Origin of the sequence: Rhodococcus wratislaviensis (genome assembly GCF_900455735.1) — a bacterium.
Taxonomy (GTDB): Bacteria; Actinomycetota; Actinomycetes; order Mycobacteriales; family Mycobacteriaceae; genus Rhodococcus_F; species Rhodococcus_F wratislaviensis.
Genome location: NZ_UAUI01000012.1, coordinates 57,672 through 113,442, shown reverse-complemented (window position 1 = coordinate 113,442; position 55,771 = coordinate 57,672). Strand labels below are relative to the sequence as shown.

The window sequence follows — 55,771 nt, the reverse complement described above, 5'->3', positions numbered from 1 at the left end:
TGGCCTCGGCCTTCGCGAGCAGTCCGCGGATCCTGTTGAGCACCTTCGCGTCGGCCTCGGTCTCGCCCGGCACGGCCGCGGTGGGGTCGGCGACCCGCACGACGGGCCACGTCGACGGCGGGGGAGCGAGCACCGTCCAGCCGGGCAGATTCGTCCACGTCAGGGACAGGTCGGTGAGCTGATAGACGGAGTGGTACGGATCTTCGAACAGCAGCCCGGCGGCCAGGGCCCGAACGTCGGGACCGTCGACCGGAACCCGCCCGGCCAGGTGCGACGCACCCGGGTACTGCTCGCCGATGGTGCGGAGTTGCTCCACCCAGTCCCGCGGCGCCCGGTGCGCGGCCCGCGTGCGCTCCGCCTCGTGCAGCACCAGGGCTGCCGCCAGCGCCGCGTCGGACGGCTCCTTCGATCTCCGCGCCAGATGCACGACGTCGGCGGGCTGCCACCCACGCTCGTACGCGGCCGACAACTCACCCATCAGGGTGTGGACTGCCGCGGCGGCCTGGGGGCTCACTTCGTCGTCGAACACGCGCGCTCCGTTCCCGAATCCACCGTGAGGAGATCGAATGTATGTTCTATTCGGCGTCATGGGGGAGAGTGTGCATGCGGGGTCCGACAAGAACGAACCCCGCCCGGATCAGTCCTCCACGTAACGCGGGAACACGCCCGACGGCGCGGGCAACGGGGTGCCCGCCACGATGCGCGTCGGAAGGTCGCCGAACTGCCGCGCGTCGGCCTTCTGACCCAGCAGGTCGAGGATCTTCTCCGCTGCGTCCGGCATCACCGGCTGCACGAGGATGCCCACGATCCGCACCACCTCGAGCGTCACGTACAGCACCGTCGCCATCCGCTCCGGATCCGTCTTCCGCAGAACCCAGGGCTCCTGCTTGGAGAAGTACCGGTTGGTCTCGCCCAGAACCGACCAGATCGCCTCCAGCGCGAGATGCAGTGCCTGGACGTCGTATTCGGCGCGAACCCGCTCGAGCAGCGCATCCGCCTGCGCGAGCATCGCCGTGTCGTCCTCCGTCAGCTCGCCGGGGGCCGGGACCTGGGCGTCGCAGTTCTTCGCGACCATCGACAGCGACCGCTGCGCGAGGTTGCCGAGCTCGTTCGCCAGGTCGGCGTTGATCCGGGTGACGATGGCCTCGTGGCTGTAGCTGCCGTCCTGACCGTAGGAGATCTCGCGGAGCAGGAAGAAACGCACGGCGTCGAGGCCGTACTGCTCCACCATGGCGACGGGGTCGACGACGTTGCCGACCGACTTCGACATCTTCTCGCCCTTGTTGTAGAGGAATCCGTGCACGAAGACGCGCTTCGGCAGTTCGATTCCCGCCGACATCAGGAACGCCGGCCAGTACACGGTGTGGAACCGGGTGATGTCCTTGCCGATGATGTGCAGGTTCGCCGGCCAGTACTTGCCGAACTGCTCGGAGTCGGTATCCGGGTATCCGGCGCCGGTCAGGTAGTTGGTGAGCGCATCCACCCACACGTACATGACGTGCTCGGGATGGTCGGGAACGGGAACGCCCCAGTCGAACGTCGTGCGGGAGATCGACAGGTCCTTCAGTCCGCCCTTGACGAAGCTGACGATCTCGTTGCGCCGCGTCGCGGGTGCGATGAAGTCGGGGTTCTCCTCGTACAGCCGGAGCAGCTTGTCCTGGTACTCGGACAGCTTGAAGAAGTACGTGGACTCCTCGGTCCACTCGACCGGGGTGCCCGTCTCGGTGGACAGGCGTGAACCGTCGTCCTGCAGCGTGGTCTCGGCCTCGGTGTAGAACGCCTCGTCGCGGACCGAGTACCAGCCCGAGTACGTGTCGAGGTAGATGTCGCCGTTGTCGAGCATCTTCTGCCAGATCGCCTTGCTGGCTTCTTCGTGATCGGCATCCGTGGTGCGGATGAACCGGTCGAAGGAGATGTTCAACGTCTTGTCCATGGCCTCGAACACGTCCGAGTTCCGCGCGGCGAGCTCACGGACGTCGATGCCTTCCTTGGCCGCCGTCTGCTGCATCTTCAGACCGTGCTCGTCGGTTCCCGTCATGAAATAGACGTCGAACCCGTCCAGACGCTTGAAGCGTGCGAGGGCGTCGGAGGAGATGTACTCGTAGGCGTGGCCGATGTGCGGGACGCCGTTCGGGTACGCGATCGCCGTCGTCAGATAGAAAGGTGGCCGCGAGGCGGTGGAATCAGCAGCATTCATGGTGCGACCACTCTATCTGCGCGCCACCGTTTCGTGACGCGCAGATTCGGGTTCTAGGCCGGTCCGGTGCCGTCCTCGTCGGTGACGGCGCGTGACTCGTACGCCGCGCGGGCCGACTTGTTCGTGGACCTGACCTGGTCGGGGACCATCCGTCTGATCGCGAAGTCCCGGGCGAACTGCGGAAAGACGGTGACCAGCCGGGCGAGCGGGCCGACGTACCGGGGGATGGTCACCTCGAACCGGGGCCGGTGGATCACCGCGACCACGGTCTTCGCGACGTCGGCGGGTGTCAGCAGTTTTGCCGCCCCCGTCGCCGTTCCGGCGGCGAGTTCGGTGTCGACGACACCCGGCATGATCACCGAGATCTGCACGCCCGACCCGCGCAGCTCCTCGCGGACACCGGTCAGGTAGCCGAGCACGCCGTGTTTCGTCGCTGCGTACGTCGACTCGCCGGGTGGTGCGACCTTCGACGCTGCCGACGCGACCGTGACGATCTGACCGTGGCCGCGCGCACGCATCGCCGGCGCCGCCAGTCTCACCCCGCGGATGACCCCGTGCAGGTTCACGGCGAGCTGCCGGTCCGTCGCGGATTCGGGTTCCTCGTCGAACCTTCCGACCCACATGACGCCCGCGTTGTTGACGAGCACGTCGATCGGGCCCCAATGGTCCTCGACGGCCGTGAGGAATGCCGAGAACGACCCGGTGTCGGTGACGTCCAGTTCGAGGCCCTCCACCGTCTCGCCCGCCCGGCCGAGTTCGTCCGCGGTCCGGCGGGCCGCGGCGCCGTCGACGTCGCCGATCGCGACCCGTGCACCGGCCAGTGCCAGCTGTCGGGCGATCTCTCTCCCGATTCCCCTCGCACCGCCGGTCACCGCGATCACGCGGCCGTTCATCGAGCTCGAAGTCATGGACACGGCTCCCTCCCCGTCCGGGAGAAAGTACCGCATGTGACACGTGCGGCGGCGGCGTCGACAATGTCCGCATGAGCAAAGACCGTCCCGCCCCGGATGCCCCTGCGCCGCTGTTCCCGCTCGTCGATTCGCACACCCATCTCGACGCGTGTGGAGCATCGGACGCCGCGAGCGTCACGGCGATCGTCGACCGGGCCGCCGCGGTCGGAGTGGAGCGGGTGGTCACGGTGGCCGACGACCTGGCGGCCGCGCAGTTCGCCGTCGACGCGGCCCACTGGGATTCCCGCGTGTACGCGGCCGTGGCTATCCACCCGACCCGGGCGAATGTGCTCGACGACGCGACCAGGGCGGAAGTCGACCGGCTCGCCCGTGATCCCCGGGTGGTCGCGGTGGGGGAGACGGGACTCGACTTCTACTGGCCCGGGAAACTCGACGGCTGCGCCACGGTCCCCGAGCAGACCGAGGGCTTCCGCTGGCACATCGACCTCGCGAAGCGGCTCGGGAAGACGCTGATGATCCACAACCGGGAGGCCGACCAGGCGCTGCTGCAGGTGCTGCGCGAGGAGGGTGCGCCCGAGACGGTGATCTTCCACTGCTTCTCCTCGGACGCCGAGATGGCGCGCGAGTGCGTCGGCGCCGGTTACGTCCTGAGCTTCTCCGGCACCGTCAGCTTCAAGAACGCGAAGGCCTTGCGGGAGGCGGCCCCACTGGTGCCGTCGGATCAGCTGATCGTCGAGACGGATGCGCCGTTCCTCACCCCGCATCCGTTCAGGGGCGCTCCGAACGAGCCGTACTGCCTCCCGTATACGGTCCGGGCGCTCGCCGAGATCCGGGGCGAGGATCCGGACGAACTGGCGAAGGCGTCCACCGCGACCGCCGAGCGTGTGTACGGCCTCCGGCCCGTGAGTGGTTAGCGAGTCCCTGGACTCGTCGGGGCGCGCGCACAGGGCCGATTGCCTTATGTTGAAGTTTCAAGTTAGAGAACTTAGGATCGTTGCTTGTTCAACCAACGGTCGTCCCGGTCGCGCGGGGACACCTCGATGAAAGGCACATCCATGAACAACCCCGCAGTTCGAAGCCTGGGAATCCTCGTCGCCCGCGTGGGCATCGGCATCATCTTCCTCGCCCACGGCTGGCAGAAGGCCTTCACCAACGGCCTCGACGCCACGACCGCCGGCTTCGAGGCCATGGGAGTTCCGCTTCCCGGCGTCTCGGCGTTCCTCGCGACGTGGATCGAGCTGATCGGCGGGATCGCACTCATCATCGGGGCGGCCGTCCCGATCTTCGGCATCCTGCTCTTCCTCGACATGGTCGGCGCCTTCTTCCTCGTGCACGTCGACAAGGGAATCTTCGCGAGCGAGGGCGGCTACGAGCTGGTGCTGGCCCTCGGCGTCGGCTCGCTGCTGCTCGCCGTCGTCGGATCGGGCCGGTTCGGTGTCGACGGACTGCTCGGCGACAAGGTGCCGTGGGCCGCGAAGGAACGCGCCACCGTCTGATCCCGATGTGAGTGGCGAAGCGTGCCCCGGCACGCTTCGCCACTCACGTGTCAGAGGACCTTGTTCAGGAAGTCCTGGGTGCGGGGCTGCTGCGGGTTGCCGAAGATCTGCTCCGGAGTTCCCTCCTCCACCACGTAACCGTCGGCCATGAAGATCACCCGGTCGGACACCTCGCGGGCGAAGCCCATCTCGTGCGTGACCACGACCATCGTCATGCCCCCCTTCGCGAGGTCGCGCAGAACCTGCAGCACCTCGCCCACCATCTCGGGGTCCAGAGCGCTGGTGGCCTCGTCGAACAGCATGATGTCCGGGTTCATCGCCAGGGCCCGCGCGATCGCGACGCGCTGCTTCTGCCCACCGGACAGGTTCGCCGGTTTCGCGTCCGCCTTCTCCGCCAGCCCGACCTGCTCCAGGAGCCGGACCGCCGTCGCCCGCGCCTCCTCCTTGGAGGCGCGCTTGGTCTGCACGGGCGCGAGCATCACGTTCTCGATCGCCGTCATGTGCGGGAACAGGTTGAAGTGCTGGAAGACCATGCCGATGTGCTGACGCACCTGATCGATGTCGATCTTCTTGTCGCTCACGTCGAACCCGTCGACCACGACGTTGCCGTCCGTGATGTCCTCGAGCCGATTGAGGCAGCGCAGGAACGTGCTCTTGCCGGAACCCGACGGCCCGATCACGCAGACCACTTCACCGCTCGCGATGTCGACGTCGAGACCCTTGAGGACCTCGTTGTCGCCGAACGACTTCTTCAGACCCTTCACCCGGATCTTCGGGTCGGCGGTCTCGGCCTTGTTCTCTGTCACCGGTGTCTCGGTCACTTGTTGATCCTCTTCTCGAGCCGGTTCGACAGCTTCGTCAACGCCATGATGATGATGAAATACATCACGCCGATGATCAGCCACATGTTGAAGGACTGGAAGTTGCGGGCGATGATGATCCGCCCCGTCTGAGTCAGCTCGGCGAGCCCGATCACGGACAGGATCGACGTGTCCTTCAGCGTGATCACGAACTGGTTGATGTACGACGGGATCATCGTCCGCACGGCCTGTGGCATCACGACCTTCCGCATCGACTTCAGGTAGCTGATGCCGAGGCTTCGCGACGCTTCCATCTGCCCCTTGTCGACGGACAGGATGCCGCCGCGCACGATCTCGGCCATGTACGCGCCGGCGTTGAGGCTCAGCGTGATGATGCCCGCCGTGAACGCCGACATCTGGAAGTCCAGTGCCGCCGGGATGCCGAAGTAGATGAAGAAGGCCTGCACCAGCAGCGGGGTGCCGCGGAACACGTCCACGTATGTGGTGCCGATGCCGCGCAGGACGATGTTGGTCGACACCCGGAACAGGCCGAAGATCGCGCCGAGGACGAGCGCGATGGCGATCGAGATCACGGTCAGGACGATCGTGAGCCACAAACCCTCGAGCAGCAGCGGGTAGGTGCTCTTGATCAGGCCCAGGATCGAGTTGTCGTCGTCGGATGCGTCGGAGTTGAGGTAGGTGTCGAGGATCTCGTCGTACTGGCCGCTGGCCTTCAGGTTGGCGAGGCCGGTGTTGAACTCCTGCAGGAGCTGCGCGTTCTGGCCCTTCGCGACGGCGAACCCGTAGCTGGCGCCCGGGACCTTGTCGGTGACGGTCTTGAAGCCGTTTCCCTGCTTGATGCCGTACGCGAGGACGGGGTAGTCCTCGAACACGGCCGCCGAGTTACCCGTGCGGACCTCGTCGAACATGCTCGACGAGTCGGCGAAGTACTTGGTGGTGAAGCCGTACTGGTCCTTGATGGACTCGGCGTACGTGGCGCCCTCGGTGCCGTTCTTGACCGCGACGGACTTGCCGCGCAGGTCCTCGTACGAGGTGATCGAGTCGTTGCTCTCGAGCACGCCCATCTGAACACCCGACTCGAAGTACGGATCGGAGAAGTCGAACGTCGCCTTGCGGGCGTCGGTGATCGACATGCCGGCGATCATGCCGTTGGCCTGACCGCCCGTGACCGCCTGGAGTGCGGCGTCGAATCCGACAGCGTTGACCTGGTAGGTGAACCCCTGGTCCTCGGCGATGGCGGCGAGGAGGTCCATGTCGATTCCGACGAGCTTGCCGCTCTCGTCCTGGAACTCGAACGGGGCGAACGTGATGTCGGTGGCGATGGTGTAGTTGTTGCCCGGAGCGGGCTCTTGTGCGCCGGCGAGGCCGGGCGCGACGAGTGTGACGAGCAGCGTCAGCGCGGCGATCACCGCGGGCACTCTCGGACGTCTGACGAGTCTCAGAAGTCGATCGGATCTGCTGCGCACGGAACCCCAGCTTTCTCAGTCAGTAGTGCCCGGTCGCTTCCGGGCTTCTTGGTGCATGTCGCAAGATACTGCGTTCCGGGCGTGGTCCGGACCAGAAGGGATCCTTCGCGGTGAAGCGAAAACTGTCCCCGATCTCAACCTTTTCGTGATCTCGCACGCAGGTCGTAGCGGCAAAGTTGCCAGACCATCGCCGATTCGTTACCGTACCGTGATCAAACCTTCGCCAGCCTTGGGATTTCATGTGTCGCCTTTAGCCAGAATCAACAACGCCAAATCGCCCCTTCTCTACGTAGTCGTCGCGGCACTGCTCGCGACGCTCGTCGTGGGCGGTGCGCTGGCAGTGGCGCGGCACAAGACCGTCACGCTCGACGTCGACGGTGAGACCATCTCGCTCGGCACGATGGCCTCCGACGTCGGCGGCGCGCTCGACGACGCCGGGTACCCCGTCAGCGAGCGTGACGCCGTCGCTCCCGCAGCCGACGCATCACTCTCCGACGGCGACACCGTGGTGTTGCGGCGGGCCCGCGAGATCGACCTCACGGTCGACGGGCAGCCGAAGACCGTGTGGACCACCGCCCTCACCGTCGACGACGCACTGAAGCAGTTCGAACTCGCCGACGACGTCCACGTCTCGGCGTCCCGCTCCGAGCGCCTGCCGCTGGAAGGCACCTCGCTCGAGGTCGTCAACGCCAAGCTCGTGAAGGTCGCCGACGGCGGCGCACCGCTCACGGACGTCCGACTGGCAGCCCCCACCGTCGGTGAGCTCCTCGCCGCCAACGGCGCCCCGCTCGAGCAGGCCGACACCGTCGTTCCGCCCGCCGACGCCCCCGTCGTCGAAGGCACCGAGATCCACGTGACCCGCGACCGCACCGAGACCCGCACCGAGACGCTGCCCATCGCACCGCCCGAGAACCGCGTCGAGGATCCCGCGCTGGACAAGGGCAAGACCGTCGTCGAGAACCCGGGAGCCCCCGGCGAGCGCACCGTCACCGCATCCGTGAAGACGGTCAACGGTGTCGAGGCCGGACGTCAGGAGCTCAGCTCACAGGTGCTCCGCGAGCCCGCGCCGGCACTGGTCAAGGTCGGTGTGAAGGAACTCGCCATCTCCAACGCCTCCACCTGGGATTCGATCGCGCACTGCGAGGCCACCGGCAACTGGGCCATCAACACCGGCAACGGGTTCTTCGGCGGACTGCAGTTCACCCAGAGCACCTGGGAGGCGTTCGGCGGAAGCCAGTACGCCGCCCGCGCCGACCTCGCATCCCGCGAACAGCAGATCTCCGTCGCCGAGAAGGTCCAGGCGGCGCAGGGCTGGGGCGCATGGCCCGCCTGCACCAGCAAGCTCGGACTCCGCTGACGGTCTGAAGTAAAGGAACACGATGTCGCCCTTCGCGAAGATCAACTCGGCTCGCTCGCCGCTGCTCTACACCGTGGTGGCCCTGCTTCTCGCCACACTGATCGCAGGCGGAGTGATGGCCGTGGTCCGGCACAAGAACGTCACACTCGACGTGGACGGCGAGAAGATCTCGCTGAGCACCATGACCACGAGCGTCGACGCCGCCCTGTCCGACGCCGGTTATTCGATCAGCGACCGCGACGCCGTGGCACCGGAACGCGACGCGACCCTGTCCGACGGGGACACCGTGGTGCTGCGCCGCGCGCGTGAGGTGTCGCTGACGGTGGACGGTCAGCCCAAGACGGTATGGACCACCGCGCTCACCGTCGAGGACGCGCTGAAGCAGTTCGAACTCGGCGAGGACGTGCACGTGTCCGCATCCCGTTCGCAGCGACTTCCGCTCGACGGTGCGGCCCTCGAGGTGCTCAATCCGCTCGTCGTGAAGCTCGCCGACGGCGCGCTGCCGGCCACCGACGTGCGCATCGCCGCGCCGACGGTCGGAGAGTTCCTCGCCGCGCACGGCGCACCGCTCGAGCAGGCCGACACCGTCGTCCCGCCCTCGGACACCCCGCTGACCGAGGGCATGGACGTGACCGTCACCCGCGACCGCACCGAGACGAAGGTCGAGACGTTGCCGCTGGCTCCGGAGGAGCAGCGCATCGAGGATCCGACGATGAACAAGAGTCGCACCGTGCTCGAGAACCCGGGAGTGCCCGGCGTCCAGGACGTCACGTTCGCGGTCAACACCGTCAACGGCAAGGAAGTCGGACGCAACCAGGTGTCCGCGACGGTCACGACGCCGGCCCAGCCGAAGGTGATCCGCGTCGGCGCGAAGCCGGGCACCGAGGTGCCGCCCGTCGAGAACGGTTCGGTCTGGGACGCGCTCGCCCAGTGCGAGGCCACCGGCAACTGGGCCATCAACACCGGCAACGGATTCTTCGGCGGCGTCCAGTTCGACCAGAACACGTGGGAGCGCCAGGGCGGCCTCAAGTACGCGCCGCGCGCCGACCTCGCGACCCGCGAGGAACAGATCGCCGTCGCGTCGCAGACGCAGAAGACGCAGGGCTGGGGAGCGTGGCCGTCGTGCTCGGGCAGGCTCGGCGTGCGTTAAAGTTCGCCTGGTGTCCGAAGCCGAAGTACCCCCCGTCGCTCGAGGTCAGGCCGCACTGCTCGGCCCCGCCGAGGTGCGCGCGTTAGCCGAGGAGTTCGGCGTGCGCCCCACCAAACAGCTGGGGCAGAACTTCGTGCACGACGCGAACACGGTGCGCCGCATCGTCGCGACCGCAGGCGTGGGACGCGAGGACACGGTCCTCGAGGTCGGGCCCGGCCTCGGTTCGCTGACGTTGGCGCTCCTCGACGTCGTCGACAAGGTGATCGCCGTCGAGATCGACCCCAACCTCGCGGCGCGGCTCCCGGTCACGGTCGCCGACCGTGCTCCGGAACTCGCGGACCGGCTGACCGTGGTCGGCGCGGATGCGATGCGGGTCAAGCCGTCCGAGATCCCCGGTGAACCCACGGCGCTCGTCGCGAATCTGCCGTACAACGTGGCGGTGCCCGTGCTGCTGCACCTGTTCTCCGAACTTCCCAGTCTCCGAACCGCTCTGGTGATGGTGCAGGCCGAGGTGGCCGACCGGCTGGCGGCGTCCCCCGGCAGCAAGATCTACGGCGTGCCGAGCGTGAAGGCCAATTTCTTCGGCGCCGTGCGGCGCGCGGGCGCCGTCGGGCGCGCGGTGTTCTGGCCCGTCCCGAAAGTCGAGTCGGGTCTCGTGCGCATCGACCGGTACGCCGAACCGCCGTGGCCCGTCGATGACGCACACCGGCGCCGCGTGTTCGCCGTGATCGACGCGGCTTTCGCTCAGCGCCGCAAGACTTTACGAGCCGCGCTCGGTGGTTGGGCGGGATCGCCCGCCGAGGCGGAGCGACGGCTGCTCGAGGCCGGCATCACGCCGTCCACCCGCGGCGAGACTCTCGACGCCGCAGCCTTCGTACGCCTCGCCGCCACCCAGCCGTGAGTACTTGTCAACCGCGGGACGTTGACAAGTACTCACGGGGGCCGGTTCCGGGACAACCGGGGCCTCGGGTTCGTACCGGGTAAGCAAGGACTTTCCGCAGTTCGCCGGCTTCTACGACGAGCGTGTCGTGCCCACCGGCAGCGGGACCGTGGTGGTGTCGGTGACGGGGAGCGTGACCGTCCTTCCCGGTCAGGGTGCGCCGTGGGCGCCGGATGGGATCGTGGCGCCCGTTGCCCCCGGTGTGTACGCCAATTTCATCCCCTGACCTGCGCGAGTTCGGCCCGGGGGAGACAACCGACCAGATGTGTGGTTCACTATTGGAGGTCGTAAGTTTTGTGTTTGTGTTTCCCACGCTCGCAAATCGATGGTTGCGAGCGTTTGGACGTCCTCCACAGGAATTGTCATAGACGGTCGTGTTCAATGACCCAGGTAACCGAGCCGGTTGCCTGAAGAAGTTACTGTGTTAGAGGAGATTTACATGGCAGAGGGCATCGTGAAGTGGTTCAACTCCGAGAAGGGGTTCGGCTTCATCGCCCCCGAGGATGGCAGCGCTGACGTGTTCGTCCATTACTCGGAGATCCAGAGCGGCGGCTTCCGCACGCTCGAGGAGAATCAGCGCGTTTCGTTCGAGATCGGCCAGGGCAACAAGGGCCCGCAGGCCACCGGCGTCACCCTGATCTGAGAACGGCCATGACTTCCCGGTTCGCCGGGACATGACGTTCGAGCAAGGCCCCACTCGTCAGAGTGGGGCCTTGACTCGTTTCTGCCCGGCTACGCCGACCGCAGGTGAGCGGCCTGGTACCCGAGATTCATGGCGCAGACCAGCCAGAGTTGCAGCGCGGAATTCTCCGACGGACCGAACAGCCCGATCACCGCAGCGGCACCGAGCGCCGCGGCCACGAAGAACGTGGCCGTGCCGAGCGCCCGCCGGGGCGTCGACGAGAAGATCACCACACCCGTCACGAACAGCGCCCACAGTGCGGTGGCGAGGATGGTCGCGGTGACGAACCAGGCCGTCGAATACCTGCTCGGCCACGTCCACGGCTGGGTTCCGTTGTCGAGGGTGCACACGAACGCCAACGAGAACGCCATGATCACCACCGTTGCGCCCCCGAGCGCCAGATGGCCCCCGACGAGCACCTTCCCGACTGTTCCCGTCCCCGCAGGCGCCCGCGCGCGCCCCTCCTCGACAATCGTGTGCTGCATCCCCGACTACCCCGACCTTTCCTTGTCGTCTCCTGAGTTGGACGCCGCGCAGGACCGTTCGGTTCCACGGATTTTCGGTCCACGGTGACGGCTGAACGGCGTCTCGGTCAGGCGTTACCGTAGCGGTCGGCGAAGAGGCGGTGACGCTCACCCACCCGTCGGCACTCTTCGCGCAGCTCAGGAGGGTCGAGGACGGTGAAGTCGACGCCGAATGCGCTGAGCCAGTTGGCTATCGACGGCACGGAGTCGCCGCCGAGCGCCACCGCGCATCGTCCGTCGGGCATTTCTTCGAGGGTTCCCCAGTCTTCGTGTACCAGGGCTGCCATCTCGTCGATCGACGCGTGCAGCAGCACCCGTGCGCGGATCCGGGTGACGGCGCGGTTGATGCCCCGTGCGACGAATTCGGCGGCGCCGCCGGGTGGCAGTTCGCGGGGCACGAACCGCGGTCCCGTCGGGATCTTGGGTGTCAGGCGGTCCAGCCGGAACGACCGCCAGTCCGCGCGGGTGAGGTCCCAGGCGACGAGGTACCAGCGCAGCCCGGAGCGGACGAGCCGGTAGGGCTCCACTTCACGGCGGCTCTCGGTGCCGTCGTGGGTGCGGTAGTCGAACCGGAGTCGTTCGTGGTTGTGGCACACCGAGGCGACGGCTGACAGGACCTGCGCGTCGACGGCGCTCTTCGCGGGCTCGCGGTGGACCACGTCGACCTGCAGCGCCTCGAGGCGGTGCCGCAGGCGGGACGGCATCACCTGCCGGAGTTTGGTGAGCGCTCGTACGGACGCCTCCCCGATGCCGACCACCGAGCCGGTTGCGCCGGATTGCAGGCCGAGTGCGACGGCCAGGACTTCTTCGTCGTCGAGCAGCAGGGGCGGCATTTCCGCGCCCGCGCCGAGCTGGTAGCCACCGCCCACCCCGACCGTCGCGTCCACGGGGTAACCGAGGTCGCGGAGTTTCTCCACGTCTCGCCGGACCGTGCGTGGGGTGATGCCGAGCCGGTCGGCGAGTTCTGCCCCGGACCAGTCCTTTCGGGTCTGAAGCAGGGACAGCAGCCGGAGGAGTCGTGCCGAAGTTTCCCGCATGCGTTTCAGGATGCCATCGATAGCGGACATCTTCTGTCCTCTATCGGCGGCGGGTAACGGTAAGTAACGATTTTCCCACCAGCCCCACGAGTGTCACTACACTGGCGCCGACGCTCCACGGACCATCGCATGTGTACTTCGTGAAAATCCGACGGAAAGGTCTCAGCGTGACGCAGTTTCGTGTTCGGCCCATTTCTTCAGCAGTCAGGGCGCTGCTCGCCACCGTCATGACCGCCGCCTTCTGCCTGGCTCTGGCGGTCTCGACCACCGCGACGGCGTCCGCCTCGGCCGCCGACCTCTTCAACAGCGCGCAGGGCAGATTCGCTGCCGGTGACACCCGTGGCGCCCTCGCGGACATCGGTGGCGCCGTCGCCGGAGAACCCGGCGACACCAATGCGCTGGCATTGCAGGCCATCTACGCCGACGCCGCGGGCGATCTGATCACCCGGGAGACCGCGCTCGCCCGGCTGGGCGCTATGGACGGTGGGATGCGCGCCGGCGTCGACGGGATGCTGAACGCGATCAGAATTGCGTCGTTCACGCCGCCGAACCCACTTCCGGCCATCCAGGGTCCGTCCACCGCGATCATCGTCCTCGGTTACGGGCTGCTTCCCGACGGCGCGATGCGACCGGAATTGATCAACCGACTGCAGGCCGCGCTCGTCCAATCGTGGGCCTCGCCGATGTCGCCGATCATCGTCACCGGCGGCAACCCGCAGAACGGCATCACCGAGGCGGCCGCGATGCAGGGCTGGTTGCAGTCGCACGGCGTCCCGGCGCAACGCATCCACCCCGAGCATCGTGCCGGATCGACGGTGGGCAACGCGCTCAACTCGGTTCCGCTCGCGCGCTCGCTCGGTGCGGGCGGCGCGATCATCGTCACGTCGGCCAACCACATCCGCAGGGCAACGGTCGATTTCAACGTCGCCGGACTACCGGTGGTCGGGGCGATGAGCGCGATCACCAGCGCCGGTCAGCTGATCGCTGAAGTCATGCCCCTGACCAAGGACCAGCAACTCGGAATGTACCGCGACGCGATCCGGGTGTTCGGCATCCCCGCCGGCTACTGACGCGACTCGTACCCGGCCACGACCGGCGGCTGCTCGACGGGATCCGCGCCGCCGGGGCTGAGCCTTCCGTGGACGGCGTCCTGCATCTTCTGCTTGTCGAGCTGGCCTTCCCAGTTCGAGACGACGAAGGTGGCGACACAGTTGCCGAGGAGGTTCACGAACACCCGCATCGAGTCCATGATCCGGTCGGCGCCGAGCAGCACCGCGACGGCCGCGACGGGGAAGATTCCGAGCGCGGTCGCGGTCGCCGACAGCGCGAGGAACGACGATCCGGGTACGCCTGCCATCCCTTTCGACGTGAGAAGCAGGATGAACAACGCGCCGAGCTGGTCGGCGACGGACAGGTCGTGGCCGGTGGCCTGGGCGAGGAACAGCGTCGAGATGGACAGGTAGATCGCGGCCCCGTCGAGGTTGAACGAGTATCCGGTCGGCACCACGAGCCCGGTCGCGGCCTGCGAGTTCCCGGCCCCGACGAGCTTGGTCATGATGCGGGGAAGCACCGCCTCGGACGAGGCGGTTCCCAGGGCGAGACCGAACTCCTCCTTGGTGTACCGGATGAACGTGAAGATGTTCAGTCCCACGGCGAACTTCGCGATCAGCGCGAGGACGAGGACGAACAGGGCTCCGGCGAGGTAGCAGCAGGCGATGAGCTTGGCGAAGCTGCCGAGTGTGGAGATTCCGTACTGGCCGATGATGAACGCCATCGCGCCGAACGCGCCGATCGGGGCGAGCCGCATGATCCAGCCGATGATGATGAAGATGATGTGGCTGAGGTGGTCGACGAATTCGAGGACCAGCGGGGGACCGTGCTCGCCGTACTTGGCCAGCGCGATGCCGAAGAGCACCGCGAAGAAGAGGACCTGCAGCAGTATGTTGTCGGCGAACGCGCCCACCACACTGGTGGGGACGATGTCCATGAGGAACTCGACGGCGCCGGGGAGTTCGCCACCGCCGGTCTTCTCCGCGACCTGCTCGGTGCCGTCGGCGAGGGTGGCCGGGTCGATGTCGAATCCGGCGCCCGGCTTGACGATGTTGCCCATGACCAGCCCGAAGAGTAAGGCGAACCCGGTGACGGCGGTGAAGTAGATCAGTGCCTTGACGCCGATTCGTCCGACGGCCTTGACGTCCCCGACCTTGGCGATTCCCGTCACGACCACCGTGAAGATCAACGGTGCGATGAGCATCTTGATCAGCTTGACGAACGTGTCGCCGATCGGTTTGAGCTCCGATCCCACCGTCGGCCACAACCAGCCGAGAGTGATGCCGCCGACGATGCCGAGGAGAAGCTGGACGAACAGGTTGGTGTACCAGGGCGATCGCGTCCCGGTCGTCGACAGGTTGCCGCCGGGTGGGGGATGGGCGTCAGTGGAGATGGCCATGGGGGAACGCTAGGAAGGTGCTGTGACAGCTTCGTGTCACGAATGTTTCCGCGGTGAGAACGGCGGTCGTTCCGGGCGTGGGCGGTGCCACACTGCAGTTCGTGGCAGTATTGCGACGCACCGACCGCAGGAGGACACATGCGCTTGTCGCCCCACGAGCAGGAGCGTCTGCTCCTGAGCTACGCCGCGGAACTCGCGCGCAGGCGCCGGCAGCGCGGTCTCGTGTTGAACCACCCGGAGGCGGTGGCCCTCATCACGGATCACATCCTCGAGGGGGCCCGCGACGGCCGGTCGGTGGCGGACCTGATGGTGTCCGGTCGCGAGGTGCTCACCCGGTCCGACGTGATGGAAGGCGTCCCGGAGATGCTGCACGACGTGCAGGTGGAGGCCACGTTCCCGGACGGAACCAAGCTCGTCACCGTCCACGATCCGATTGCGTAGGGGTGACCGTGATTCCAGGTGAAGTCGTGTGCGCCGAGGGCGTGATCGAGCTCAACGAGGGTTCTCCCCGCACCGAACTCGAGGTGGTCAACACCGGTGACCGTCCGGTCCAGGTCGGGAGCCACGTTCATTTTCCGCAGGCCAACCACGCCCTGCAGTTCGACCGTTCCGCCGCCCACGGGCTGCGGCTGGACATTCCCGCCGGCACCGCGGTGCGTTTCGAACCGGGTATCGCGCAGACGATTTCACTCGTTCCCCTGCGCGGGACCCGTGAAGTGCACGGGCTGAGCCTCACTCCTCCCGGAAAGCTGGACGCGCCATGACCGAACTCAGCCGCGCACGCTACGCCGAGCTGTTCGGTCCCACGACCGGTGATCGCATCCGGCTCGCCGACACCGACCTTCTGATCGAGATCACCGAGGACCGCAGCGGCGGTCCGGGACTGGCCGGCGACGAAGCCGTGTTCGGTGGCGGAAAAGTGTTGCGCGAGTCCATGGGTCAGGGGCGCGCGACCCGCGCCGAGGGTGCGCCCGACACGGTGATCACCGGCGTGGTGGTCGTCGATCACTGGGGAATCATCAAGGCGGACGTCGGTATTCGGGACGGACGTATCGTCGCGCTCGGCAAGGCGGGCAATCCTGACACGATGTCGGGGGTCCACCCCGATCTGGTGGTGGGTCCGTCCACCGAGATCATCGCCGGCAACGGCAAGATCCTCACTGCCGGTGGTATCGACTGCCACGTGCACTTCATCTGCCCGCAGATCATGGACGAGGCGCTGGGCGGCGGCATCACGACGATGATCGGCGGCGGCACCGGCCCCGCCGAGGGCAGCAAGGCCACCACCGTCACCCCCGGTTCGTGGCACACCGCCCGGATGCTGGAGGCACTCGACGGCTGGCCGATGAACATCGCCCTGCTCGGCAAGGGCAACACGGTCAGCTCCGAGTCGATGTGGGAGCAGTTGCGCGGCGGCGTCTCCGGGTTCAAGCTGCACGAGGACTGGGGTTCGACTCCGGCGGCCATCGACGCGTGCCTCACCGTCGCGGACGCTGCGGGAGTGCAGGTGGCCCTCCACTCGGACACGTTGAACGAGGCAGGCTTCGTCGAGGACACTCTCGCGGCCATCGCCGGCCGGGCGATCCACGCCTATCACACGGAGGGGGCGGGCGGCGGCCACGCGCCGGACATCATCACGGTGGCCGCGCACGCGAACGTCCTGCCGAGTTCGACCAACCCGACCCGCCCGCACACGGTCAACACGCTCGACGAGCACCTCGACATGCTCATGGTGTGCCATCACCTGAGCCCGAAGATCCCGGAGGACCTGGCGTTCGCGGAAAGCCGCATCCGGCCGTCCACCATCGCGGCGGAGGATCTGCTCCACGACCTCGGCGCCATCTCCATGATCGGCAGCGACTCGCAGGCGATGGGACGCATCGGCGAGGTCGTGTTGCGCACGTGGCAGACGGCGCACGTGATGAAGCGCCGACGGGGTTTCCTGGCAGGCGACAACGGCGCCGACAACCAGCGCGTCCAGCGTTACGTGGCGAAGTACACGATCTGCCCCGCCGTCGCGCACGGGTTGGAGGACGAGATCGGATCGGTCGAGGTCGGCAAGCTCGCCGACCTGGTGCTGTGGGATCCGGCGTTCTTCGGTGTCCGGCCGCACGCGGTGATCAAGGGCGGGATGATCGCGTGGGCTGCGATGGGAGATGCCAACGCGTCCATACCGACTCCGCAACCGGTGCTTCCGCGCCCGATGTTCGGGGCGGCGCCCAAAGCGGCGGCCGCCACGTCCGTGCACTTCGTCGCACCGCACGCGCTCGAGGACGGACTGGCGGATCGGCTCGACCTGAGCCGTCGGCTGGTGCCGGTCGCGAACGTGCGGTCGCGGGGCAAGGCAGACATGCCCCGCAACGACGCGCAGCCGCGGATCGAGGTGGACCCGGACACGTTCACGGTCCGCATCGACGGCGACGTGTGGGAAGAGCAGCCGGCGGCGGAACTGCCGATGGCCCAGCGATATTTCCTGTTCTGATGCGCCTCGCTCACCTGATGTCCCTCGCCGACTCGAGGCTGCCCACGGGCGGTCACGTGCATTCGGGCGGCATCGAGGAGGCCGTCGCCAGCGGTGTCGTCCGCGACGTCGCCACGATGGAGGCGTTCCTGCGGCGACGGATCCGGACCGCCGGGCTCGTCGGGGGATCGATCACCGCGGCGGTGTGCGCCGGCCGTCTCACCGCCGAACGCGCCGACGCCGAGATGGATGCGCGAACCCCGTCCCCGGCGGCGCGGTCGTCGTCGCGGGCGCAGGGGAGAGGTCTGCTGCGGCTGGCCCGCACCACGTGGCCGGAGCACGACTGGTCGCCGGTCGGGATGCGTCCGCACCTGCCCGTGATCTCCGGGGTGGTCGGATCCGTCACGGCGGTCGGGCCCCGCGAGGCCGCGCTGGTCGTCGTCTACACCACCATGACCGGGTCCGCGATCGCCGCGCAGCGTCTGCTCGCTCTCGACCCCGCGCAAGTCGCCGCGTGCACGTTCGCACTGTCCGACCTGTGCGACGACGTCGCCGACCAGTGCGTGACCGGACTGTCGAGCGTGTCCGACCCCTTCATGGATGTCGTCGCCGAGCGGCACGTTCTACGGGATCGCCCCCTGTTCGTGTCGTGACACTCAGCTGTACCCCAGTAAGGAGAGATCAACCATGCCACCGCATTTCATCGATGGTGAACCCCACGACCACCAGCACGACCGTCCCCGGCGGGTCCGGGTGGCGGGGGAGCCGGTCCGGATCGGGATCGGCGGGCCCGTCGGATCGGGCAAGACGGCGCTCGTCGCCGCGCTGTGCAGGCAACTGCGCGAGGAGTTGTCGCTGGCCGTGCTCACCAACGACATCTACACCACCGAGGACGCGGACTTCCTGCGCCGCCACGCCGTGCTGCCGGACGAGCGCATCGCCGCTGTGCAGACCGGTGGCTGCCCCCATACGGCGATCCGCGACGACATCACCGCCAACCTCGACGCCATCGACGACCTGATCGCGGCCAACCCGCCGCTCGACCTGATCCTGGTGGAGTCGGGCGGCGACAACCTCACCGCGACGTTCTCCTCGGGCCTGATCGATGTGCAGATCTTCGTCGTCGACGTCGCGGGTGGTGACAAGGTTCCCCGCAAGGGCGGTCCCGGTGTGACGTTCTCGGATCTCCTCGTGATCAACAAGACCGACCTCGCCCCCATGGTCGGAGCCGACCTCGGGGTGATGCGCCGCGACGCCGAGCAGGTCCGCGAGGGGAGGCCCACGGCGCTGATCTCGTTGACGGAGGACCCGTCGTCCGGACCGGCTCTGGAGTGGGTGCGCGAGCAGGTGCGCACCCTCGCCGACGTGCACCAGTAGTGCGCACCGAACTGACGATCGTCGCGTCCCCCGACCGCAGTCCGCGGATCTCCGCGGTCGGGGGATTGGCGGCGCGGATCACCGGCCGCGACACGGTCCACGTGATCGGCACCGCCGCGACCCCGCTCGGCGGCGACCACTGGGACGTCACCGTCCGGGTGCTGCCGGGTGCCCGGCTGACGCTGCGCAGCGTCGCGGCGTCCCTTGCCCTGCCCGGCCGGGGTCGTGTGCTGTCCACGGCGCAGTGGTCGGTGGAGGTCGAGGACGACGCCGTGCTCGACTGCGCGCTCGAACCCACGGTGATCGCGGGCGGCGCGGAGCATCGCGTCGAGACGACGGTGAACCTCGCCGAGTCGTCCACCCTGTTGTTGCGTGAGCGGGTGCAGATCGGGCGGGCAGGGGAGACGACGGGACGCTGGGTCGGGGTCACGAACGCCGATCTCGGCGCCCTGCCGCTGCTCCGGCACCAGCTGGAACTCGGCGTCGGCACCGTGTCGCACGACGTCCTGGACGGCCCGGCGGCCGTCACGAGTGAACTGCGGTACCCGGACGATCGGCCCGCGGACGTCACGGGCGACATCCGGTCGGCGCGGAGCCGTCTGCCCCTGGCGCGCGGCGGCAGCCTCACCACCCGGCTCGGCCCGCACCTGTGACGCAGGTGAGCGGCAAAGTGCGTGATGGTGCGCATTTCCGCACCCGTACCGGGAGCGCCTAAGCTCTACCCTTGTGCTTTCCGTCGTTCCTCGCCCCGTCGTAGTCAGGGCCCCGTCCAAGGTCAATCTGCATCTGGCCGTCGGGGACCTGCGCGACGACGGCTATCACGAGCTGAACACGGTGTTCCAGGCTCTCTCGCTCAGCGACACGGTGTCCGTGGTCCCCGCGGAGACGCTGTCGGTGACGGTCCGCGGCGAGGACGCCCGCGTCGTACCCACCGACAGCGGCAACCTCGTGTGGCAGGCCGCCGAGATGCTCGCGGCCGAGTCGGGGCGGCGCCCGGACGTCGAGATCGCCATCGACAAGGGCATCCCGGTGGCCGGGGGTATGGCCGGTGGCAGCGCGGACGCCGCGGCGACGCTGGTCGGGCTCAACGCGCTGTGGCAACTCGACCTGTCGCGTGAAGAACTCGACGGGTTTGCCGCGAAGCTCGGCAGCGACGTTCCGTTCTCCCTCCACGGTGGCACCGCGGTCGGGACGGGACGCGGCGAGCGTCTCCTGCCGGTGCTCTCCCGCAGCACGTTCCACTGGGTGCTCGCGCTCGCGAAGGGCGGCTTGAGCACACCGACCGTGTTCCGGGAGCTGGACCGGCTGCGTGCCGACGGGAATCCGCCGCGCCTCGGCGGACCCGAAGACCTGATGCACGCGCTCACGACGGGGGACGCCGCAACGCTGGCCCCGTTGCTGGGCAACGACCTGCAGTCGGCGGCGCTGTCGCTGAATCCGGGCCTGCGGCGGACGCTGCGTGCCGGGGTCGCGGCGGGCGCATTGGCCGGCATCGTGTCCGGGTCCGGCCCGACCTGTGCTTTTTTATGTGCTGAAGCGGATGCCGCGGTCCGGGTCAGCGCAGAACTCGCAGGTGCGGGGGTGTGTCGCACGGTGCGAGTCGCCAGCGGACCCGTACCGGGCGCCCGAATAATCAATGACGCGGCGGAGGGATCGCACTGATGGCGAATCTGATCAATCTCGAGCAGGTATCGAAGTCCTTCGGCATCAAGCCGCTGCTCGATTCGGTATCCCTCGGAGTGCAGGAAGGCGAACGCATCGGCGTCGTCGGCCTCAACGGCGGTGGCAAGACCACCATGCTCGAGGTGCTCGCCGGAGTGGAGGCGCCCGATTCCGGACGTGTCAGCCGGGTCGGCGGCCTGCGGATGGCGGTGGTGACCCAGCGCGGCGTCCTGCCACCCGGCTCGAGCGTCGGCGACGTGGTGCTCGGACCGCTCGGTGTGGCCGACCACGAGTGGGCGGGCGACGCCCGCATCCGGTCGATCCTGGCCGGCATCGGGATCGACAACCTGGGGCTCGAGGTGTCGGTCGACGGGCTGTCGGGTGGTGAGCGGCGGCGCGTCGCGCTGGCCGCCGCGCTCGTCCAGGACCTCGATCTGCTGGTGCTGGACGAGCCGACCAACCACCTCGACGTCGAGGGTGTGCAGTGGCTGGCGGAACATCTCGTCAGCCGGCGCAGCGCGCTCGTTGTCGTGACCCACGACCGGTGGTTCCTCGACACCGTGGCCAACCGCACGTGGGAAGTGGTGGGCGGCAAGGTCGAAAGCTACGAGGGCGGATACAACGACTGGATCTTCGCCCGGGCAGAGCGCTCCCGGCAGGCCGACGCGTCCGAGGAACGTCGCCGCAACCTCGCCCGCAAGGAATTGGCCTGGCTGCGGCGCGGTGCACCCGCCCGCACGTCCAAGCCCAAGTACCGGATCGAGGCCGCCGAGGCGTTGATCGCGGACGTCCCACCGCCCCGCGACAACGTGGCGCTGGCGTCGTTCGCGCAGCGCCGCCTCGGCAAGGTCGTCATCGAACTCGAGGATGCGCGCCTGGAGACGCCGGACGGCCGGGTGCTCGTCGACGACCTCACCTGGCGGTTGGCGCCGGGGGAGCGTGTCGGTCTGGTCGGCGTCAACGGCTCCGGCAAGACGACGCTTCTGCGCACACTCGCCGGGGAGATCGCGCCGGCGTCGGGCAAGCGCATCCAGGGGCAGACGGTGCACATCGGCTGGCTCCGTCAGGAACTCGACGACCTGCCGACGAACATGCGGGTGCTCGAGGCCGTCAAGGATGTCGCCGAGCGGATCACGTTGGGCGACAAGGAGGTGTCGGCCGGGCAGCTCGCCGAACGGCTGGGCTTCACGCCGGCCCGGCAGCGGACCCCGGTCGGTGACCTGTCCGGTGGCGAGCGGCGGCGGCTGCAGCTGACCCGTGTGCTGATGTCGGAGCCGAACGTACTGCTGCTCGACGAGCCGACCAACGACCTCGACATCGACACGCTGCAGCAACTCGAGGACATCCTCGACGGCTGGGCGGGCACGATGGTCGTCATCAGCCACGACCGGTACCTGATCGAACGCATCTGTGACTCCACGTGGGCGTTGTTCGGCGACGGCAAGCTGACCAACCTGCCCGGTGGGATCGAGGACTATCTGCGTCGCCGGGCGAAGATGGTCGACACCGGCGCACCGTCGGTGGCGTCGACGGCCACCGGTGCGTCGGCCCCCAAGCAGGTGCGGGACGGGGCCGCCGAACGCACCGCGCGCAAGGAACTGTCGCGGCTCGAGCGTGCGGTGGCGAAGCTGGACGACCGGGAGCGGAAGCTGCACGAGAAGCTGGCAGAGGCGGCCACCGATCCGGACAGACTGCAGAAGCTCGACACCGAGCTCAAGCAGGTCGTCGCGGAGAAGGAAGCCACCGAGGAACAGTGGATGGAGCTGGCCGCCGAGCTGGACTAGCGACCCCGCCCGGTCACCACTCGATCCGGTAGTCGTACATCCAGCGCAGACTGTCGCGGCGGCCGACCATCCGCATGACGGTCGGCAGGGTCAGGTCGCGGATCACGCGCCCGATGGGTCCGGGTGCCTTGCCGCTGCCGTTTCGCTTGCCCTGGGCGACGATTCGCTCGACCCGGGTGCGGCGGGCGGTCTCGTACGCTGCGAGGGCGCCGGCGGTGTCCGGGTGTTCGCGCAGGCATCGCGCGAGCACGACGGCGTCCTCGATCGCCATGGACGCCCCCTGCCCGGACGACGGTGACGTGGCGTGCGCCGCGTCCCCGATGATCACCATCCGCTCGTTGCGCCACGTCGGCACGGTCGGAAGGTCGTAGGTGCTCCAGCTCCGGATGATGTGCTCGGTGGCGTCGATGATCTGCAGGGCCGGTCCGGCGTCACGGGAGAACAGCTCGGTCAGTTCGGCGCGCTGCTGCTCCGGCGTGATCGAGGCGAGTTCCTCGGTCGACGGTTCCGTGCGGCGCCCGGGGTTGGCGAACCACCAGACGTCACCGCTCGGATGGATGAGATAGCCGAAGAAGCACCGCTTGCCGAAGAGGAAGTGGGCCGCGCCGGGTTCGCCGTCCAGGGCGAGACCGGTCGCGAATCCGCCGGTGTTGAGGAGGCCGAGATACCGGGGGTCGGGTGCGTGCGGGTCGAGGACGGACCGGGTGCGCGACCGGAGCCCGTCGGCCCCGACGAGCAGATCGCCTTCGGCCGTCGTGCCGTCCGTGAAGTCGGCGTGGACTCGATCCCCGTCCAGGCGGGCGTCCCGGAGTTGCTTGCCGTACTCGATGCGTACGCCCCGTCGCACTGCCTCGTCGCGCAGGGTGCGGTAGAGGTCGGCGCGGCGCAGCGTCTGGGACGGCGTGCCGAAGGAGGTGAGGCCTCCGTTGTCGAATTCGGCCAGCTGTTTCCCGGTTCCGCTGACGATCCGCATTCTGCGGGTGTCCATCCCGAGTCCGGCGACCTGACGATCGAGATCCAGTAAGTGCAGTCCCTCCAGGCCGTTGGTCGCGAGGGTCAGGAATGCGCCCACGCCGTCCGCGCCGTGATCGTGCGCTTCGTACACCACGGGGTCGAGGCCGGCCCGTTGCACGGCCATCGCCGTGACCGTGCTTGCGATGGCCGTGCTGTCGATGCTGTCGGAAGGGCCGATGCACGCCTACCGCATGCAGCAACTGATCAAGGAGCGGCACAAGGACGAGGTCGTCAACGTCGCGCAGCGCAACAGTGTGTACCAGACGATCGAACGCCTGCTGCGCGACGGATTGATCGAGGTCGAGTCGACGGAACGGGCCGAGAATCGCCCCGAACGCACGACGTACCGGCTCACCGGAACGGGCGCGACGACGTTGACGCAGTGGCTGCGGGGGATGGTCGCGGAGCCGGCCCGCGAGTTCCCGGAATTTCCGGCCGCGCTGGCATTCCTGCCGAGTCTCGGCTCCGACGACGCGCTCGGTGCCCTGCGTTCGCGGATCACCGTGCTCGAACAGCAACTGGCCGGGCTCGACGCCGGCCTCGCCGAGGCCGGGACGTTTCTTCCGCGACTGTTCGTCGTCGAGGACGAGTACCGGCGGGCGGTCCTGCTCGCCGAACTCGACTACGTCCGCTCGCTGGCCGACGACGTCGCGGCGGGCGAACTGCGCTGGTAGGGCCGGCCCGTCAGAACCGCACCGACAGGACTCCGTCGCGGTCCGTGACGTGCACGGACCTCCCGATCGCCGACCGCGCCGGGGTCTGTGCGAACGCGGACAGCGCGACCGCCTCCTCGGGGCCGGTATGTCCGGCGAGACGCCTGCCGTCGGGGGTGTGGGCGACGACGAAGCCGGTCGCCGGGGCGCCGTCCCGGCCGTACTCCACCGTGGAGGTGACGATGTCGGCTTGCCCGTCGTAGCCGGTGACGAGTTCCGGCGCCTCCGACGAGAGTTGCGCCGGCTCCGGATCGCCGACGTAGCCGCCCGGATGCGGGGCGCCCGCCAGCACCACGACGTGCTGGTACGTCAGATAGCCGCCGTTGCCGTGGACCAGGGCCGGTCCCGCGCCCTCCCGCAGTCGGCGGGTGACCTCGGCGATCGAGTGCAGCGTGTAACTGTTGAGAGGACCACCGAAGAAGGAGTGACCGCCCGTCACGCTCGGCACGGTGCTTGCGGGCAGGCCGAGCGTGCGGACCAGTAGCTTCGGCACCACCGGGAAGCAGCTGTACGCGTCGACGATGTCGAGCGCCGAGGCGTCGATCGAGGCCCGCGACAGTGCCCGGTGCACAGCGTCCGTCATCGCCGCGGACGTGCCGAAACCGTTGCGGCTCAGTACGTCCACGGGATCGGTGGCTCCCGCGCCGCCCCACAGGTACACCGTGCGGTCGTCCGGAACGCCGTGGTCCCGAGCGACCGCCAGGGAGCACACCAGCACCGCGGCGGCCTGATCGACGAACGGCATGGCGTTGAGCATCAACGGGTACGGCTCGCACACCATCCGATTGCCCGGACTCACCGTGGCGATCTCCTCGGCGGAATACACCTCGGACGTCCACGACGCCGGGTTCTTCGCCGCCAGTTCGGAGAAGGCCGAATACATCCGGGCCGACTCCGACAGAGACTCGTCGGGGCCCAGACCCGATTCGTGCGCCACCCGGTTCTCGAACAACGGGTACACCCGGGTCGGAACGATCAGGCCGGCCCGCTGCATCGCGGGACTACCGAGATCCGCCGGATCGAAGGCGGGAGGACCGCCCGGCGCCGACGTCCAGCCCAGTGACGCCGGATCGGTGCCCGACTTCCGGAGCCCCGTCATGGTCGCCTGCGACTCACCGCCGACGAGGAGCACTGCTGCCGACCGGCCCGCGGCGATGTCGTCACCGACGCGGTCGAGGAGCGCGGCGGGCCAGTGGCCGCCGATCGGGGAGGTGCTCGATCGTGGCGACGGCAGATTCAGCCGGGCGGCCAGCAGTCCGGGGAGGTCGTCGTACGACCAGCTGACGGTCTTCACCGCATGGATTGTGTCGATCCGGGAGCCGAGGTGCGCGGAGCCGCTGTCGGCGAGAGCGGCACGCGCGGCCTCCGTGATCAGGTCGAGCGGTTCACGCGGGGCGGCCGGATCGCCTGCGCGGCCGGAGCGGATGTCGCCGACTCCGACGATCACCGGTATGCGGCTCGGATCCATGGATTCCCCTCTCGCGTGACCACGTCAGCGTCACGATAGCGCCGGACGAGATACCTGTGGATTCGGGGTCACAGCAATCTCGTCCGGCGTCCGGTCTTTCGGGTCCTTCGGCCCGGCGGAGATCGGCCGGATATCAAAAAGTACTGTGCAGCAGGTGAATTCGGACGACGGTGGGCTGGGGTGTGGAGTCCTCGGGCCGGCGGAAGTGCGCAGGCCCGGGCAGTCATCAGGTGAGGCTAGCCTAAGGTAGTGTGAGTGGCGTGCTGTTGCGCAGGCCATGCAGTCATTTCGTAACCTTTTCGTGTCCCGGATCACGGCCTGAATATGCATGATCCGGGCAAAACGGGGGAAACCAAGGCGAACCTGCAGATTATCCGACTAATCTGCAGTCCAGGGCTTGCATGTTCGCTGCACAGGAGGCGGGGGTCATGGATCTCGAAGCAATCAAACAGATCGAGCAGCTCAAGCACCGTTACTCACGTGCTCTCGACACGAAGTCGTGGGTGGAGTTCGCCGACACGATGGTTCCGGACGTCACGGCGACGTACAGCGAATACCTCACGTTCGATTCCCGTGACTCATTCGTGTCCTTCCTCGAGAACACTCTCGGGACCCACGTCATCACGGAGCATCAGTGCGGCCAACCCGAGATCACCGTCACCGGTGACACCGCGGTAGGGGTGTGGTTTCTCGCGGACACCACGCTGATTCCCGAGGACGGCATGCTGTTGCGCGGCTCTGCCTATTATCACGATCGTTATCTTCGGTGCCCCGACGGGAACTGGCGGATCACGCACACCGGCTACGAACGCACCTGGGAATCGGTTGCGGCGCTCTCCGATTTCCCGAGTTTCCGGCTCACCTCCAACAAGTGGGCGATGTTGCAACCTCCGGCGTCCGCCTGAGGGAGCACACTGGGAACCGACCCACACGGACACTGGGAGGTGACGATGGCTCCGGACGTCCCCGTTCCCGGCGCGCTGCCGTACCTGACGGTGCGGCGGGGTGTCGAGGCCATCGAGTGGTATTCCAAGGTGTTCGGCGCCGAGGTGGTCGGTGAGCCGATCGTCATGGACGACGGCCGGGTCGGTCATGCGGAACTGCGGTTGCCGACCGGCATGATCTATCTCGCCGAGGAGTTCCCCGAGATGGGCCTGACCGCGCCGGAATCCGGTTCGACGTCCGTGAGCCTGATGTTGTCCGTCGACGACCCCGATGCCGTCCTGGTGGGGGCCCGCGACGCGGGCGGCAAGGTCGAACGGTGGATCTCGGAAGGTCACGGACACCGCAACGCGACACTCATCGATCCGTTCGGTCACCGCTGGATGCTGGTGGGGCCGACGGATCCGGCCGCGTCGGCCTGAAGGTCCGGGCCGCGGCTACTGTCGGCACATGCCGACCACACCCGACCGTTCGTCGTTTCCGGACACCCGCGCATGGATTCGCGCCCTGCCCGCACTCGGCGGCGAGACACCTCCGCCCGTCGACACGCTTCCGGATGCGCCGACCACACTGTTTCTCGACTGGATCACGCAGGCCGCAGCGGCCGGAGTTCCGGAACCGCACGCGGCTGCGCTGTCGACCGTCGATGCCGAAGGCAATCCGGACGCGCGTTTCCTGCTCCTCAAGGACGTCACGGAGCAGGGTTTCTGGTTCTCGGGTGACACTCGCTCGCCGAAGGGTCGTGAGCTGGCCGCGAATGCCGTTGCGGCACTGTCGTTCTACTGGCGAGAACAGGGCAGGCAGGTGAGGGTGCGGGGGTCCGTCGTCGAAGGCGATCCGGCACTCTCCGCCCGCGACTTCCGCGAACGGTCGGTGACCGCCAGGGCCGTGGCCGCCGCCAGCCGGCAGAGCGAGGTCCTGGACGATCCCACCGAATACGAACGTGCCGTCGCGGCGGCGGTGGCCCGCATCGACGCCGACCCCGACTTCGTGTCGGGAACCTGGCGGGCATGGTGCATCGTCCCCGACAGTGTCGAGTTCTGGCAGGCGGATGCCGGGCGCAGGCATGTGCGCCAGCTCTACCGCCGCGAGTCCGAAAAGTGGATCCGCGAGGTGCTGTGGCCCTGACCGCGCCCGGCGGCGGGGGTCAGCGCGCGGTCGCGGACGGCGAGCGCAGGTCGACGACGATCGACTGGCCGTTCAGCTTCGCATGGATCTCGGGGCGCTCGAACCCGGCTGCGACGAGGTACTCGCCGAGTAGCTCCAGCAGTTCGTCGGCGTCCACGGTGGGATCGGCGGAGTGACTGCTCGCCGACGCGAGGTGCTCCTCGAGCAGTTCGGTGTGTGCAAGACGGCCCGCGACTCGCACGGCTGCCACTCCCATCGCGTTGCGTCGCATGACGGTGCGTCCACGAGACTCGGGCGACGCCGTCGCGTCGGACGCCTCGGCCGGCTCCTCGGTGCTGTGTGAGCCCGAGCTGCGCGTCGGCAGCGGGAAGGTGAACGTCTCGGCGGAGCTGGTCGTGGACTTGCCGTTGCCGTTGCTGCCGGTCAGCCCGCCGGTGCTCGGTTCAGCGAAAGGGGAGTCCGTCGCCGAGCTCGTTCCGGCGGAGCCGTTGCTGCCCGATCCGTTGGGGGAAATGCCGTTCTCCATCGTGTCGCTTCCTGCTCGTGGCCAAACGGGTACCGCGCAAAGCCCGTCAGTGTGCTCGATTCGACCTGAAAGCTACCAGGAGGGTCCGGCGGGCCGCACACCTCGACGGCTCACCGAACCCCCTCGGCCCTCAACTCCCGGGCCCAGGCGGACGCGTGCTTCGTGAGCACGCCGGCGATCCGCTCCAGCTCACCCGGGTACGACGCGACCTCGGCGGGCATGGACACGCTGAGGGCGTCGGTGGCGGGGATGCGGTAGGGCACGACGGTGGCAATGCACACCACGCCGACCGTCCCCTGTTCTCGTTCCAGGGCCCACCCACGGTTGCGCACCTCGCCGAGTTCGGCGACGAGGTCGTCGACGTCGACGATGGTGTTCTCGGTGAAGCGTTCGAGTTTCGCGGGCAGCATCTGCCGGACCTCGCTGGTCGTGAGCTCGGCGAGCAGGGCCTGCCCGAGCGCGGTGACGTGGCACGGCAGTTTGCGGCCGACGCGGTGCATGCGCCGAACCTCGACCTTCGATCCGCGGCTCGCGAGGTAGATGACGCTGGCCTCGTCGCGCCGCGCGAAGTGGACGGTGTGACTGACCTCCGACCGGAGCGCCTCGAGCACTGCTGCTGCCCTTGAGACGACCGAGTCCTTGTCGAGGTACGACGTGCCTGCGAGCAGGGCATGGGTGCCGATGCCGTAGCGCGACCCCGACTCGTCGGCTTCGATCCACCGCAGATCCTTGAGCGTGCGCAGGAGAGCGTGCAGGCTCGAGCGCGGATACTTGCACGCTTCCTGCAATTCGCCGAGGCTCATCCGGGTCGGTGATGCGGCGAGCGTCTCGAGGATGTGGATGGTGCGCTCGGCAGATTTGACCGGTTGGGATTCCGGCGCTGCCCCACGCATGTCTTCTGTCACCATGAAGACACTATCTCTCATTCTGAACGCGATATCACCTACTGACCCGTGTTCGGTGCCGGCGACGCGGCGCACTCAGTACTCCGCGACGAGGTTGGCCGCGATGTACTCGAGATCGATGTCCTCGCCGAGGCCCGGTCTCTGCGGCATCGCCACCATGCCGTTCTCGTCGACGGGGTCGACGATGGACTTCAGATGCGGCGGCACCCAGTCGTAATCGACGTGCGGGTGCAGCAGGCCGCGCTCGTACCACTGGACGTTGTTGCCCGCTCCCACGAGTGCGAGGTTGGGGGCGCCGTTGCCGTGGATCTCGCACTCGAGTCCGAAGCCCTCGGCCATGTGCATCGTCTTCAAGGCCGGTGTGATGCCACCACCGTTCATGGCCCCGACGCGCAGGATGTCGCACGCGTCGTTCGCAATCCAGTCGGCACGAGATCGATGCCGGCCCGGGGTGGTCTCGGGTCCGATCACCGGGGTGTCGATCTGGTCGGCGAGCCACTTGTACGAGCGCAGCGAGAACTCGTCCATCGGCTCCTCGAACCAATCGAACTTCAGCCGGTCCAGCTCGCGACCGAGCTTCAGAGCGTCGGTGCGCGAGTACCAGTGGTACCCGTCGAGCATCAGCGAGAAGTTCTCGCCGACGGCATCACGCACCGCGGCACACGCGTCGATGTCCCGGGTCAGGCTCGGGGAGCCCGGTAGCGGAGGCATCCACGTGTGCAGCTTGATGCCCTGGTAGCCCCGCCTCTTCAGCGCGACCGCGAAGTTCGCGTAATCCTCCGGGGTGGCCAGGCCGCCTTCGATGTCGTCGCCGCACATGGTGCTGGCATACGCCTTGATCTCGGTGCGCGCACCGCCGAGCAGCTTCCACACCGGCGTGTCGAACTTGTTGCCCACCAGGTCCCACAATGCCTGGTCCAGGTAGCTGCAGCTGTGCTCGGGAAGTTCGACCGCCCGTGTGCGCTGACGGATCGCGAACTTCTTGTCCATCGCCTCGCGTGCCAGCGGATCGGCGCCGATCAGGACAGGCCGGAAGTGCTGCTCCACCTGATCCTGCCGAAGGTAGTTCGGCTTGCCCAGAACGTAACCGCTGACGCCGTCGGAGTCGGTGATCCGCAGGAGCGCCCCCGTCGAAGGCACGGACGGGCCGGGATGGCGATGACCGTACGAGTCGACCGAGGTGCGTGCCTCGGTCTTGAAAACCTGCACGGCGACTTCTGTGATCACGCTGGACATGATGATTCGCTTCCTGTTCGAAATCTTCTACTTGCCCTGGCGGGCGATGTACTTGGCCATGGAGCGATCGAGTTTCTCGGCGAAGTCGTCGGCGAAATCCTGTGCGCTGAGCTGCCCGATGAGCACCTTCTGCCACTGACCGAGCATCTGCACCTGAACGATCTTCCCGAAGTCGGGGAGGTAGTCCGGAGGCGTGACCAGTACGGTTTCCGGGTCGTCCAGTGCCGCGAGCGCAGCCTGCACCGACTGCATGTTCGCGAACTCGGGAGCCGAGCGCGCAGTCTTGTTCACCGGGATCTGTCCGACGCGCTCGTTCCAGTACGCCTGCGATTCCTGGGATGTCATGAACTCGACGAACTTCCACGCCGCGGCCTGATGCCGGCTGCTCTTGAACACGGTGTACGACGGGAACGGGTCCGTCATGACGGTACGCTTTCCGTCCTCGTTGCGCGGCAGCGCCACAGCTCCGGCCTTGTCGCCGAGAGCCTTCTCGTGGTTGCTCAGCGAGCCGAGGTTGTGCTGCATCATGGCCACCGAGCCGCCGCCGAAGCTCGCGACCATCTGCGGGAAGCCGTTGTTGACGTCGGCGGTCGGGGTGTCGACGTCGTAGAGCGCTGCGAAGCGTTCGATGGCGTCGACCATCTCGGGACGGTTCAGCGTCGATTCGCCGTCTTCGAAGAAGCTCTCGACTCCGGTGCTGGCGAACATGTACTGCAACAGTGGGTAGATCGATCCGGCCCCGCCGCGAATCGTGAATCCGTAACGGCCGTCGTCCTTGTCGGTCAGAGTCTGTGCGGCTTGGTAGAACTCGTCGTAGGTGTCGGGGGGTTCGATCCCGGCTTCGGCGAACCAGTCGGCGCGGTACCAGAGGGTGGCGTTGTTGCTGGTGTAGGGGAGACCGTACAGGTGCTCGCCACCGCCGGATTCACGCGCCGACTCGAGAATTCCGGCGTCGTATTCGTCGTGCTGCGGTGACGCCGCCACGAAGTCGTCGAGTGAGATGACGGCGTTCTGGGCGACGAGCGGGGCGAGGTAGGCGGTCGAGACGATCCCGAGATCGGGTGCCGAACCGCCGGCGAGCGCGGTCTGGTACTTCTGCTGGGCGCTGTCCGACGGCAGGCCCACGTATTCGATGTCGATGCCGGGGTTGGCGGTCTCGAATCGCCGGATGAGCTCCTCGTACAGCGGAGTGCGGTCCGGACCGGCGTTGTTGTCCCAGAAGGTGAGCCGGGCGTTGTTCGGGTCGCCGAGGGCGCCGTCGGGAAGTGAGGTTTCGGAACTGCAGGAGGCGAGCACGAGCGTGGCCGCCGCGCCTACCAGGGTGGTACGCAGGAGCGTTCGCCGGTTCATGGGGGTCCTCTTTTCGAAAGTCATGATCAGCCCTTGACCGCGCCGGCGCTCAGGCCCTGGACGAGGTACTTCTGGATGACGGCGAAGACGGCGACGACCGGCACCGCGGCGATCAGACCGCCGGCGGCGAGAACTCCGAAGTCGACGTTGTAGGAGCCGATGGTGTAGCTGAGCCCGACCGGCAGGGTGAACTTCTCCTGGCTGCTGATGAACATCAGGCCGAACAGGAAGTTGTTCCAGCTGCCGATGAAGGCGAACGATCCGACGGCGATCAGGCCGGGCCGCAGCAGCGGCAGCATGATGATGCGGAACGCGCGCAGGCGTGAGCAGCCGTCGACCATCGCGGCCTCTTCCAGTTCTACCGGAATCTGCGCGATGAAACCTGCCATCAGCATGGCGGCGAGTGGAAGCTGGAACACGGTGTCGGCGATGATGAGGCCGGTCAGATTGTTGACGAGGTTCATCTCGCGGAACACCTGGAACAGGGGGATGAGCAGCATGGCGCCGGGCACGAACTGGCTGCAGAGCAGCGCCATCACCAACGGGATCTTGGCGCGAAATTTGAAGCGGGCCAACGCATATCCGGTGGCCAGTGCGACGAACGTGGTCAGGACGAGCGACAACGCGGCAACGATGAGGCTGTTCTTGAAGAAGAAGCTGAAGCCGAGGGTGTTCCACACGGTGTCGAAGTGCTCGAACGTGATGGGCCAGGGGAGCATCGAATTCGATCCGGCGGGCCGGAAGGCGAACACGATCATCCAGTAGAAGGGGACGAGGGTGAACAGCAGGTACAGCGCGAGCGGCAGTCCGACGCTGAACAAGCGCGGCTTCGTCTTGTGTACGCGCAGCTTCCCGGTGGTGTCCGGCTCGGACAGCGCAACGGCGGGACGATCGGTGGTGGTGGTCACGACGGTCAGACCTTCTCACTGTTGAACTTGCTCAGGCGCAAGTAGAGGATCGAGCAGAACAGCAGGATCACGAATGCGACCGTGGTGAGCGCCGAGCCGTATCCGAAGTCCTGGGCAGTGGTTGCGAGCTGTGAGACGTACAGCGGCAGTGTGGTGGTGACGTCGGCCGGGCCACCCGCCGTGAGGGTGTACAGCAGATCGACGTTGTTGAACTCCCACACACCGCGCAGCAGCGTCGACAAGATGATGACGGCCTTCAGGTGCGGAAGGGTGACGAAGCGGAACCGCTGCCAGCGGTTGGCGCCGTCGACGTTGGCGGCCTCGTAGAGGTCCTTGGGAGCGCTCTGCAGTTCGGCCAGGATGAGGATGGCGAAGAACGGCACCCCGCGCCACAGCTCCGCGACGCCCGTCGCCCAGAACGCGGTGTCCGGATCGGCGATGGGAGCGGCCGTGCCGTCGCCGATTCCCATGTTTCCGAGAAGCTTGAAGAGGCCGGTCGACGGGTTGTAGATGAGCAGCCAGATGCCGGTGGTGAGAACGCCGGACACCGCCCAGGGGGAGAACACGAGAGCGCGGGCCAGGCCGCGGCCCCGGAACACCTCGTTGACCAGCAAGGCCAGTCCGAGTCCGAGGATCAACTGGAACACGACCTGGAATCCGACCCACTTCGCGGTGGTGACCAGGCTGGTCCAGAAGAGGGAGTCGGCGAACATCAGCCGGAAGTTGTCCAGGCCGGCGAAGCCGTTGTCCCACGGCGTCGTCGGGTTGTAGTACTGCAGGCTGTAGTAGAAGACGCTGCCGACCGGGTAGAAGATGAAGACGGCCAGCAGGATGACCACCGGTGCGATCAGGATGTAGGGGGCAGAGGCTCTGCGCCAGGCCGGTCTGCGACGGGTTCGACCGGGAGAGGCCGGCGCCGCCGGCGCGGACTGCCCTCCTGGCCGGGGGGAGGTGGTGGTGACCATGGTGCACGCTCCGAAGTTTCGGTGCCGGTCGCGCCGGCGGGTCAGGGGATTGTGGCTACTGCTGCTGAGGCGAGATCACGGGGGTGGCTCGTCAGCGTGGAAAGCGAGGGGAACGACGCGGTCTTCGGCCTGCCCGGGGCACCCAGTGTGTGTCGGGGGTTCCCGTGGCGGCCATTGCGCATCACGTTCATGTATGTGAACTCACGTCCTCTATGTGAATTGTCGAACTCACTATGACGGCAGTCACAAGGTCTGTCAAGGGTGACCGCCTAGGCATTGCGGACGAGCCACTCGGCGGCCTCGACCTGCATTTGTGCCGAAAACCGGTGTCCGCCTGCGAACCACTGCGTGGTGAGCGCCTCGGACCCGTCGTACCCGCGCCGCAGCACGGCCTCGGAGTCACGCATCCCCTGCCGGCCGAAATGGGAGTCGTCCAGCGCGAACTGAACCAGCAGCGGCCGCGGCGCATGGCACGCGGCGATCTCGGGCCAGTCGCACACGGCCGGCAGGCCCGGAGTGATCATCAGCCACGTCGTATCGTCTGCCCTGCCGTCCGCGACATCCGCGAAAGTGCTCATCATCGCGGTGATCACCCCCGCTCGCAGGCGTGTCGAACACGCCAGCAGGTGTGCGACACGAGCGCCGCCGCCCGAGAATCCCGTGGCCGCGACCCTGTTCGGATCGACGCCGTCCGTCGTGAGGAGCACGTTCAGCGCCCGAAGATCCTCGGCGACGACCTTGCCGGCCAGTGAGGTGCCGGTCAGGGCGGCGGCTTTGGCAAGGCCGTGTTCGTGCTCGCGGGCTGCCGCGTCGTATCGGCGCCGACGGATCCCGGGAGTGTCCGGACCGGGTGGGAATGCGGCGTATCCGGCTGCTGTGGCCCGGTCCGGTAGTTCCGGCCAGGGCACGCGCCGGCTACCCCACGGAAACACGTCGTGGACGAGTACCACGAAGCCCGCGTGCACGAGCGCAGTCGCGACTGCCCTGCCGTCATAACCGCGGGTCCGGAGTTCGCGAATGCCCGGTGGGACTCCGTCGGGACCGTCCGCCACCTTGTCCTTGCCGTAGAACTTCACGCCGTCGTGCGCGTGCATGAGCAGCACGGCGGGACGAGCCGTGGTCTCGCCCGGGTGGTCGGGGCGCAGGAGCCAGCCCGCGGTGTCCGGACCGTCGTCGCCGGCGGCCCAGGTGAGTTCGCGGCCTGCGACACCGTGTCGACTCCACGACCTGCCATATCGCACGTCGGGTGTGCCCACCGTCGGTTCGTCCGTCACGCCGAGGACCTCGCGAACGGCGTCGCGACGCGCGTCGGCCGGGGTCGGTCGTGGACAGCCGGCCGAAAGGTGTGTTCCCATGTGTGAACTCCGTCTTGTCTATCGAACTCTGTACTCGAACCGTTGAGGGGACCCGCATGTCCGGAAGAACAGTCGATCGCATCGTCGCGCACGCGTATCCGTGGGACGTGCTCGGTGATCCGCACTTCGTCGACCGAGCGCGCACGCTCGGGGTTGCCGAGATCTCGCTCGCCGCCAGCTATCACTCGACCCGCGCGGCAACCCCGTTGCATCCGGCCCACAAGGTGGTCGACGCGCATCACGCCGCGCTGTACCGCCCCATCCGGCCTGCGGCGTGGGACGGACACCCGGTCACGGCCCGGGCGGCGACGTGGGGCGGATCCGAGGATGCGTTCGCCGATGCGGCTCGCATCCTGATCGACGCGGGCATCCGCGTGAACGCATGGATCGTTCTGTCCCACAGCACAATTCTGGGGCACGCGCATCCCGACATCACCGTCGTCAACTGCTTCGGCGACCGCTACCCGTACGCGCTCGCGCCCGGGCATCCGGACATCGTCCGCTACGCCCGCACCCTGGCGGCGGAGTCGGTCCGCGGTGTCGACCTGCACGGGGTGTCGATCGAAGCGTGCGGACAGCTGGGGATCGCCCACGTCGGCCCGCACGAGAAGTCCGACGGCGCATTTCCGGGCATCGGCGACACGTTGATGTCGATCAGCTGCACCGAACGAGAACGCGCACTGTGGGCGGAGCGGGGCGTCGATCCGGACAAGATGACCGCGAAGCTGCGTTCCGGCGTGGACGCGCTGGCCATGGGGACGCTCGCTGCGGACGCCGCGATCACCGACGTCCTCGGCGAGGCGGAGGCCGACGCGGTGCTGTCCGTGCGCCACGCGGACGCCGATGCGCTCCGGGGTGCGGTGCTCGGCGCCGTACGTGCGGAGATCCCGTCGGCCCGCGTCACGCTGCACTGCCACCCGAACCCCTGGAAGACCGGGCCGTCGCCCGCGCTGACCTCGGCTGCTTCGGGAGACGTCGACGCCGTGCTCGTCTCGGCCTGGCCGGGGACGGCCGAAACCGTCGCCGTCACGAAGGACACCCGGGCGATCGTCGGAGAGACCGTCGACGTCGGCGCTTACGTGTCGGTGTTGCCGCCGAAGAATCTCGACGACGTGAGCGGTCATGTCGCGGCCACGGTCGCGGCCGGAGCCAACGAGCTGCACCTCTATCACCTCGGGTTGGTCAACAAGGTGCAACTCGACGCATTGGGGCGCATCGTCGGCGACCACTCCCTCTGACGCATCGGGGGTGGGCACCACCGCTGGTGCCCACCCCGGCTCGACGTCAGCGCATCCGTTGTCCGAGCGGGTGGTCGCAGAACGCGCCGCCGACACGCTGGAGGATCGGGTCGTCGAAACTCCATTCGTGGTCGGCCAGGAACTCGTCGGCGAACACCTCTGCGTCGTCCTGGGGTTCGTACCCGATGGCTGCGCCCTCTGCTGCGGACCACCAGCTGCGCGTGTTCCGCGAGATACCCCACACGGTGTGAAATCCCTTGGCGGAGTCGGACAGTGCGGCCTCGATCAGGCGAGCGGTGTCGGCCGGTGACATCCAGGAGGCGAGACCGCGGTAGTTGGGCGGCCGGTCGAAGCTCGAGCCGATCCGCAGGTTGACGACGTCGATCCCGAAGCGATCGTGGTACAGCCGGCCGAGCGCCTCGACTGCTGCCTTGCTCCAGCCGTAGAACCCGTCCGGACGCGGCGGGACGTCGCCGGGCAGCGGGTTCGAGCCGGCTTCCGCGTGTGTCCAGAAGCCGACGGCGTGGTTGCTCGACGCTGCGATCACGCGCGTCACGCCGTGTGCGACGGCGGCCTCGAACACCGCCTGGGTGCCGTCCACGTTGACGGACAGAATGTTCTCCCACGAGTCCTCGGTGCTGAGTCCGCCCAGGTGAAGTACGGCGTCGACGCCGTCGACCGCAGCAGCGACGGCCGCGCGGTCGGTGACCGAGCCCTGGACGAACTCCTCGTGTTCGGGGTCGGTGTCGGTGATGTCGGCGATGTCGAACAGACGCAGTGTGCGGCCGGGCTTGCGGAGCAAGGGTCGCAGCATCTCGCCCATGTTTCCTGCGGCGCCGGTGATCAGCAGACGCGAGGCGGTGTCGGTCATGTCTTCTCGTACCTCTCTGGGAGTAAGCCTTGTAATGCACATCACGGTAGTACATACTTCGAAACGAAGTCACTATCTTGACGAAGATTCACGTATGTGAACAAATCACGTGCTTCGTACTCCCACTCGGATCGTCCGGCACGTTCCTGCCGGTGAAGGGACCACCACCATCATGGCAACAGTCGCATTCCAAGGCGTCACCAAGTTGTTCCCCGGCGGCGACAAGGCCGCCGTCGATCACCTGGACCTCGACATCGAGGACGGCGAGTTCCTCGTCCTCGTCGGGCCGTCCGGCTGCGGCAAGTCGACGTCCCTGCGCATGCTCGCGGGACTCGAAGACGTGGACAGGGGCACGATCGCCATCGGGGGCAACGATGTCACCGAGTTCCAGCCGAAGGACCGTGACATCGCCATGGTCTTCCAGAACTACGCCCTCTACCCGCACATGACGGTGGGCGAGAACATGGGCTTCGGCCTCCGCATCGCCGGTGAGGACAAGGCCGAGATCAGGCGTCGCGTCCAGGATGCCGCCAAGATCCTCGACCTCACCAAGTTCCTCGACCGCAAACCCAAGGCCCTCTCGGGTGGTCAGCGGCAGCGAGTTGCCATGGGACGCGCCATCGTTCGCAAGCCGCAGGTGTTCCTGATGGACGAGCCGCTGTCCAACCTCGACGCCAAGCTACGTGTCCAGACCCGTGCGCAGATCTCGGCGCTGCAGCGCCGTCTCGCCACCACCACCGTCTACGTGACGCACGATCAGGTCGAGGCCATGACGATGGGTGACCGCGTCGCCGTCCTGAAAGACGGAGTGCTCCAACAGTGCGACACTCCGCGCCGCATGTACGAGCACCCGAACAACGTCTTCGTCGCCGGTTTCATCGGCTCGCCCGCGATGAACCTCCTCGAACTTCCCCTCGTCGACGGCGGTGTCAGCTTCGGCGGCTCCGTGGTCCCCGTCCCGCGTGGTGCGATCGCGGGCATCGGCGAAAGCTCGGTCACGCTCGGTGTGCGTCCGGAGGATCTCGTGATCACCACCGGGAGTGGACTCGACGTCACCATCGACGTCGTCGAAGAACTCGGCGCCGACGCGTACGTCTACGGCCAGGCGGACATCCACGGGCGCAAGCAGCCCATCGTCGTTCGCGCCGACGGTCGCATCCCGCCGAGGCGCGGAGAGGTGATCACCCTGTCGTACGCGGCAGAGCGCACCCACCTGTTCTCCACCGTCACCGGTGAACGACTCGTCGACTAGTCGCGACCCAGCTCTTCGACTGCCACACCCGACCATGATTCAAGGAGTCAACCATGCTTGACGGAGTTCTGTTCTTCCCCGTCACACCGTTCGACAGCAACGGCGACGTCGACCTTCCCGCACTGGCACAGCACATCGAATCCGGCGTCGCGGCCGGGCCGGGTGGAGTGTTCGCCGCGTGCGGCACCGGCGAGTTCCACGCGCTGTCCGCGGCCGAGTTCCGGACCGTGGTGGACACGGTCGTCACGGCCACGAAGGGCCGTGTCCCGGTCTTCGCCGGCGCCGGTGGAGCCCTGCCCGTCGCGAAGGAATTCGTGGCCATCGCCGAGGAGGCGGGAGCGGACGGCATCCTGCTCCTGCCGCCCTACCTCGTCGGCGCGCCTGCGCAGGGCCTGGTTGAGTACGTGAAGCAGGTGTCGGAGGCGAGTGACCTCCCGGTCATCGTGTACCACCGCGCGAACGGTCAGTTCACCGAGCAGAGTGCTCTCGCGGTCGCGCGACTGCCGAAGGTCGTCGGGTTCAAGGACGGCGTCGGTGACCTCGACCTGACGTCACGAATCGTGCGTACTCTGCGTGATTCTCTCGGCGACAAAGAATTTCAATTCTTCAACGGACTCCCGACCGCGGAGGTCTCGCAGCAGGCCTACCGGAGCATCGGCGTCACGCTCTATTCCTCCGCGACGTTCGCATTCGCTCCGGATGTGTCTCTCGCCTATTACCGGGCGCTCGAGGAGGACGACACCGAACTGGTCGCCTCGCTCAACCGCGAGTTCTTCCATCCGCTGGTCCGGCTTCGCGACACCACTCCCGGATACGCCGTCGCGCTGGTGAAGGCGGGTGTGACGTTCACCGGCCTCGACGCCGGATCGGTCCGGGCGCCGCTCGTCGACGCCAGCGCGCAGCACCGGTACGAATTGGAGCAGATCGTGGCGGCGGGGCGGAAAGTGCTGGCGCAGTAACGTCTTCGACCATCGGCGGGGCGGGACCCCGTCGATGGTCGAAGCGTTCGTCAGCGGCTCGTGGACACTAGTCGGCGGCGGCCACGAGAGGCTCGAGCGTGAGGTCGGGCAGCTCCTTCTGGATGTACTGCAGGCGCCACTTGTCGCTGACCAGAGCCAGCATCACCCCGTCCGAGCGGGTGAACACCTCGACGCCGCGCTGACGGTTCAGCTCGTCGGCCGACTCGGCGTCGGTGCGCCGCGCCAACGCATAGCCCAGAGGTTCCATCCGGGCCTCGACGTTGAACTCGGCCTTCATCCGCGCCGCGACCACCTCGAACTGCATCGGACCGACGGCCGCCATGACCGGCGAGGCGTCGCCACGCAGGTCGTTGCGGAGGATCTGCACGACACCCTCGGAGTCGAGCTGATCCACGGCCCGCCGGAACTGCTTGTACTTGCCCGCGCTCTCCGCCCGCAGGATGGAGAAGTGCTCCGGCGCGAACGACGGGATCGGCGGGAACTCCACCTTCTTCTCGAAGAACAGGGTGTGGCCGGGGGCGAGCGCGGTCGCGTTGACCAGTCCCACCACGTCGCCGGGGTACGCCGATTCCACGGTCGAACGCTCGCGACCGAACACGGTCTGCGCGTACTTCGTCGTGAACGGTTTGCCGGTCTGGGCGTGGGTGACCACCATGCCGCGCTCGAACACGCCCGACACGATGCGCATGAACGCCAGCCGGTCGCGGTGCGCGGTGTCCATTCCGGCCTGGACCTTGAAGACGACCGCACTGAACGGGTCGGTGACCTCGCGAGGGGTGCCGCCGACGTCCTCCCGGGCGCGCGGCGGCGGCGCCAGCTCGACGAGCGTGTCGAGGATCTGGCGGACACCGAAGTTGAGCATCGCCGACGCGAAGATCACCGGTGACGTCTGGCCGCCGAGGAACAGTTCCTGGTCGTGGTCCTGACCGGTGGCCGACAGCAGCTCGCTCTCCTCCGCGGCGGTCTCCCACTCGGAGCCCTCCTTCGCGAGGGCGGCGTCGGCGTCCATGACCTCTTCCGGCGCGATCTTCGCGCCACCCGCGGTACGGGTGAACCGGATGTACTCCCGCGGGGCACCGTCCTCGCCGCGCCGCAGCAGGCCCCGGAAGTCGCCGGCGATCCCGACGGGCCAGTACAGGGGAGTGGGGGTGAGACCGATGCGTTCCTGAATTTCGTCGAGGAGCTCCAGCGGCGTCTGGCCCGGCCGGTCCCACTTGTTGATGACGGTGATCACCGGGATTCCGCGGTGACGGCACACCTGGAACAGCTTCAGCGTCTGCGGTTCGAGACCCTTCGCGGCGTCGATCAGCATGACCGCGGCGTCGACCGCGGTCAGAACGCGGTACGTGTCCTCCGAGAAGTCGGAGTGACCGGGAGTGTCCACCAGGTTGATCACGTTGTCGACGGGGTCGTCCGCCGACGCCTCGGTCGAGCGGTAGTTGAACTGCAGGGCCGTGGAGCTGACCGAGATACCGCGGGCCTTCTCCATCTCCATCCAGTCGGACACCGTCGACTTGCGGCCCGCCTTGCCGTGGACCGCACCCGCTTCGGAGATGACCTTCGCGTGGAGTGCGAGAGCCTCCGTCAGTGTCGACTTACCGGCGTCGGGATGGGAGATCACGGCGAACGTTCGGCGACGTGACGCCTCCGCCCGGACACCCTTCTCGGATTTCCCCTCCGGTGAGCCGGACGTGGCGACAGGCGCCCCCTCGGCTGGAATGGTGTCGGCCGAGTCGGACGGGGTAGTCAACGAAGAACCTCTCGGGGGACGTGATGCGTGCAGGAAGGCCGTGTGGCCGCATACCAGGTTACTCGGGTGCCGAACACGTACTCGCAGCACAGTCACATCCAGGGAGGAGTAACGATCGGAGGCCGGTGAGGGATTTATATGGGTGAGTCGTCGGGGCGCTCCGGAGTTCATCGTTTCTGCGTTCGGACACCCGTATGTGCAGGAGGAAGACTGTGAGCAAGTTCACCGACGAGATGTACGCGACCGCGGCGAGCAGCACCCGTGGCCTCAACACGGGTGAGCCCGACGCGCCGCTGCGGCAGCCGTGGGGCGAGATCCACAAGGCCGCGCGCCGCATGGCGGGGGCGCTCGCCGAGACGGGTATCGGCCACGGCGACGCCATCGGCATCCTCGCCGGTCAGCCCGTCGACATCGCACCCTCCTGCCAGGGCACCTGGATGCGCGGGGCGTCCGTCACCATGCTGCATCAGCCGACGCCGCGAACCGACCTGGCCGTGTGGGCCAAGGACACCGAGACCGTCATCAACATGATCCAGGCGAAGGCCGTCATCCTCGGTGCGCCGTTCGACGCCGCCAAGCCGCTGCTGGAGGAGCGCGGCATCACCGTGGTGACGGTGGCCGAGCTGAACGAGGGCACGGAGACCGACCCGGTCGAGACGTTCGAGAGCGACATCGCGCTGCAGCAGCTCACGTCGGGTTCCACCGGTTCGCCCAAGGCCGTGCAGATCACGCACGAGAACTTCTACACCAACGCGTACGCCATGATCGACCGCATCAAGTTCTCCATCGAGGACGACGTGATGATCAGCTGGCTGCCCCTGTTCCACGACATGGGCATGGTCGGGTTCCTGAGCGTGCCGATGCAGGTCGGCGCGGAGGTCGTGAGCATCACCCCGATGGACTTCCTCCGCACGCCGCTGCTGTGGGCGGAACTGATGGGGAAGTACAAGGGCACAGTCACAGCCGCCCCCAACTTCGCGTACTCGCTGCTCGCCCGCCGCCTCAAGCAGGCGGAGGACGGCGCCGTCGACCTCAGCACCGTCCGGTACATGTGGAACGGTGCCGAGCCCGTCGACCCCGAGACGATGAACAAGCTCGCCGACGCGGGCGCCCGCTTCGGCCTGAACCCGTCCGCGCTCGCCCCCGTCTACGGCATGGCCGAGACCACCCTCGCCGTCTCCATCCCGGATCCGGATCAGGGCCAGGTCCTCGACCTCGTCGACCCGGATCTCCTCGAGGCGATGCAACGCGCCGTCCCGTCGAGCAAACCGAACGCGCGTGCCCTCGCCACTCTCGGAAAGATGGTGCCGAACCTGGAGGGGCGCGTCGTCGACAGCGAGGGTGACCTGCTCCCGACCCGCGGTGTCGGCATCATCGAGGTCCGCGGCAAGGCGGTCACCCCCGGATACATCACGGTCGACGGGCACAAGCCCGCGCAGGACGCGGACGGCTGGCTGAACACCGGCGACGTCGGCTACTTCACCGAAGAGGGCCTCGTCGTCGTGTGCGGTCGCGTCAAGGACGTCATCATCATGGGTGGCCGCAACATCTACCCGACCGACATCGAGCGGGCCGCGGGCACCGTCGCCGGAGTGCGTCCCGGCAACGCGGTGGCCGTCCGCCTCGACGCGGGGCAGAAGCGGGAAAGTTTCGCCGTCGCGGTCGAAACCAACGATTACCAGGACCCCGAAGTGGTCAAGCGCATCGAGCACGAGGTCGTGCATGCGGTGTTCTCCGAGGTCGGTGTGCGACCCCGCACCGTCGCCGTCCTCGGCCCCGGCAGCATCCCCAAGACGTCGTCGGGCAAACTCCGCCGCGCCACGTCGGCGAATCTGGTCAGTTAGGCCCTGCGGGCCCGTGCGTGGTTGACGAGTCTCTGGACTCGCTCACCACGCACGGGCGCGAAGCGCCTAGTGCAGGCGGTTCTGCGCGGCCTCGAGCCCGACGCGCAGGACCAGTTCGACGGCGTCGGCCGACTCTTCGCAGACGAGGTCGAGTTCCTTGCGTTCCACCGACGAGAACGGCTTCAGGACGTACGACGCCGGATCCATCCGTCCGGGGGGACGACCGATTCCGACGCGGGTGCGCAGATAGTCCTTGGTGCCGAGTGCACTCGAGATGGACCGCAGTCCGTTGTGCCCACCCTCGCCGCCGCCCTGCTTGAGGCGAATCGTCCCGAAGTCGAGGTCGAGTTCGTCGTGGATGACCACGATATTGCCCGGATCGACGGAGAAGAACCGGGCCAGGCCGGCGACGGCGGAACCGGACAGGTTCATGAACGACCGCGGTTTGGCGAGGATCGTCGGACGGCCCTCGAGTCGTCCCTGGACGATCTCGGCGCCGCTTTTCTTGTGCGCGCTGAACTTGCCACCCATGCGAGAGGACAGCACGCCGGCCACCATGAAGCCGACGTTGTGCCGGGTCTTCTCGTACTGCGGTCCGGGATTGCCCAGGCCCACCACCAGGGCGGTGTCTTCACTCACCGACAGGGTCCTTCCGTGCGTGAGGGGGTCGTGTCAGACGACAGCGGCGCGTCACCCCGGACAATCCGGGACGACGCGCCGCCGACATCAGTGCGGTTGCGAGAGGATCAGCTCTCGGCGCCCTCTTCGGCCGGAGCCTCGGTGGGCTCGGCCGCGGCTTCGCCGGTCTCCTCTTCGAGGTCGGCAGCGGTCGGGGCTGCGACGACGTTGACGATGAGCAGTTCCTCGTCGGCCTGCAGGGTGGAACCCTTGGGCAGCTCGAGCTGGTTGGCCAGGATCTGGGTGCCGACCTCGAGGCCCTCGACCGAGACCTCGATCTGCTCGGGGATGTGCAGCGCGTCCGCTTCGAGGGAGATGGTGGCGGCGTCCTGCGCGACCAGGGTGCCGGCAGCGGCCTCACCGGTGACGACGACGGGAACGTCGACGGTGACCTTCTCACCCTTCTTGATGACGAGGAGGTCGGCGTGCTCGATGTAGTTACGGATCGGGTGAACCACGACCGACTTGGTGAGCGCGACCTGCTCCTTGCCCTCGATGTCGAGGGTCAGGATGGCGTTGGTGCCGTGCGCGCGCAGGATGGCGGCGAAGTCGCGGGAGGGGACGTTCAGGTGGCGGGGGTCCTCACCGTGGCCGTACAGGACCGCGGGGACCTGGCCGTCGCGGCGCGCGCGGCGGGCGGCACCCTTGCCGAACTCGGTGCGCACGGCGGCTACGAGGCGATTTTCGTCAGACATGGTGAAACGGCTCCTACAACTCACGGTGGTAACTGGCGGGCGGTTCGAGTCGACGAGGGACGAACACGCGACGGCCAGGAGCGAAACGCTCGAGCAGAGCCGTCGCCGCGTCGATCACGGTGAGCCAGTCAATGGGAACTTCTGGTTCACCCTCGCCGAGACAACTTATGGAACTCTACCGGATGGCCCGCTGACCTGCTAATCGGGTGTCCTCGGGCGGGCTGCGCGGTGCCGTGGCCCGTATCCCAGAGGTATCGAACTTCTCGATTCCCGACGGCGGAGGACCTCGTGACCGCCACGCTCGACGCCACCATCCCGCAGCCGGGACACATCGCCGGGCGGCGGCTGACCGGATTCGGCGGTCGCGGTGTCGTTCAGCTGTGGCGCGACGACGACGTCGAGCGGCACGCCTGGACCTGGTCTGGTACGACCACCTGCCGTACCTGAACTCCCCCGACCGCTGGCCGGTGTTCGCCCAAGGGCGGCTCGCGAAGTGGTTCGAGTTCTACGCCGACGCAATGGAACTCAACGTGCGGATGGGAACCGAGTTCACCCGCGGCACGTCGTCCCGCCACGGGAATGAGTGGGGTGCCGAACATTCCGCAGATCGCGATCGCGACACGTTCGAGGGAACCATCGAGCATTCGAGCTGTTCGCCGGCGGCACCGAGATGCAGGTCGGTCGCGGCATTACTCGAAGTATCTGGCCGTCCAGATCAAGGATCAGGAGGAAGGGTTGCAGCCGATCCGATGACGGACAGTGGTGTGGCTCACAGCGCCGGGGGTAGCCTCGGCGTTGTGAGCGCTGAACGTCCGACCACAGACCGGCTGACCGCAGTGGCAACCGGTGTGGATCTGCCGCGGCATGCGCGGCTGCTCAGCCGGGTGCACGACGCCGTGCTGTCCGGGCAGCAGCCGCCCGCGCTTCCGCGGGACGTGGTGGCGCGGTCGTGGTCCCGACTGCAGGCCGGCGGGGTGAGCCCGGACCACTGCGCGGAGGTGGAGCCCGCCGACTTCTCCGAGATCGAGGCGCGGCGTACCCGGACGGCGCTGCGCACGGTGCTCCCGGAACTGCGCAGCACGTTGACGCAGGTCGCGGACGACGCGAACTTCATCGTGGTCATCGCCGACGCCGACGGTGTCCTGTTGTGGCGGGAAGGATCCCGCGGGGTCCGGAAAGTGGCCGATGCCCTCGGGTTCACGGAGGGTGCGCGCTGGGCGGAGCAGGCGGTCGGTACCAACGCGATCGGCACGGCGCTGATCGAAGATGCTGCGGTGCAACTGTTCTCGGCCGAACACTATGCCCCTTCGCATCACGGCTGGTCGTGCACCGGGTCACCGGTGCACGACCCGCGCACCGGTGAGATCCTCGGCGTGGTCGACATCAGTGGGTCGGCGATGTCCGTACACCCGACCACGGTCGCGCTCGTCCGTACCGCGGTGCGCCTGGCAGAGGCGACGCTGTGGCGTGAGCACACGGCGCAACTGGACAAGCTGCGCGGCCGGGCGGCACCGTTGCTGGCGTCGGCGGGTGGTCCGGCGCTGGTCGTCGACAAGCACGGGTGGGTCGCGGAGGCGAGTGGCATCGCGGCGCCGGAGCGGGTCGCGCCGCCGAGCCTGGACCGGCCACTGCTCGTCCCGGGGCTCGGGCTGTGCGTGCCCGAACCGCTCGGCGACGGCTGGCTGGTGCGCAGGCGCGTCGACGGGGCGGCCATCGAACTGGAACTCGACCTCGGTGACGCGCCGCACGTGACGGTCCGGGGCGACGTCAACTGGACGCGGGCGCTTTCGCCCCGGCACGCCCAGATCCTGCGGGTGCTGTCGGTCGCGGGACCGGCGGGCGTCGACGCAGCCTCGCTCAGCGAAGCGTTGTTCGGCGACCGCGACCACGTGGTGGCGGTCCGCGCCGAGGTCTCGCGTCTGCGCAAGAGCCTCGGCGCGGTACTGAGTACCCAGCCCTACCGGTTCGCAGCCGGAGTGACGGTCCGGCTCGTCGGGTAGGCCCGGTCAGGCCTGCTTCGCCGCACTGATGCCGGCGCGGCGGCCGTAGAAGCTGCCGTCGCCGAGGGAGGTGCCGCTGGCGTAACCGCCCGCGCACACGCCGGACGTGCACCGCCCCGCCGCGAAGAGGCCGGGGATCGGTTCGCCGGAGACGTGCAGTACCTCGGAGTTCACGGTGGTCCGCAGTCCGCCGAGAGTGAAGCCGAGGGTGAACCCGCGCAGGTCGAGTGCCGCGACGGGGGTGCCGATCGGCTTCACCCACTCGGACTTCTTGTGCAGCAACGGGTCCGATCCTGCGGCGGCGTGCCTGTTGTACACCTCGACGGTCGACTGCAGTGCGCCGGCGGGCAGGCCCATGTCGGATTCGAGTTCCTCGACGGTCTCCGCCGCCCACTTCGGCTGGACGCGCAGGAACGGCGTGGCCGTGGTGGCGGCCGCGCCCTCCTCGTACGACTCCTCGTCGATGACGAGGAACGCCTGGTTGTCCTGGTGGAACAGGGTCATCTGGCCGATCCGCCCGGAGTAGGTGTCTTCCGGGACGTAGCGCTGACCCCGGCCGTTGACGAGGATGCCGCGGACGATCAACTGGGGGTCGCAGACGAACGCGACCTCGGTGGCGTCCATATGGGCGAGATCGGCGCCGAGGGCCTGCGCCATGAGGATCGACCGTCCGTCGTGCTCCTCGATGGCGGCACCGGGGCGGCCGATGAGCCGCGGCGCGTGGGCCTCGATCATCTTGTCGTTGTAGGCGAAGCTGCCGGTGGCGAGGACGACGCCGCGGCGCGCCCGGACTGCCACTTCCTTGCCGTACTGCTTGGCGACGATCCCGACGACGCGACCGGTGTCGTCCGTGACGAGAGTCTGGACGCGCATGTCGTATTCGGCTCGGACCCCTAGCTTTTCGGCGGTCTCGACGAGCGGCTTCATCAGCATGTAGCCGCCGCCCTTCTCGCCGGTCCGCTTGCCGTCCATCTGCGGAACGTGGCCGCGCGGTGCGGGGGTCGCGATCTCGTTGAAAGGCGCCGCGTTCTCGCCGCCGGAGTACATGAGTCCGTCGTCGAACGGGGGTTCCCAGCCGGGTTCGCCCCAGAAGCTTTCCTTGAACGGGACACCGCAGTCGACGAGCCAGTTGTAGTGCTCGACGCTGCCGTCGCAGTAGTCGGTGATCTTCTCCTCGTCGGCACCCGGGCCCAGCGCAGCCATCATGAACGTCTTCATGTTCTCGGGGGAGTCGTCGAACCCGCACGCCTTCTGCAGCGGCGTCCCTCCGCCGAGGTAGATGAAGCCGCCGGCGAGAGCGGCGGCGCCGCCCCAACCGCTGGTGCGTTCGAGGACCAGGACGTCGGCGCCGGCGCGCGCGGCCTCGATGGAGGCGGACACACCGGCGATGCCGTAACCGGCGACCACGACGTCGGCCTCGTAATCCCACTCGGCGACCGTTGCTGCGGACCGGGGGCGGATCGGTGTGGCGTCGACCATGGGTGGAAGTCCTCTCGGGCGGTCACAGGCGAAGTGTGACGTGGGTTACCCTCAAACTGTAACCTGTTACAAAACCCGATTCGGTGGATCTCCCGGTCAGTGGGACGTCGAGTCCGGAGGTCGGCGAGGGCCCGGCTGTCCGGGGAGGTCCGTCACGCCGGACAGCTCGTAGTGCAGCGTCGACGTGCGTGCCAGCCGGTGCGCGAGATGCACCCCGATCCGCTGCACCACCGGGTACTTCTCGTCGATCAGGGCGCCCGCGGCCCACGCCTCCTCACCGGACAGCAGTCGCGCCGTGGCCTGCGCCTGCGGACCCGTCGGCTTGCCGGACCACGTGCACGGGCGGATCCGGACGTCCGGGAAATTGCGCAGCCGCTTGTTCTTGGACGCCCGGCCCGGGGTGCGGAAGTACGCCCGATCGCCCTTCACGGCGAAATTGACGGGAGTGTCCACCCACGAGCCGTCGCGTTTGCGCGTCTGCAATTGCACGACCTTCTCCGCGGCGAAGCGTGGCAGCGCCGGTGATCCCTGGTCCGTCATCGCGAAGTCCTGGTTCTCGGGTGAATTCAGCCTACTGCGCCTAGTTCGCGAGTGTCCGCATCTCCGCGAGGAACCGGTCGAGGTCGTCCGGGGAGCAGAAATAGTGCGGCGATGCCCGCACCACGGCGTCCAGTCCGCGGGCGCTCATGTCCAGCAGTGTCGATCCGCGCAGGCTGGCCGTGACGGTGACGTTGCGGGCGGCCAGCTGCTTCCGGACGTCGCCCGGATCGAACCCGTCGATGGTGAACGAGACGATTCCGCAGCGGCGGGCGCCGAGATCGCGCACGGTGACACCGGGGATCGCCGCGAGCCCCGACCGGAGGTGCTCGGCCCCGGCCGCAACGGCCGCCTCGACGTCGTTCACCCCGAGGTCGAGGAGATAGTCGGCCGCCACCCCGAGACCGAGGCGTGCGGCGACGTCGCACTCCCAGAATTCGAACCGGCTCGCATCGGTCGCGATCCGGTACGCATCGGCCGCGGTCCACTCCGCGCTGTGCAGGTCGAGGGCGGCAGGCTCGAGGGTCGAGGCCAGTTCCGGCCGGACGTACAGGAAGCCGGTGCCCCGCGGCGCGCGGAGCCATTTGCGGCCCGTGGCGGAGAGTGCGTCGACGCCCAGTTGGCCCACGTCGAGGGCGATCTGACCGACGGACTGGCACGCGTCGAGCAGCACCAGCGCGCCGTGCGAATGTGCCAGCTCCGACACCTCACGGACGGGGTTGACCAGGCCGCCGTTGGTCGGCACGTGCACGAGGGACACGAGACGAACCCGATCGTCGAGAAGCGCCTCCAGGGCGGCGACATCGATCTGGCCTGCGGTGTCGCTGGGGATCACGTCGACCGTCGCGCCCACGGACCGCGCCCGCTGCAGGACGGCGATGGCGTTGCTGGCGTACTCGACCTCCGAGATCAGCACGCGATCGCCGGCCCGGAGCGGGACGGCATGGAAGAAGTCGTTCCAGGCGGTGGTGGCACTGTCCACCAGAGCGATGCTGTCGGCGCTCGCCCCGATCAGCCGGCCCAGGGACGACTTCACGGCCGCGAGATCGTCGGCTCGTTCGGCGGCCGCGACGTAGCCGCCCACGTCGGCCTCCCGGCGCAGGTGCGCGAACACGGCATCCAGGACCGGGGTCGGCGGAAGCGAGGAGCCCGCGCTGTCGAGGAACACCTTGTCGAGGCAGCCCGGGGTGTCCCGTCGCGCCTGCTCGAGGTCGAGCATGTCCGATACCTCCCTATTTGCAATGAATGGACTCGAACGTACCCGTGCAGGTTCCTCGAAAAGTATGCCGTTGGGGCGTGCATCGACGGCCGAGGCGCTCTAATGTCGATAACGACGTTCAGGCGGCGCCCGAAGGGGAGGGTCGAATGGCTACTGCAGTTCAGTCCGTCGAGGCAACGTGTTTCACGTCGCGGCCGGCGGCAGAGGCGTACTTGGGTGGTGTGTGCTTCAAACTGGGGCCACCGCAGTTGATCGGCGCGGAATTGGAGTGGCTGACCGCGCAACTGCCGGATTACGTGCGACCCGACCTCGCCGCTCTCGCCGAAGCTCTCGGGCCGCACACTCCCAGAACCATCGATCCTTCCTCTCCTGCTCAGCCCCTTCCCGGTGGCAGCGCCGTCACGGTCGAACCCGGCGGACAGATCGAACTGTCCAGCGCCCCCTATTACTCCGCACGCGAATTGTGCGACTATCTCGCCGCCGATCAGGCGGTTCTCGCGGAACTGTTGTCGTCCCGATCGATCCTCATGTCGTCCGAGGCCGCGGACACCCGACGGCCCGCGCAACGTCTCCTCCAATCGCCGCGGTACTGCGCCATGGAATCCCGCTTCACCGGCATCGGGCCCTTCGGGAAGCTGATGATGTGCAACACCGCCGCAACGCAGATCAGCGTGGACGCCGGGGCCGATCCGGTTGCCGTCGAGAAGCGGTGGCACCTGCTGCACGTCATCGGGCCGGCATTGATCGCGGCCTTCGCGTGTTCGCCGCGGCTCTACGGGGTACCCGACGGCCAGTGGGCGTCGCAGCGGATGCGAACGTGGCTCGAACTCGATTCGCCGCGCACCACCGGAACCCCGCACATCGCGGACTATGCGGGGTGGGTGCTGGACGTGCCGTTGCTGTGTATCCGCAACGACGGCACGGACTGGACGGCGCCCGACGGTGCAACTTTCGCGGACTGGGTCGAGGGCGCACTGGACGACGTGATCGGCCGCCCGACGCCCGCCGACCTCGACTATCACCTCACCACCCTGTTTCCGCCCGTTCGTGCGGCCGGTCACCTCGAGGTGCGCTACCTCGACGCACAACCGGGCGACCAGTGGCGGGTACCCATCGCGGCGATCGACGCGCTGCTGTCGGGTCCGGGTGCCATGGCCGAGGCACTCGACGCGGCGCTACCCACCGCCGAACGCTGGCGGGACGCGGCCGAGTTCGGTCTGGCCGACCTCGAACTGCGCGCTGCGGCAACAGCTCTCCTGTCCCTGGCGGCGGCGTACTCACCCGATCCCGAATTCGTCAGACTGCTCGACGCCGCCGCCGAACGATGTTGCCGGGGCCAGGCCCCGAGCGAGGACCGCTGATGGGTACCCGCGAAAAGATCGAGACGGTGTTGACACGGGCGCGGGAGCGCACCGCCGGGTTGACGGACTGTGTGGACGGGGAGGACCTCGTCGCACAGCATTCCCCGTTGATGAGCCCGCTCGTGTGGGATCTCGCGCACATCGGCAATCAGGAAGAGTTGTGGCTCGTGCGGGACGTCGGGGGCCGGGAACCGGTCCGCCGCGACATCGACGAGTTGTACGACGCATTCAAACATTCGAGGAACTCCCGGCCGTCCCTGCCGCTGCTGACCCCGGACGAGGCCAGGGAATACGTGCGTACTGTCCGAGCCAAGGCGTGGGACGTGCTCGACGGCAGCACGTTCCGTGGCCGGCCGCTCGAGGAGAACGGATTCGCGTTCGGCATGATCGCGCAGCACGAGCAGCAGCATGCCGAAACGATGCTCGCCACCCATCAACTGCGCTCCGGTGCCGCAGTGCTGGCCGCGGAGAGCGCGCCGCGTGTCGGCGGGGCGATCGACGAGGACGAAGTGGTCATTCCCTCCGGCGAATTCACGATGGGAACGTCGGACGATCCGTGGGCACTCGACAACGAGAGATCCGCGCACCCCGTGCACGTTCCGGCGTTCGTGATCGACGCCGTCCCCGTCACCAACGGCCGCTACCTCGAGTTCATGGACGACGGTGGTTACGTGCGGCCCGAGTTGTGGAGTGAGCGGGGATGGGCGCACCGCCTCGAAGCGGGGTGGGATGCACCCCAGTTCTGGGAGAACGACGGCTGCGGAACCTGGTGGCGCCGGAGGTTCGGGGTGACCGAGCCGATCCATCTCCAGGAACCGGTCGTGCACGTGAGCTTCTTCGAGGCCGAGGCGTTCGCACGCTGGGACGGCAAGAGGCTTCCGACCGAGGCCGAATGGGAGAAGGCCGCGCGGTGGGACCCGTTCACCGGCCGCTCGCGCCGATTCCCCTGGGGTGATGGCGAACCCGACTCCTCGTTGGCCAACCTCGGGCAGCGCCACCTCGGTCCCGCGGTGGTCGGGGCATACCCGTCGGGGGCGTCCCCGCTCGGCGTCCATCAGCTGATCGGTGACGTGTGGGAGTGGACGTCGTCGTCCTTCGAGCCCTATCCCGGTTTCTCGGCGTTCCCGTACCGCGAGTACTCGGAGGTGTTCTACGGCGGCGACTACCGCGTGCTGCGCGGCGGTTCGTTCGGTACCGATCCGGTGGCCTGCCGTGGGACGTTCCGCAACTGGGACCACCCGATCCGCAGACAGATCTTCTCCGGATTCCGCTGTGCCCGGAACCTTCCGGGGGACGACCGCTGAGATGTGCCGACACCTGGGCTATCTGGGGCCGGAACAGTCGGTGGGCGACCTCCTGGGGCGCGGCGAGAACTCGCTACTGTGCCAGTCCTACGCGCCACGCGACATGAGGGGCGGCGGAACCATCAACGCCGACGGATTCGGTGTGGGCTGGTGGGGAACGGACGGATTCTCCCGCTACCGCAGTGCTCAGCCGCTGTGGTCCGACCCCGCCGTGCGAGAGATGTTGCCGAACATCCGCTCCCGCGCCGTGGTCGCCGCCACGCGGTCGGCGACGGTCGGCATGCCCGTGCAGCACACGGCCTGTGCGCCGTTCTCCGACGAGACCTGGGCCTTCAGTCACAACGGGGTGGTGCGTGGGTGGCCCGAGTCGCTCGCGGGGCTCGCCGCGGAACTCCCCGTGCGCGATCTGCTGCAACTCGAGGCACCGACCGATTCGGCCGCGCTGTGGCTGCTCCTGCGCCGGGCGCTCGGTGAGCAGGACCCCGAGAAGGCGATGTGTTCACTTGTACAGGCCGTGGTCGCTGCGGCCCCGAACTCGCGAGTGAATCTGCTGCTGGGCAACGGCAGCGAACTGTGGGCCACCACCTGGCATCACTCGCTGTCGGCGCTCGTCGACGACGAGCGGGCCATCGTGATGTCCGAACCCTACGACGACAACCCCGCATGGCAATCGATTCCGGACCGTCACTTCATCAGCGCACGCCCCGGACACCTGATCGTCACCCCGCTCGAGATGGGAGCACGATGACCACCACACCGACACTCGAGGTGTACCTGCAGCCCGAGCAGCTCAAGGCAGGTCTGCGCAAGGACGCCACCGTCGGGCTCACCTCGAACCCGAAATGGCTGCCTCCCAAATACTTCTACGACGCCCGCGGGAGCGAGCTGTTCGAGCAGATCACCGCGTTGCCCGAATACTTCCCGACGCGCACGGAACGGGAACTGCTCAGACGATATTCGGGCGAGATCGCCGAGGTCGCGGCGCCGGAGATTCTCGTGGAACTCGGATCCGGGTCGTCGGAGAAGACACGGCTCCTGCTGGACGCAGGCACCCGCCGCGGAAACCTCCATACGTACGTACCGCAGGACGTGTCGGTGTCCGCACTCGAGGGCGCCGCGGGGCAGATCGGTGCGGAGTTCCCGAATCTGACCGTGCACGGCGTCGTCAGCGACTTCACCGAGTCGCTGCACCACCTTCCACGCGGTGGTCGCCGCACGATCGCGTTCCTCGGTGGCACCCTCGGGAACATGGTGCCCGCCGAGCGGGCGGAGTTCCTCTCCGGAATCGCCGACGTCCTCGAAGCGGGGGAGCACCTCCTCCTCGGTGTCGGACTGGTGATCGACCCCGCCGTCCTCGTTCCCGCGTACGACGACGCCGCCGGGGTGACAGCCCAGTTCAACCGCAACGTACTGCAGGTGCTCAACAGTCAGCTCGACGCCGACTTCCCGGTGGACGAGTTCCGGCACGTCGCGCTGTGGGACGCCGACAACGAGTGGATCGAGATGCGGCTCGAGGCCGAGCGTGCGATGTCGGTCCGCGTGGGCGAGCTGGATCTGGACGTCGAGTTCACCGCGGGTGAGCAGCTACGAACGGAGATCTCGGCCAAGTTCACCCTCGACGGCATCCGGCGGGAGTTGGCGGAGGCGGGATTCGACGTCGACCGCACCTGGACCGATCCCGACGACCGCTTCGCGCTGGTGTGCGCCGCGCGGAACTGACCGACAAGATCAACTTCGGGCACGATCGCGCTTATAGTGACCGTTCAGTGCGCAATCGACCCGAGGAGAACTTGTGCGTCATTCGAAGCTCGCTGTCCTCGCTCTCGCCACCACCGCCGCGATCGGCCTCCCTGCCGCACAGGTCTCCGCTCAGCCGCTGCCCCTCCCGTTCGATACGGGAAGCCTCGGCTCGGGTAGTGACGGCCCGGGAATACCCACGGAGGACACACTTCCGGCGCTGACGGTCACTCCGGTCCTCGACGGGCTCGACCATCCGTGGGATGCGGTGCAGGCTCCGGACGGCGCGGTCCTCACCGGCCAGCGGTCGGGCGGGTTCTTCGTCCGGCGTGCGGATGGAAGCACCGGGCCGGTCACCGCCGATCTCTCGGACCTGTACGCGCAGTCCGAAACCGGATTGATGGGTATCGCACTCGCGAGCAACTTTGCGCAGACACGCACCGTGTACACGTGCCAGGGATTCCAGGGCGGCGGTATCACCGACATCCGGATCCAGTCGTGGACCGTCGATGCCGGCTGGACGACGCTGACCCGCGGTGCCGCAATCCTGACCGGTATCCCCGTCAACGAGGGACGTCACGGCGGTTGCCGGATACTGACGGCCGCCGACGGCACCCTGTTCGTCGGCACCGGCGACACCGCGCAGCCGACCGTGTCACAGGATCCGAACTCGCTGGGCGGCAAGACTCTCCACATCAACACCGACGGCACGCCCGCCGCCGGAAATCCGGACCCGGCGAGTCCCGTTTACACACTGGGTCACCGGAACGCGCAGGGCCTCGCGCAACAGCCCGGAACGGGTCGCATCTACGCAGTGGATCAGGGAACGACACGGGACGACGAGGTGAACCTCCTGGTCGCGGGAGGCAACTACGGGTACAAGCCCGATCGGATCCCCGGCATCTACGACGAATCCGTGCCGATGACGGATCCCTCGCGCGTGCCCGGAGCCCTTGCTGCGGCGTGGAGTTCGGGCAGCACCACCCTGGCGACCGGAAGCGCCGCCTTCGTGACCGGCTCCGGATGGGGGCCGTGGGACGGCGCACTCGTCATGGGCGGCCTCAAGACGAAGCAATTGGTCTTCCTCCGTCTGGCCGCGGACGGGCAGTCGGCAACGGCGCAGACGTTCGGCCTGCAGAATCAGTACGGCCGCCTCCGGTCGGTCACCCCGACCGCCGACGGTTCGTTGCTCGTCACCACGGACAACGGTTCCGCCGATCAGGTTCTCCGCGTCACCCCGCAAGCCTGAGTCTGCATTGGAGAGAGGACAAGCATGGCAACGAGGAACAGACGTCTCGGCACGATCGTCGGCACCTGCGCCGCAGCGGTTGCGCTCACCTCCGCGTCGGCCGGCGTCGCTTCCGCCGTACCGGATCCGGTGTCGGTGACCACGACGGCATTCCAGCTCCCGTTCACCGGGGTCATCGGCGACCCGTTCCCCTTCGCCACTGTCTCACTCGCCGCATCCACCGGCGCGAGTCCGGGACCGGGCGTCGCGCGGCTGTCCGCCACCAGCATGTGCCCGGCGTTCACCCCGGGAGCGAATTGCACGACGTACACCTCCGCCACCGTGGTGCGGTGGCTCAATCTCAGCACGGGAGCGGCCGGAACGGTGACCGTTCCGTCGGGCAGTTTCGGAGTGCCCGGGAAGGATCCGGTGGTCGACGTGCCCACGGGATCGGGGCACGTGACGGCGACCGTCCTCGGCGAATCCTCGGCCACGATCGTTCCGGGCCTGGGGTACTTCTTCGTCCCCTGAGCAGTTCTCCCCGGCCACTCCTTCCCCGACGAACGGGACGCTCGTTGCGTCAGATCGAACGAGCGTCCCGTTGGTTCAGCGGGACAGTTGCTTCCGGATCTCCTCGGCCGCACGCGATCCGGAGGAGATCGCTCCGTCGATGTAGCCGTTCCAGATGCTCGCGGTCTCCGAGCCCGCCCAGTGGATGCGGTCCGCGGGAGCACGCCAGCCGTCGTGTCCGTGCGCGAACCACGTTCCGGGGGT

Annotated in this window: 57 protein-coding genes (2 of these 57 only partly in view); 32 read left to right on the top strand and 25 right to left on the bottom strand. The window is 67.8% G+C overall.

What is annotated here, in order from left to right; all coding sequences use genetic code 11:
* The 3 genes from DTA22_RS18685 to DTA22_RS18675 all read right to left on the bottom strand — a co-directional run.
* On the bottom strand, positions 1-529 hold the 5' portion of the coding sequence (locus DTA22_RS18685) for a DUF2786 domain-containing protein (RefSeq protein WP_112300526.1). 647 nt of this gene lie to the left of the window's left edge; only the first 529 of its 1,176 coding nucleotides appear in the window; the start codon lies at positions 527-529; the stop codon falls past the left edge of the window.
* A gap of 108 nt (positions 530-637) precedes the next feature.
* Positions 638-2,197, bottom strand: coding sequence for a methionine--tRNA ligase (gene metG / locus DTA22_RS18680; RefSeq protein ID WP_112300525.1), 1,560 nt, complete (start codon positions 2,195-2,197; stop codon positions 638-640).
* Between the two features lie 53 nt (positions 2,198-2,250).
* Complete coding sequence (locus DTA22_RS18675; protein ID WP_112300524.1) at positions 2,251-3,144, bottom strand: SDR family oxidoreductase; 894 nt, start codon at positions 3,142-3,144, stop codon at positions 2,251-2,253.
* Positions 3,145-3,179: 35 nt separating this feature from the next.
* Here DTA22_RS18675 and DTA22_RS18670 point away from each other — a divergent pair, with 35 nt between their 5' ends.
* Together DTA22_RS18670 and DTA22_RS18665 are read left to right on the top strand one after the other, a co-directional pair.
* Positions 3,180-4,022, top strand: a complete 843-nt coding sequence (locus DTA22_RS18670; RefSeq protein WP_112300523.1) for a TatD family hydrolase — start codon at positions 3,180-3,182, stop codon at positions 4,020-4,022.
* A gap of 141 nt (positions 4,023-4,163) precedes the next feature.
* Entirely contained in the window at positions 4,164-4,604 is a 441-nt protein-coding gene (locus tag DTA22_RS18665; RefSeq protein ID WP_112300522.1) for a DoxX family protein, read from the top strand.
* Positions 4,605-4,654: 50 nt separating this feature from the next.
* Here DTA22_RS18665 and DTA22_RS18660 read toward each other — a convergent pair whose 3' ends face one another.
* Positions 4,655-5,425: an amino acid ABC transporter ATP-binding protein gene (locus DTA22_RS18660; RefSeq protein ID WP_112300521.1), complete on the bottom strand. Its 771-nt coding sequence runs from the start codon at positions 5,423-5,425 to the stop codon at positions 4,655-4,657.
* Positions 5,422-6,891, bottom strand: coding sequence for an amino acid ABC transporter substrate-binding protein/permease (locus DTA22_RS18655; RefSeq protein ID WP_370180812.1), 1,470 nt, complete (start codon positions 6,889-6,891; stop codon positions 5,422-5,424). The genes DTA22_RS18660 and DTA22_RS18655 overlap by 4 nt, the downstream gene beginning before the upstream one ends.
* A 241-nt stretch (positions 6,892-7,132) precedes the next feature.
* On the opposite strand from DTA22_RS18655, the gene DTA22_RS18650 reads away from it, so the two are divergent.
* The 5 genes from DTA22_RS18650 to DTA22_RS18635 all read left to right on the top strand — a co-directional run bounded on the left by DTA22_RS18650 (position 7,133) and on the right by DTA22_RS18635 (position 10,981).
* A complete protein-coding gene (locus DTA22_RS18650; RefSeq protein ID WP_037243820.1) occupies positions 7,133-8,248 on the top strand; it encodes a resuscitation-promoting factor in 1,116 nt (371 codons plus the stop codon).
* 22 nt (positions 8,249-8,270) lie between these two features.
* Positions 8,271-9,398, top strand: coding sequence for a resuscitation-promoting factor (locus DTA22_RS18645; protein WP_112300519.1), 1,128 nt, complete (start codon positions 8,271-8,273; stop codon positions 9,396-9,398).
* Between the two features lie 10 nt (positions 9,399-9,408).
* Positions 9,409-10,299: a 16S rRNA (adenine(1518)-N(6)/adenine(1519)-N(6))-dimethyltransferase RsmA gene (rsmA, locus tag DTA22_RS18640; protein WP_112300518.1), complete on the top strand. Its 891-nt coding sequence runs from the start codon at positions 9,409-9,411 to the stop codon at positions 10,297-10,299.
* A gap of 127 nt (positions 10,300-10,426) precedes the next feature.
* Entirely contained in the window at positions 10,427-10,564 is a 138-nt protein-coding gene (locus DTA22_RS36080; protein ID WP_160118525.1) for a hypothetical protein, read from the top strand.
* A 213-nt stretch (positions 10,565-10,777) separates the two neighbouring features.
* Positions 10,778-10,981 carry a cold-shock protein gene (locus DTA22_RS18635; protein ID WP_005255446.1) on the top strand — a complete coding sequence of 68 codons (204 nt, stop codon included), beginning with the start codon at positions 10,778-10,780 and terminating at the stop codon, positions 10,979-10,981.
* 89 nt (positions 10,982-11,070) lie between these two features.
* Here DTA22_RS18635 and DTA22_RS18630 read toward each other — a convergent pair whose 3' ends face one another.
* Positions 11,071-11,505 carry a hypothetical protein gene (locus DTA22_RS18630; protein WP_037243828.1) on the bottom strand — a complete coding sequence of 145 codons (435 nt, stop codon included), beginning with the start codon at positions 11,503-11,505 and terminating at the stop codon, positions 11,071-11,073.
* Positions 11,506-11,612: 107 nt separating this feature from the next.
* Positions 11,613-12,581: a helix-turn-helix transcriptional regulator gene (locus DTA22_RS18625; RefSeq protein WP_037244230.1), complete on the bottom strand. Its 969-nt coding sequence runs from the start codon at positions 12,579-12,581 to the stop codon at positions 11,613-11,615.
* A gap of 227 nt (positions 12,582-12,808) precedes the next feature.
* On the opposite strand from DTA22_RS18625, the gene DTA22_RS18620 reads away from it, so the two are divergent.
* Positions 12,809-13,651 carry a YdcF family protein gene (locus DTA22_RS18620; protein ID WP_037244232.1) on the top strand — a complete coding sequence of 281 codons (843 nt, stop codon included), beginning with the start codon at positions 12,809-12,811 and terminating at the stop codon, positions 13,649-13,651.
* Here DTA22_RS18620 and DTA22_RS18615 read toward each other — a convergent pair.
* Entirely contained in the window at positions 13,645-15,030 is a 1,386-nt protein-coding gene (locus DTA22_RS18615; RefSeq protein ID WP_112300517.1) for a cation:dicarboxylate symporter family transporter, read from the bottom strand. The genes DTA22_RS18620 and DTA22_RS18615 overlap by 7 nt on opposite strands.
* Before the next feature lie 138 nt (positions 15,031-15,168).
* Between DTA22_RS18615 and DTA22_RS18610 the strand changes: the two genes are divergently transcribed.
* From DTA22_RS18610 to DTA22_RS18575, 8 genes are all read left to right on the top strand, one after another.
* The gene (locus DTA22_RS18610) at positions 15,169-15,471 is read left to right on the top strand and encodes an urease subunit gamma (RefSeq protein WP_037243832.1); all 303 of its coding nucleotides are present in this window, start codon (positions 15,169-15,171) and stop codon (positions 15,469-15,471) included.
* Between the two features lie 8 nt (positions 15,472-15,479).
* Positions 15,480-15,794, top strand: coding sequence for an urease subunit beta (locus tag DTA22_RS18605; RefSeq protein WP_112300531.1), 315 nt, complete (start codon positions 15,480-15,482; stop codon positions 15,792-15,794).
* Positions 15,791-17,512 (top strand): urease subunit alpha, encoded by a 1,722-nt coding sequence (locus DTA22_RS18600; protein WP_112300516.1) that lies wholly within the window; start codon positions 15,791-15,793, stop codon positions 17,510-17,512. Before DTA22_RS18605 ends, DTA22_RS18600 begins: the two co-directional genes overlap by 4 nt.
* On the top strand, positions 17,512-18,144 hold the full coding sequence (locus DTA22_RS18595; protein ID WP_112300515.1) for an urease accessory protein UreF: 633 nt from the start codon (positions 17,512-17,514) through the stop codon (positions 18,142-18,144). Before DTA22_RS18600 ends, DTA22_RS18595 begins: the two co-directional genes overlap by 1 nt.
* 34 nt (positions 18,145-18,178) lie before the next feature.
* Positions 18,179-18,868, top strand: a complete 690-nt coding sequence (gene ureG / locus DTA22_RS18590; RefSeq protein ID WP_112300514.1) for an urease accessory protein UreG — start codon at positions 18,179-18,181, stop codon at positions 18,866-18,868.
* Complete coding sequence (locus DTA22_RS18585; RefSeq protein ID WP_112300513.1) at positions 18,868-19,521, top strand: urease accessory protein UreD; 654 nt, start codon at positions 18,868-18,870, stop codon at positions 19,519-19,521. Before ureG ends, DTA22_RS18585 begins: the two co-directional genes overlap by 1 nt.
* A 73-nt stretch (positions 19,522-19,594) precedes the next feature.
* Positions 19,595-20,530, top strand: a complete 936-nt coding sequence (locus tag DTA22_RS18580; protein ID WP_037243841.1) for a 4-(cytidine 5'-diphospho)-2-C-methyl-D-erythritol kinase — start codon at positions 19,595-19,597, stop codon at positions 20,528-20,530.
* On the top strand, positions 20,530-22,314 hold the full coding sequence (locus DTA22_RS18575) for an ABC-F family ATP-binding cassette domain-containing protein (RefSeq protein WP_037243842.1): 1,785 nt from the start codon (positions 20,530-20,532) through the stop codon (positions 22,312-22,314). Before DTA22_RS18580 ends, DTA22_RS18575 begins: the two co-directional genes overlap by 1 nt.
* 13 nt (positions 22,315-22,327) lie before the next feature.
* Here DTA22_RS18575 and DTA22_RS18570 read toward each other — a convergent pair whose 3' ends face one another.
* Positions 22,328-23,452, bottom strand: coding sequence for an FAD-dependent oxidoreductase (locus DTA22_RS18570; RefSeq protein ID WP_112300512.1), 1,125 nt, complete (start codon positions 23,450-23,452; stop codon positions 22,328-22,330).
* Positions 23,453-23,456: 4 nt separating this feature from the next.
* Between DTA22_RS18570 and DTA22_RS18565 the strand changes: the two genes are divergently transcribed.
* Complete coding sequence (locus tag DTA22_RS18565) at positions 23,457-24,002, top strand: PadR family transcriptional regulator (RefSeq protein ID WP_245973323.1); 546 nt, start codon at positions 23,457-23,459, stop codon at positions 24,000-24,002.
* A 10-nt stretch (positions 24,003-24,012) separates the two neighbouring features.
* Here the strand turns inward: DTA22_RS18565 and DTA22_RS18560 are convergent, their stop codons facing one another.
* A complete protein-coding gene (locus DTA22_RS18560) occupies positions 24,013-25,509 on the bottom strand; it encodes an acetyl-CoA acetyltransferase (protein WP_112300511.1) in 1,497 nt (498 codons plus the stop codon).
* Between the two features lie 428 nt (positions 25,510-25,937).
* On the opposite strand from DTA22_RS18560, the gene DTA22_RS18555 reads away from it, so the two are divergent.
* Genes DTA22_RS18555 through DTA22_RS18545 form a run of 3 tightly spaced genes read left to right on the top strand, consistent with a single transcriptional unit; the run spans position 25,938 to position 27,579 of the window.
* Positions 25,938-26,414, top strand: a complete 477-nt coding sequence (locus DTA22_RS18555; RefSeq protein ID WP_009478940.1) for a nuclear transport factor 2 family protein — start codon at positions 25,938-25,940, stop codon at positions 26,412-26,414.
* Positions 26,415-26,459: 45 nt separating this feature from the next.
* Positions 26,460-26,873: a VOC family protein gene (locus DTA22_RS18550; protein WP_005238756.1), complete on the top strand. Its 414-nt coding sequence runs from the start codon at positions 26,460-26,462 to the stop codon at positions 26,871-26,873.
* A 28-nt stretch (positions 26,874-26,901) separates the two neighbouring features.
* Positions 26,902-27,579: a pyridoxine/pyridoxamine 5'-phosphate oxidase gene (locus DTA22_RS18545; RefSeq protein WP_005238757.1), complete on the top strand. Its 678-nt coding sequence runs from the start codon at positions 26,902-26,904 to the stop codon at positions 27,577-27,579.
* A gap of 19 nt (positions 27,580-27,598) precedes the next feature.
* On the opposite strand, the gene DTA22_RS18540 is transcribed toward DTA22_RS18545, so the two are convergent.
* The 7 genes from DTA22_RS18540 to DTA22_RS18510 all read right to left on the bottom strand — a co-directional run bounded on the left by DTA22_RS18540 (position 27,599) and on the right by DTA22_RS18510 (position 34,824).
* Positions 27,599-28,105, bottom strand: a complete 507-nt coding sequence (locus DTA22_RS18540) for a hypothetical protein (protein WP_037243851.1) — start codon at positions 28,103-28,105, stop codon at positions 27,599-27,601.
* A gap of 110 nt (positions 28,106-28,215) precedes the next feature.
* Positions 28,216-29,013, bottom strand: coding sequence for an IclR family transcriptional regulator (locus tag DTA22_RS18535; protein ID WP_052033786.1), 798 nt, complete (start codon positions 29,011-29,013; stop codon positions 28,216-28,218).
* 72 nt (positions 29,014-29,085) lie between these two features.
* On the bottom strand, positions 29,086-30,246 hold the full coding sequence (locus DTA22_RS18530; RefSeq protein WP_037243853.1) for an enolase C-terminal domain-like protein: 1,161 nt from the start codon (positions 30,244-30,246) through the stop codon (positions 29,086-29,088).
* A 27-nt stretch (positions 30,247-30,273) separates the two neighbouring features.
* Positions 30,274-31,596, bottom strand: a complete 1,323-nt coding sequence (locus tag DTA22_RS18525; protein ID WP_037243855.1) for an ABC transporter substrate-binding protein — start codon at positions 31,594-31,596, stop codon at positions 30,274-30,276.
* A 26-nt stretch (positions 31,597-31,622) separates the two neighbouring features.
* Positions 31,623-32,504, bottom strand: a complete 882-nt coding sequence (locus DTA22_RS18520; RefSeq protein WP_037243858.1) for a carbohydrate ABC transporter permease — start codon at positions 32,502-32,504, stop codon at positions 31,623-31,625.
* Positions 32,505-32,509: 5 nt separating this feature from the next.
* Positions 32,510-33,469 (bottom strand): carbohydrate ABC transporter permease, encoded by a 960-nt coding sequence (locus tag DTA22_RS18515; protein WP_005238763.1) that lies wholly within the window; start codon positions 33,467-33,469, stop codon positions 32,510-32,512.
* 269 nt (positions 33,470-33,738) lie between these two features.
* Entirely contained in the window at positions 33,739-34,824 is a 1,086-nt protein-coding gene (locus DTA22_RS18510; protein ID WP_112300510.1) for a hypothetical protein, read from the bottom strand.
* A gap of 56 nt (positions 34,825-34,880) precedes the next feature.
* On the opposite strand from DTA22_RS18510, the gene DTA22_RS18505 reads away from it, so the two are divergent.
* Positions 34,881-36,062, top strand: coding sequence for a hypothetical protein (locus tag DTA22_RS18505; RefSeq protein ID WP_112300509.1), 1,182 nt, complete (start codon positions 34,881-34,883; stop codon positions 36,060-36,062).
* A gap of 46 nt (positions 36,063-36,108) precedes the next feature.
* Here DTA22_RS18505 and DTA22_RS18500 read toward each other — a convergent pair whose 3' ends face one another.
* Positions 36,109-36,933, bottom strand: coding sequence for an NAD-dependent epimerase/dehydratase family protein (locus tag DTA22_RS18500; protein ID WP_037243863.1), 825 nt, complete (start codon positions 36,931-36,933; stop codon positions 36,109-36,111).
* A 172-nt stretch (positions 36,934-37,105) separates the two neighbouring features.
* Between DTA22_RS18500 and DTA22_RS18495 the strand changes: the two genes are divergently transcribed.
* Entirely contained in the window at positions 37,106-38,185 is a 1,080-nt protein-coding gene (locus tag DTA22_RS18495) for an ABC transporter ATP-binding protein (RefSeq protein WP_112300530.1), read from the top strand.
* A 53-nt stretch (positions 38,186-38,238) separates the two neighbouring features.
* Positions 38,239-39,144 (top strand): 5-dehydro-4-deoxyglucarate dehydratase, encoded by a 906-nt coding sequence (locus DTA22_RS18490; RefSeq protein ID WP_037244248.1) that lies wholly within the window; start codon positions 38,239-38,241, stop codon positions 39,142-39,144.
* Positions 39,145-39,211: 67 nt separating this feature from the next.
* Here the strand turns inward: DTA22_RS18490 and DTA22_RS18485 are convergent, their stop codons facing one another.
* Entirely contained in the window at positions 39,212-40,915 is a 1,704-nt protein-coding gene (locus DTA22_RS18485; RefSeq protein WP_112300508.1) for a peptide chain release factor 3, read from the bottom strand.
* A gap of 212 nt (positions 40,916-41,127) precedes the next feature.
* Here DTA22_RS18485 and DTA22_RS18480 point away from each other — a divergent pair, with 212 nt between their 5' ends.
* Positions 41,128-42,759: a fatty acyl-AMP ligase gene (locus DTA22_RS18480; protein ID WP_037243867.1), complete on the top strand. Its 1,632-nt coding sequence runs from the start codon at positions 41,128-41,130 to the stop codon at positions 42,757-42,759.
* Between the two features lie 66 nt (positions 42,760-42,825).
* On the opposite strand, the gene pth is transcribed toward DTA22_RS18480, so the two are convergent.
* Together pth and DTA22_RS18470 are read right to left on the bottom strand one after the other, a co-directional pair.
* Entirely contained in the window at positions 42,826-43,398 is a 573-nt protein-coding gene (gene pth / locus DTA22_RS18475) for an aminoacyl-tRNA hydrolase (protein WP_037243869.1), read from the bottom strand.
* A gap of 107 nt (positions 43,399-43,505) precedes the next feature.
* Positions 43,506-44,132: a 50S ribosomal protein L25/general stress protein Ctc gene (locus DTA22_RS18470; RefSeq protein ID WP_037243870.1), complete on the bottom strand. Its 627-nt coding sequence runs from the start codon at positions 44,130-44,132 to the stop codon at positions 43,506-43,508.
* A gap of 288 nt (positions 44,133-44,420) precedes the next feature.
* On the opposite strand from DTA22_RS18470, the gene DTA22_RS36075 reads away from it, so the two are divergent.
* Positions 44,421-44,579, top strand: coding sequence for a hypothetical protein (locus DTA22_RS36075; protein ID WP_160118524.1), 159 nt, complete (start codon positions 44,421-44,423; stop codon positions 44,577-44,579).
* A gap of 302 nt (positions 44,580-44,881) precedes the next feature.
* Positions 44,882-46,132, top strand: a complete 1,251-nt coding sequence (locus DTA22_RS18455) for a GAF domain-containing protein (RefSeq protein WP_112300529.1) — start codon at positions 44,882-44,884, stop codon at positions 46,130-46,132.
* Between the two features lie 6 nt (positions 46,133-46,138).
* Here DTA22_RS18455 and DTA22_RS18450 read toward each other — a convergent pair whose 3' ends face one another.
* The 3 genes from DTA22_RS18450 to DTA22_RS18440 form a co-directional block, all read right to left on the bottom strand.
* Entirely contained in the window at positions 46,139-47,611 is a 1,473-nt protein-coding gene (locus DTA22_RS18450) for an FAD-dependent oxidoreductase (RefSeq protein ID WP_112300507.1), read from the bottom strand.
* 96 nt (positions 47,612-47,707) lie between these two features.
* Positions 47,708-48,151 carry a PPOX class F420-dependent oxidoreductase gene (locus DTA22_RS18445; protein WP_112300506.1) on the bottom strand — a complete coding sequence of 148 codons (444 nt, stop codon included), beginning with the start codon at positions 48,149-48,151 and terminating at the stop codon, positions 47,708-47,710.
* 40 nt (positions 48,152-48,191) lie between these two features.
* Positions 48,192-49,367 carry an aminotransferase class V-fold PLP-dependent enzyme gene (locus DTA22_RS18440; protein WP_112300505.1) on the bottom strand — a complete coding sequence of 392 codons (1,176 nt, stop codon included), beginning with the start codon at positions 49,365-49,367 and terminating at the stop codon, positions 48,192-48,194.
* A gap of 146 nt (positions 49,368-49,513) precedes the next feature.
* Here DTA22_RS18440 and egtA point away from each other — a divergent pair, with 146 nt between their 5' ends.
* From egtA to DTA22_RS18410, 6 genes are all read left to right on the top strand, one after another.
* The gene (gene egtA / locus DTA22_RS18435; RefSeq protein WP_112300504.1) at positions 49,514-50,728 is read left to right on the top strand and encodes an ergothioneine biosynthesis glutamate--cysteine ligase EgtA; all 1,215 of its coding nucleotides are present in this window, start codon (positions 49,514-49,516) and stop codon (positions 50,726-50,728) included.
* Positions 50,728-52,032 carry an ergothioneine biosynthesis protein EgtB gene (egtB, locus tag DTA22_RS18430; protein WP_112300503.1) on the top strand — a complete coding sequence of 435 codons (1,305 nt, stop codon included), beginning with the start codon at positions 50,728-50,730 and terminating at the stop codon, positions 52,030-52,032. Before egtA ends, egtB begins: the two co-directional genes overlap by 1 nt.
* Position 52,033: 1 nt before the next feature.
* The gene (egtC, locus tag DTA22_RS18425; RefSeq protein ID WP_112300501.1) at positions 52,034-52,780 is read left to right on the top strand and encodes an ergothioneine biosynthesis protein EgtC; all 747 of its coding nucleotides are present in this window, start codon (positions 52,034-52,036) and stop codon (positions 52,778-52,780) included.
* Positions 52,777-53,751: an L-histidine N(alpha)-methyltransferase gene (gene egtD / locus DTA22_RS18420; protein WP_112300499.1), complete on the top strand. Its 975-nt coding sequence runs from the start codon at positions 52,777-52,779 to the stop codon at positions 53,749-53,751. Before egtC ends, egtD begins: the two co-directional genes overlap by 4 nt.
* A gap of 73 nt (positions 53,752-53,824) precedes the next feature.
* Positions 53,825-55,018, top strand: a complete 1,194-nt coding sequence (locus tag DTA22_RS18415; protein WP_112300498.1) for a PQQ-dependent sugar dehydrogenase — start codon at positions 53,825-53,827, stop codon at positions 55,016-55,018.
* A 24-nt stretch (positions 55,019-55,042) separates the two neighbouring features.
* The gene (locus tag DTA22_RS18410; RefSeq protein WP_112300496.1) at positions 55,043-55,528 is read left to right on the top strand and encodes a hypothetical protein; all 486 of its coding nucleotides are present in this window, start codon (positions 55,043-55,045) and stop codon (positions 55,526-55,528) included.
* A gap of 75 nt (positions 55,529-55,603) precedes the next feature.
* Here the strand turns inward: DTA22_RS18410 and DTA22_RS18405 are convergent, their stop codons facing one another.
* On the bottom strand, positions 55,604-55,771 hold the end of the coding sequence (locus DTA22_RS18405; protein WP_112300494.1) for a flavin monoamine oxidase family protein. 1,233 nt of this gene lie beyond the right edge of the window; the window shows 168 of its 1,401 coding nt (coding positions 1,234-1,401); the start codon falls outside the window, past its right edge; the stop codon is at positions 55,604-55,606.

What these genes read in the sequence shown, in the direction of transcription:
- DTA22_RS18470 (WP_037243870.1), bottom strand. Translation starts at nt 44,132, where the DNA reads ATGTCTGACGAAAATCGCCTCGTAGCCGCCGTGCGCACCGAGTTCGGC.
- DTA22_RS18495 (WP_112300530.1), top strand. Translation starts at nt 37,106, where the DNA reads ATGGCAACAGTCGCATTCCAAGGCGTCACCAAGTTGTTCCCCGGCGGC.
- DTA22_RS18410 (WP_112300496.1), top strand. Translation starts at nt 55,043, where the DNA reads ATGGCAACGAGGAACAGACGTCTCGGCACGATCGTCGGCACCTGCGCC.
- DTA22_RS18550 (WP_005238756.1), top strand. Translation starts at nt 26,460, where the DNA reads ATGGCTCCGGACGTCCCCGTTCCCGGCGCGCTGCCGTACCTGACGGTG.
- DTA22_RS18445 (WP_112300506.1), bottom strand. Translation starts at nt 48,151, where the DNA reads ATGACGGACCAGGGATCACCGGCGCTGCCACGCTTCGCCGCGGAGAAG.
- ureG (WP_112300514.1), top strand. Translation starts at nt 18,179, where the DNA reads ATGCCACCGCATTTCATCGATGGTGAACCCCACGACCACCAGCACGAC.
- DTA22_RS18670 (WP_112300523.1), top strand. Translation starts at nt 3,180, where the DNA reads ATGAGCAAAGACCGTCCCGCCCCGGATGCCCCTGCGCCGCTGTTCCCG.
- DTA22_RS18675 (WP_112300524.1), bottom strand. Translation starts at nt 3,144, where the DNA reads ATGCGGTACTTTCTCCCGGACGGGGAGGGAGCCGTGTCCATGACTTCG.
- DTA22_RS18490 (WP_037244248.1), top strand. Translation starts at nt 38,239, where the DNA reads ATGCTTGACGGAGTTCTGTTCTTCCCCGTCACACCGTTCGACAGCAAC.
- DTA22_RS18635 (WP_005255446.1), top strand. Translation starts at nt 10,778, where the DNA reads ATGGCAGAGGGCATCGTGAAGTGGTTCAACTCCGAGAAGGGGTTCGGC.
- DTA22_RS18500 (WP_037243863.1), bottom strand. Translation starts at nt 36,933, where the DNA reads ATGACCGACACCGCCTCGCGTCTGCTGATCACCGGCGCCGCAGGAAAC.
- DTA22_RS18510 (WP_112300510.1), bottom strand. Translation starts at nt 34,824, where the DNA reads ATGGGAACACACCTTTCGGCCGGCTGTCCACGACCGACCCCGGCCGAC.
- DTA22_RS18545 (WP_005238757.1), top strand. Translation starts at nt 26,902, where the DNA reads ATGCCGACCACACCCGACCGTTCGTCGTTTCCGGACACCCGCGCATGG.
- DTA22_RS18530 (WP_037243853.1), bottom strand. Translation starts at nt 30,246, where the DNA reads ATGTCCAGCGTGATCACAGAAGTCGCCGTGCAGGTTTTCAAGACCGAG.
- egtC (WP_112300501.1), top strand. Translation starts at nt 52,034, where the DNA reads ATGTGCCGACACCTGGGCTATCTGGGGCCGGAACAGTCGGTGGGCGAC.
- DTA22_RS18665 (WP_112300522.1), top strand. Translation starts at nt 4,164, where the DNA reads ATGAACAACCCCGCAGTTCGAAGCCTGGGAATCCTCGTCGCCCGCGTG.
- DTA22_RS18625 (WP_037244230.1), bottom strand. Translation starts at nt 12,581, where the DNA reads ATGCGGGAAACTTCGGCACGACTCCTCCGGCTGCTGTCCCTGCTTCAG.
- DTA22_RS18535 (WP_052033786.1), bottom strand. Translation starts at nt 29,013, where the DNA reads ATGGTGACAGAAGACATGCGTGGGGCAGCGCCGGAATCCCAACCGGTC.
- DTA22_RS18600 (WP_112300516.1), top strand. Translation starts at nt 15,791, where the DNA reads ATGACCGAACTCAGCCGCGCACGCTACGCCGAGCTGTTCGGTCCCACG.
- DTA22_RS18630 (WP_037243828.1), bottom strand. Translation starts at nt 11,505, where the DNA reads ATGCAGCACACGATTGTCGAGGAGGGGCGCGCGCGGGCGCCTGCGGGG.
- DTA22_RS18450 (WP_112300507.1), bottom strand. Translation starts at nt 47,611, where the DNA reads ATGGTCGACGCCACACCGATCCGCCCCCGGTCCGCAGCAACGGTCGCC.
- DTA22_RS18620 (WP_037244232.1), top strand. Translation starts at nt 12,809, where the DNA reads ATGACCGCCGCCTTCTGCCTGGCTCTGGCGGTCTCGACCACCGCGACG.
- DTA22_RS18555 (WP_009478940.1), top strand. Translation starts at nt 25,938, where the DNA reads ATGGATCTCGAAGCAATCAAACAGATCGAGCAGCTCAAGCACCGTTAC.
- DTA22_RS18610 (WP_037243832.1), top strand. Translation starts at nt 15,169, where the DNA reads ATGCGCTTGTCGCCCCACGAGCAGGAGCGTCTGCTCCTGAGCTACGCC.
- DTA22_RS18595 (WP_112300515.1), top strand. Translation starts at nt 17,512, where the DNA reads ATGCGCCTCGCTCACCTGATGTCCCTCGCCGACTCGAGGCTGCCCACG.
- DTA22_RS18645 (WP_112300519.1), top strand. Translation starts at nt 8,271, where the DNA reads ATGTCGCCCTTCGCGAAGATCAACTCGGCTCGCTCGCCGCTGCTCTAC.
- DTA22_RS18505 (WP_112300509.1), top strand. Translation starts at nt 34,881, where the DNA reads ATGTCCGGAAGAACAGTCGATCGCATCGTCGCGCACGCGTATCCGTGG.
- DTA22_RS18455 (WP_112300529.1), top strand. Translation starts at nt 44,882, where the DNA reads ATGACGGACAGTGGTGTGGCTCACAGCGCCGGGGGTAGCCTCGGCGTT.
- DTA22_RS18515 (WP_005238763.1), bottom strand. Translation starts at nt 33,469, where the DNA reads ATGGTCACCACCACCTCCCCCCGGCCAGGAGGGCAGTCCGCGCCGGCG.
- metG (WP_112300525.1), bottom strand. Translation starts at nt 2,197, where the DNA reads ATGAATGCTGCTGATTCCACCGCCTCGCGGCCACCTTTCTATCTGACG.
- DTA22_RS18615 (WP_112300517.1), bottom strand. Translation starts at nt 15,030, where the DNA reads ATGGCCATCTCCACTGACGCCCATCCCCCACCCGGCGGCAACCTGTCG.
- DTA22_RS18560 (WP_112300511.1), bottom strand. Translation starts at nt 25,509, where the DNA reads ATGGATCCGAGCCGCATACCGGTGATCGTCGGAGTCGGCGACATCCGC.
- DTA22_RS18570 (WP_112300512.1), bottom strand. Translation starts at nt 23,452, where the DNA reads ATGGCCGTGCAACGGGCCGGCCTCGACCCCGTGGTGTACGAAGCGCAC.
- DTA22_RS18440 (WP_112300505.1), bottom strand. Translation starts at nt 49,367, where the DNA reads ATGCTCGACCTCGAGCAGGCGCGACGGGACACCCCGGGCTGCCTCGAC.
- egtB (WP_112300503.1), top strand. Translation starts at nt 50,728, where the DNA reads ATGGGTACCCGCGAAAAGATCGAGACGGTGTTGACACGGGCGCGGGAG.
- egtD (WP_112300499.1), top strand. Translation starts at nt 52,777, where the DNA reads ATGACCACCACACCGACACTCGAGGTGTACCTGCAGCCCGAGCAGCTC.
- DTA22_RS18540 (WP_037243851.1), bottom strand. Translation starts at nt 28,105, where the DNA reads ATGGAGAACGGCATTTCCCCCAACGGATCGGGCAGCAACGGCTCCGCC.
- DTA22_RS18575 (WP_037243842.1), top strand. Translation starts at nt 20,530, where the DNA reads ATGGCGAATCTGATCAATCTCGAGCAGGTATCGAAGTCCTTCGGCATC.
- egtA (WP_112300504.1), top strand. Translation starts at nt 49,514, where the DNA reads ATGGCTACTGCAGTTCAGTCCGTCGAGGCAACGTGTTTCACGTCGCGG.
- DTA22_RS18525 (WP_037243855.1), bottom strand. Translation starts at nt 31,596, where the DNA reads ATGAACCGGCGAACGCTCCTGCGTACCACCCTGGTAGGCGCGGCGGCC.